Consider the following 57,671-nt stretch of genomic DNA (forward strand, 5'->3'; position numbering starts at 1 on the left):
CGGGCTCGCGTCCACTTTGTGGTTCCCGACAGACGATCGGGAATCGAACTGAATACTTCAGCAACGGCTTGAAGGACAGGTTCGGATCCAGGTTTGGGTCGAACATGTTCCGGTGGTCATAGCGAGAGGGAAACGCCCGGTCACATTCCGAACCCGGAAGCTAAGCCTCTCAGCGCCGATGGTACTGCAAGGGGGACCTTGTGGGAGAGTAGGACGCCGCCGGACTCACCTTTGCAACACCAGGGAACCCCTGACCATCCGCGGTCAGGGGTTTCCTGCGTTCCCGGGGCGATCCACAGGAGTTCGACCGACTGCGGCGCACGAGGGCACGCCGGTAGGATCGGGGGGTCATGACTGCGCCATTCACCAACGCCACCGGCTCCGACGTCCGAGTCCGCTTCTGCCCGAGTCCGACGGGGACCCCGCACGTGGGCCTCATCCGGACCGCGCTCTTCAACTGGGCGTACGCACGCCACACCGGCGGCAAGCTCGTCTTCCGCATCGAGGACACCGATGCTGCGCGCGACAGCGAGGAGTCGTACCAGCAGATCCTGGACGCGCTGCGGTGGCTCCGGCTGGACTGGGACGAGGGCGTCGAGGTCGGCGGTCCGCACGGGCCGTACCGGCAGTCGGAGCGCTCGGACGTCTACGACGAGGTCATCGGGAAGCTCAAGGCCGCCGGGCACGTGTACGAGTCGTACGTCACGCCGGAGGAGATGGAGGCGCGCAACCGCGCCGCTGGCCGCGACCCGAAGCAGGGCTACGACAACCACGAGCGCGACCTGACCGAGGCCGAGCGGCAGGCGTTCCGCGACGAGGGTCGTGAGCCGGCGCTGCGACTCCGCGTGCCGGACCGCGACCTGAGCTTCGACGACCTGGTGCGCGGCGAGATCACGTTCAAGCAGGGGACGTTCCCGGACTTCGTGGTCGTCCGTCCGAACGGCAAGCCGCTCTACACGTTCACCAACCCGGTGGACGACGCCCTGATGGGCATCACGCACGTGCTGCGCGGCGAGGACCTCCTGTCGTCGACCCCGCGCCAGATCGCCCTGTACGAGGCGCTCGTCGAGGTCGGCATCACCGAGTTCGTCCCCCTCTTCGGGCACCTGCCCTACGTGATGGGCGAGGGCAACAAGAAGTTGTCCAAGCGCGACCCGGAGTCGAACCTCTTCCACCACCGCGCTGCCGGCATGGTGCCCGAGGGTCTCCTCAACTACCTCGCGCTGCTCGGCTGGTCGATCGGCCCGGACCGCGACGTCTTCTCGTCCGACGAGATGGTCGCGGCGTTCGACGTCGTCGACGTCAACCCGAACCCCGCCCGGTTCGACCACAAGAAGGCCGAGTCGATCAACGGCGACCACATCCGCCTGCTGCCGGCGGACGAGTTCCGTGCGCGCCTGGTGCCCTACCTGGCCGACCACCTGTCCGACCCGCTGACGGCGGAGCAGGAGCGGGTGCTCACCGCGGCCGCTCCGCTCGTGCAGGAGCGCATGCAGCTCCTCGGGGAAGCTCCTGGCATGCTCGGCTTCCTCTTCACCGCGGACGACGCGCTCGTGGTCGAGGACGACGCCCTGGCGACCCTCAAGGCCGATGCGGGCGACGTCCTCCGTGCGGGCGTCACGGCGCTCGAGGGGGTCACCGACTGGACGACCGCGTCCATCGAGGCGGCCCTGCGCGAGGCGCTCATCGACGGCATGGGGCTCAAGCCCCGGGTGGCCTTCGGGCCGCTCCGTGTCGCCGTGTCCGGCCGGCGCGTGAGCCCGCCGCTCTTCGAGTCGATGGAGATCCTCGGCAAGGACTCCACGCTGACGCGCCTGCGCCTGCGCCGGCTCGCGGACCGCTGACGCCGCCGTGGTGACCGCTGCGGGGGAGCACGACGCGGACGGCCCCCTGGTCGTCGACGTCGCCGTGATCGGCGCCGGTCCGGCCGGGCTGAGCGCTGCGCTCAACCTGGTCCGGGCGCGGCGGACGGTGCTGCTCGTGGACGCCAACCGACCGCGGAACGCCGCGACCCTGCGGTCGCACGGGTTCCTCACGCGGGACGGCATCTCGCCGCTCGAGCTGCGGAAGCTCGGGCGGGAGGAGGTGGAGGCCTACCCCGAGGCGACCGTCGTGCAGTCGGTGGTCGACCGGGTCGCCCGCGACGGTGACGGCTGGGCCGTGCACGGGACCCACCGCGGGGCGGAGTTCCACGCCCGTGCGCGCGCCGTCGTGGTGGCGACCGGGCTCCGGGAGGAGTTCCCCGCGCTGCCGTCCCTGCGGGCCTTCTACGGCACGTCCGTGCACAGCTGCGTCGAGTGCGACGGGTACGAGCACGGCGGCGCGTCGCTGGCGTTCCTCTGCGAGACGGCGGACGTGGTCGACCGAGCGCTGCTCGTCGCGTCGTGGACCGACGACCTGGTGGTCTACACGAACGGCACTGCGACCCTCGACGAGCGAGGACGGGCACGCCTGGCGGCCGCCGGCGTCCTGGTCGACGAGCGGCCCGTCGCCGACCTCGAGGGGGACCGGACGGGCCTGACGGGGGTCCGCCTCGCCGACGGCGACGTGCGGGCGCACACGGGCGCGTTCGTCCGCCCGCTGTGGCACGCGGACCTCGACTGGATCGACGCGCCGCTGGACCGCGACGCCGACGGGCTCGTACGCGTCGACCGGCTCGGACGGACCGGCGTCCCGGGTCTGTACGCGGTGGGCGACGTGACCCCGCCGGGGCCGGAGCAGCTCGTCGTGGCGGCCGGTCACGGAGCGTCCACGGCGGCTGCGGTGCACCGCGACCTCGTCGGTGGTCTCGAGGACCTCCGGGATGCTGTACAGTAGTTGATCGTGCCCCGGACAACGGGGAACACGAGGCCGACAGGCCTTTGGGGTATGGTGTAATTGGCAACACAGCGGTTTCTGGTACCGTCGTTCTTGGTTCGAGTCCAGGTACCCCAGCTCGAGAAAGGCCCCCGGGAGATCCCGGGGGCCTTTCGCGTTGCTCGACGCGTGGATGTCCGTCGCTGGACGGTGGACACGCCCGACCGCCGTTCGAGGCGGAGATCCGGACGGTCAGTTCGCCTGGCGGTACGCCACGACCCAGTCGACGAGCACGTGTCCCGCGGAGTCGGTCGGCACGCGACGGTCGTCGACCGTGGTCTCGGCCTGCAGTGTCACGCGCATCGGCGTCGAGGGCACGGCGCCGGTCGTGCTCGCGACGAGTTCCCCGTCCCACCAGAAGCGCACCGCCTCCGCGGTCCACTCCATCGTGGCGACGTGCCAGTCCTCCTGGCCCCCGGGGATCGTGGGGGCGTCCTCGGGCAGGAACGTCATCTTGCCGGTCGAGTGGTCGAGGCTGCCCGGCACGGCCGAGACCGGGCGCACGTCACCGCCGAGGTCGCCCTCGGGCCAGTCGATCTCGCCCTCGTCCCAGTTGCCGGAGAGCGGCCAGAGGAGCATCACGAACTTGTAGCCGGGCACGTCGTCGGCGCGGTAGCGGATCGACACGCGCTGGTGCGTGTACGACCGGTACCCGGCCGGCAGGACCGTCGCGACGAGCGGTTGACCACCCTCGGAGCGCAGGTGCAGGTCGAGGACGGAGTCGTGCACGGAGACGACCTCGTCCGGGTGGTACAGCCCCTTGCCGGAGGTGTCGCGGATGCCGGTGTACTGCGCCATCGCCGGGTAGACCGAGAGGAGCTGCCCGTGCGCGGCGTCACGGTCGAAGTCCTGTGCCAGGTACGGCACCCAGCGGACGCCGTCCTCCTCGAGCGCGCCGGTCGGCATGCGCTCGGCCTCGGCCCGGTCGGCACGACGGGCGCTCGTCGGCAGCACGACGGCGACGGTCCCGGTCAGCGCCGCGGCGCCGACGAGCCCGGCGACGACCGCGCCGCGCTGCAGCACGGAGCGTCGGGTGTGCAGCCGGTGGCGCGCACCGGGTTCATGCTGCACGGGTGACCTCGTAGATGCGGACGCCGTCGCGGTCGTACCGGAGGGTGCCGTCGGCGGCGACGGACCGCTCGAGGGCGTCGACCTCCGCGCCGGTGAGGACGCCGCGCCGCACGACGTCGGTGCGCTCGGTGTCCGAGAACACGACCCAGTCGTCCCCGCCGTGGGACCGTCCGGCGATCGCGTCGTCGAGGTCGGCCGGGGTCATCGCGCCGTGGTACCAGGGCATCATGTCGCTCAGGGACAGCACCTGCCCCCAGCGCTCGAGGTAGGCGGGGTAGTCGGCACCGATGATCGCGGGGAACCCGCCGACCGTGGTGAGCGTGTCGTCCGCCGCGAACCGGCCGTCGAGCCAGCGTGCGGCGGTGACCTCGCTCGCGGGCGTCTGGTTCGCCTGCTCCGCCTGGAAAGTCGTCCCGACGAAGAGCAGGGCCGTGACGGTGACCAGCGCCCCGGTCGCGGCCAGGCGGAGTCGTCGTCCGTGCAGGGCGTGGACGGCGGCGATCGCGAGGAAGGGCGCGGAGAAGAGCACGACACGGAACTTCGCCTCGCCGCCGTAGCTCTGCCCGAGGACGAGGACGACGGGGCAGGCCGCGAGCCAGAGGACGAGCAGGGCGCGCTGCCCGTGACCGGCCCGCACCGAGCGGACCAGGCCGACCAGGGCGACGACCGCGACGAGCGCGGTGAGCGCCAGGACCCCGCGACTCTGCAGGGTGGTCGCGAGCGACGGGATGGCGATCGACGTCGAGGCGGCGGTGACGTTGCTGACCGGGTCGAAGCCGGTGGTCAGCCCGAACTTCTCCTGCACGTAGTCGAGGTTCGGCAGCAGGTAGAGCAGCGGAGCGGCGCCGACCGGCAGCGCGATCCACCAGGGGCGCACGACGCCGACGAGGACGAGGGGGACGAGCGCGGCCACGAGCACGAACGGCGTGAGCTGGTGCGACGCGGTGATGACGGCCTGCAGCAGGACGACGAGCACGACGGCGGTGACGGTCGCGGTGCGTGGTGCCGGTGCGACCGCCGGCACGACGGGTGCACGACGGGCCCGCAGCACCCGGGAGACCCCGCCGACCAGTCTCAGGCCGAGGGCGTTCGGCGCCCGGCGGAGGGTGGTCAGGACGACGAGCACGGCCGCGAGGAAGAGCGCGAACGCGAGTGCCTGCGGCGAGTAGTAGTCCTGCCCGACCCAGTTCGCCGCGCTGAAGAGCACCGCGGCGGTGACGGCCCAGCGGCCACGCAGGCCGAGTGCCCGCGCGATGCCGAACACCAGGGCGCCGTCGAGCAGCGCGAACGCGACCTCGACGTACCGCACCGGGTCGGACGGGTCGGCGGTGCCGGTCGCGGCGCCGAGGAAGGCACTCATCGAGAAGAAGCCCGGCCACCGGTTGTAGATGTCGATCGTCGGGTCGACCGACCCGTGCTGCTGGATGTACGCGGTGACCGCGATGTGCTTGAAGACCCACGGCGGACGGGGTTCGGCAGCCACGAGGTTCGCGGTGCCGTACGCGACGACGACGAGCACGGCCGCCGACACGACCCGCAGCGCCGCGGGGAAGCGACGGTCGACCAGGGCGGTGACCGTCACGGCGAGGACCGCCCCGGCTCCGAGCCACCACGTCGGGGCGACGGCGAGGAGCAGGCCCCACTCGCCGAGGGCGGTCGCGTCGGTCTGTGCGGTGCCGACGGCCCACAGCGCCGTTCCGGTCACGAGCACGCCGCCGCCGACCACGAGTCGGACGAGCGTGCCCTCGTGCCGGGCGGCCCAGGCGGCACGGACCGCTCCGGCGAGCGTGGCGCGCTGGCCCGCGCGGACGGTGACCACACCGTGCGCCAGGGCCGCCCAGCCGCTCACGACGAGGACGAACCCCGCCGCCGGCACCGGGGTCCACCGGTCGGTCCACACCATGACGAGCGCGACGACGGCGTCGACGGCCGCGCTCGTGGCGACGACGAGCGCAGCGCGCCCGACCGGCTCGGTCAGGCGCAACGGCCGCACGAGGGCGAGCCCCGGGACGACGAGGAGCGCGGCGAGGACGACACCCGTCCGCACCGGTCCCGTCGCACCGGTCACGAGGAGCGCGGTCGCGAGGAACGCGAGCGCCGCGGCGGCGAGGGACGGCACGGGGGAGCGGGGGACCACCCGGGCAGGCCGGAGCACGACCCGGTCCGGGGTCGTGGTCGCGGTCACGGAGCGACCACCGGGGTCGTACGACGCATCGGGCGTTCCTTCGTGTCGGGCGGCGTCCCGGGGTGGGGCGCGGGGCCGCCGGCGGGCCGGCGGAGCGGTCGGGCACGCGCCGACGGCGAGTCCGGCCGAGGCGGCGTGTCAAGGCACGGTACCCACGGCCGCCGCCGCCCCACGAGGTCCGTCCTGGCACTGTGCGGGTGCCCTGCGGCATTGCGGGATCACGCACGGCCGAGCCGCTCCGGGCGAGGGGAACCGCACGCTCCGGGGACCGGCGTTGACGGGCGTCCGAGCCTCCGGGGACCGTGGGCGCATGACCTCCACCGCGTCACGACCGTCGTCGTCCCGTCTCGTGCTCGAGCGCCCGATGACGAGCCCCGAGCCGCCGACCTGGTCCGGTGCCGTGTGGGTCGGCGCCGTCGACGTGCACGCGGTGCCCACCGACGACGCCCCGGTCCCGCTCACGGACGCCGCCGGTCACCGCACCGCACGGCTGCTCGTGCGCGAGGGCGCCTCGCCGCGCGGCTTCGTCGACCTGCCCGTCACCGACGGTGCCGTCGACGCCGCCGCCCTCCGTGCCGCGGTCGCCGCACTCCCGGCCGCCGAGCACCCGCCGGTCCCGGTCCACCTGCCCCGCACGAGCGTCGTCCTGTGCACCCGGGACCGTGCCGACCAGCTCGCCGCGGCGCTGCGGTCGGTGCTCGCCGTCGACCACCCCGACCTCGAGGTCGTCGTCGTCGACAACGCCCCGTCGGACGACGCCACCCGGCGCCTCGTGACCGCACCCGGCACGGACCCGCGTGTCCGGTACGTGCTCGAACCCGTCCCCGGGCTCTCGAGCGCGCGGAACGCCGGTGTCCGCGCGGCCCGCGGCGAGGTCGTCGCCTTCACCGACGACGACGTCGTCGTCGACCCCGGCTGGCTCCGCGCCCTCGCCTCCGGGTTCGCCCGCGGCGAGGACGTCGTCTGCGTCAGCGGCCTGGTCGCCAGCGGCGAGCTCCGGACGCCGGCGCAGCGGTGGTTCGACGAGCGGGTGACGTGGTCGCGCAACCTGACGCCGCGGGTCTTCCGCCTCTCGGCACCCCCCGCGGACCGCCCGCTCTTCCCGTTCTCGGTCGGCGACTACGGCACCGGTGCGAACTTCGCCGTGCGGCGGGACGCCGTCCTCGCCCTCGGCGGGTTCGACGAGGCCCTCGGGGTCGGCACGGTGACCGGTGGCGGCGAGGACATCGACATGTTCGCCCGTGTCGTGCTCGACGGCTCGGCACTCGTCGTCGAGCCGTCCGCCCTCGTCTGGCACCGGCACCGCGCGGACCTCGCCGCGCTCCGCACCCAGGCCGTCGGCTACGGCACCGGGCTCGGTGCGTGGTTGACGAAGACGGCACTCCGGCCGCGCACGCTCGGGATGGCCCTGGTCCGTGCCCCGCGCGCGCTCCGGCACCTGCTCGGCGGTCCCGTCGCGCCGGTCGCGGAGCCCGGCGGGGTCCCGGCCGCCGCACCCGCCGCCGGCGACGACGCCTTCGACCGCGAGGTCGCGGCGGTGCGGGGCACCGAGCTGCGCGCCGTCCTCCGCGGGGTCACCCGGTACGCCCGCTCACGTCGCGTCGTGCGCGCGCGTGCCGCCGCTGCGCGCCGCGCGGTCTGACGCCTGCCGAGGCGCCGCACCAGCCCACCACCCGTCGGACGGGAGGCGCGCGGTGCGGCCGCCACGCGCCTCCCGTCCGTGCCGTACCGACTGTTCCGTGCACCGTCCCGATCCGCGCGTGGTTGCGGGTTTCCGTACGACGCGTGGCGGGGCCGCAACGCACCTCGCGCCGCATTGACCGACGGTGGCGGTGCGGACGAAGGTGGGAACGCCCAGGGAACGGTGTACCCCCGTTCCGGACGGCCGCCGAGGTCACTGCCTCGCCGCCGGAACCCCTCGTCCCGCCGTCGCCCACCCAGCGACGGGCACCCCGGGACCCTGCCAGCGCCGCCTGAACCCGACAGGAGCACCATGACCACCACCGTCCGGCCCCGCGAACCCCGCGTCTCGGTCGTCATCCCCGCCCGGAACGAGGCGCGGAACCTCGAGATCATCCTGCCGATGCTGCCCGCCGTGCACGAGGTGATCCTCGTCGACGGCAACTCGGTCGACGACACCATCGCCACCGCCCAGCGGCTCATGCCCGGCATCACGGTCGTCCAGCAGACCCGCAAGGGCAAGGGCAACGCCCTGGCCTGCGGGTTCGAGGCGGTCACCGGCGACGTCGTCGTCATGTTCGACGCCGACTGCTCCGCCGACGCCGCCGAGATCCCCCGCTTCGTCGACGCGCTCGTCGCCGGGGCGGACGTCGCCAAGGGCACGCGGTACGCGCCCGGCGGCGGCAGCGACGACATCACGGTGATCCGGGGCCTCGGCAACAAGGGGCTCAACATGATCTCGAACCTGCTGCTCCGCGCGAAGTACACCGACCTCTGCTACGGCTACAACGCCTTCTGGGCGGACACGCTGCCGACGGTCGGCCTGCTGTCCTCGACGCTCCCGCAGCCCACCGACGGGTCGATGCGCTGGGGCGACGGCTTCGAGATCGAGACGATCCTGACCTGCCGCTGGTCGGCGGCCGGGTTCCGCATCACCGAGGTGCCGAGCCACGAGAAGCTCCGCGTGCACGGCACGAGCAACCTCAACGCCGTGAGCGACGGCATCCGCGTCCTGACGTCGATCATGCACGAGCGCCGTCGTGCCCGCGAGGTCGCCGCCCGCGCCCGCCTCGCACCGACCCCGGTGCGCGCCCGGCCCGTGGTCGAGCCCGTCGCCGTCCTCGACGAGGAAGCCGCCGCGTGACGCGCCCCACCGTCGCGGTCGTCATCTGCGCCTACACCCAGCGGCGCTGGGGCGACCTGCAGGCCGCCGTCGAGTCGGCGAAGCGGCAGCCCGAGGCGACCGAGGTGATCGTCGTCATCGACCACGAGCCGGAGCTCCTGCTCCGCGCCGCGGCCCGGTGGCCCGACCTCCAGGTCGTCCCGAACGCCGAGGACCGCGGGCTCTCGGGCGCGCGCAACACCGGCGTGGCGCTCGCCGCGTCGGACGTCGTCGCGTTCCTCGACGACGACGCCGCGGCCGACCCCGACTGGCTGGTGCACCTCGTCGAGGCGCTCGACCTGCCGGACGTCGTCGGCGTCGGTGGTCGGGCGACCCCCTCGTGGCCGGACACCACCGGTGCCGGACCGTACCCGGACGAACTGCTCTGGATCGTCGGGTGCAGCTACGCCGGGCTGCCGACGGCGGCCGGGGACGTGCGCAACGTCATCGGGTCGAGCATGGCGTTCCGTCGGGACGTCCTGCTCGCGGCCGGGGGCTTCCGCTCCGGGATCGGCCGGGTCGGCAACCAGCCGCTCGGGTGCGAGGAGACGGAGCTCTGCATCCGGATCGCCCAGATGCGGCCCGAGGCGCGCATCCGGTACGAACCGCGGTCGAACGTGTCGCACCACGTCTCGCCCGACCGGGTCACCATGCGGTACCTCCGTCGACGCAGCTACTACGAGGGCATCTCGAAGGCCGTGCTGAGCCGCCGGGTCGGTGCGAAGGACTCGCTCTCGAGCGAGGGCACCTACCTGACCCGGGTGCTGCCCGGCGCGCTCCTGCGGGAGCTCGGAGCGCTCGGACGGGGCGGGGGCGTGCGCGCCCTGGCGATCGTGACGAGCGTCGTGGCGACGGTCCTCGGGTACGCCGTCGGGCGGACCCTCGGGACGGTCGTCGTGCGGACGCCGGCGGCGGCCCCGGCCCTGGAGCGTGTCACGGCCTGACCCCCTGGCGGCCCTGCGACACGGCGGCCCCGGCTCCCCACTCGGGGTGCCGGGGCCGCTGTCGTGTCCGGGGTCGTCGTGTCCGGGGTCGTCGTGCCGGGGGTCGTCGTGCCGGGGGCCGGCGTCCTCGTGTCCGGGTGCGGCGTCTCGTGGCGCGACGTGCCGCTGCACTGCCGGAGGCACCTCGCGCCACGTGATCGCGTGGTGCGAGGTGCCTCCGGTCGTGCGGGGCCGCTGCCGTGCGGCAGGGGCCTGCACGGCGAGTGTGCGTGACCGGCCTGCACACCGGCACCGGCACCGGCACGCGGGCGCCGACGGTGTGGCGCCTGCGCGCCGGTCGGGTCAGGCGGTGCGGCCGCGTGCGGCCCGGAGCCGCTGGACGAACCACGGCATGCAGGCGACGACGCCGACGATCCGCACGACGTTCCACGGCAGGTCCTGCGGTGCCAGCAGCGACGCGGCGGCCAGGAGCACGGCGGGGAGTACGACGAGGAACACGCGGCGACCGGGGCCGCGCCACTCGCGACGGTCCGGCAGCGCTGCCTGCTGCAGCACGGCCAGCAGCGCGTAGGCGACGACGGTCGCCAGCGCCGCGCCGGCGATGCCGAGCGGCGGGACGAGGAGCAGGTTGGCCCCGATGTTCGCGACGGCCGCGACGGCCGCGATGACCCCGACCGCGACACCGCGGCGCTCGACGATCAGCAGACGACCGGTCGCACCGCTCGCGACGACCGGGAACGCGGTGAGGGCGACGACGAACACGACGACGGTGAGCTGCTCCACGCGGTACGACGCGGGGGCGAGGATCGGCAGCGCCACGGGGGAGACGAGGGTCACGGCGAGCAGGACCGGCGCGAGCAGCAGGTAGAGCTCGTCACGTGCGTGCATCGCCAGGCGGCGACGGGCGACCGCGTCGCGGAGCGCGGCGAAGTGCGGCGCCCACGCGCTGTTCGTGAACGTCAGGAGCAGGATGACCGCCGATCCGACGACGTAGGCGATCTGGTAGCGGGCCACCTCCTCCGGGCCCAGCAGCCGCTGCACGATGATGCGGTCACCGGCGTTGAGGACGAAGTACGACAGGTTGCCGAGCGCGATCGGCACGCCGAGCCGGAACGCGCGGGCGGTGACCGCACGGTCGAGCAGCCCGGCGAGGCGGGGCCGGACGGCGACGAGTCCGATCACCATCGCCGTGCCCTGGGCGACGACCCCGCCCCAGGCGTAGGTGGTCGCGTCGGCGTGCACGAGGACCAGCAGACCGAGACCGATGATCGAGCCGCCGACCGAGGACAGCAGGCTCGTGACGGCGAAGACGCGGATGCGGTCCTGCGCGACGAGCAGGGCGAGGGACATCTGCACGAGGGCGGCGGGCAGCGTCCACAGCACGGCGACCAGGAGCAGCGGGTGCTCGCCGACGAAGCCGGCGGCGTCGCCCCAGACCGGGATCGTCCCGAGCGCGACGAGCGTGACGACGGTCGCGAGGACCGCGCCGACGGAGACGAGTCCCCGCGCGGCGCGTTCGTCGCCGTCCTCGGCCCGCTGGAGCACCGCGGCCTGGTCGAGGCCCGCGACGGCGAGCACGCCGAGTGCCTGGTACAGGGCGATCGCCGAGGCGAGCACACCGAACTCCGACTGCGGCAGCAGGTGCGCGAGGACGGGGGAGACGAGCGAGCTGACGACGAGCTGCATCGACCAGATGACGACGTAGAGCATGCCGCGGCCGAACAGGACCGACGCGCCGCGCTGGACGGCGGTGCTGCCGGTCGACGTGCCCGGTCCGCCCGACGCCGACGTCGATGCCGGTGTCTGCGTCGGCTCGGCGACGTGCCGTCCGGCGTGCGGCTCGGCGGGGACGGCGGTCGTCCCGGTCTCCGGTGCTCCGCTCACGGGGCGGTGACCTCCGTGCGACGCTGACCGCGCAACCCGACCGCCGCGTCGACGAGGTCGAGCAGGTCCGAGCTCCGCTCCGTGGAGAACTTGCGGGCGAAGACCTGGGGCAGCTCGTCGCCGGCACCGGTCCACCGGTCCAGCAGCAGTCCCGCGTCCGCCGTGGTCAACCACGGCGGGCTCTTCATCCGCGTCCCGTCCCAGCCGATGTACCACGGTGAGTGCTCGACGTGCTCGTCGGCGAACCCGGGCACCAGGGCGGGGGAGTTGAGGATCGACGGCACGAGCGACTCGTCCGCGATCCACGCGCGCCGCCAGAACCGGACGAGGTCCGGGCGTGCATCGACGACGTCGAGGACCGCCTGGGCGTGCTCGCGGCTGATGAGCTTCATCTGCGACCCGCCGGTCAGGACGACGTCCCGCGGCAGTCGGCGCGGCACCGGCAGGCGCAGCATGTGCTTCCGCCAGGCCCAGTGCCGGTAGCGGAAGCGCGACCACCCGCCGCCGCGCCAGTCGGGGTGCGGCAGGGGGTGCGTGATGAGGAAGGACCGTCCGCGGTGCGCCTCGAGCAGCGCACGGATCTCGTCCGGGGTCGCCAGCGGGTAGTCGCTCCCCGTGAGGACGGCGACGTGGGTGGCGTCCGTCTGCGCGATCGCGGCACGGTAGCCGGCGATCTCGGCGGCCGCGTTCTCCCACCGCGCCCATCCGGTGCGCTGCCGGTCGAGCAGCCGGACACGGGACGGCAGACCCTCGGTCATGGCTCCGTGCACGTCGTCCGGGGTGCGGACGTCGCAGTGCAGGAACACCGGGAAGGGGTCCAGTGCCTCGACGAGCCGGCGGACCTGCACCGGGTCCTCGTGGGCGAGGACGACGCAGGCGGGAGCCGCGGTGGGGATGGCCATGGACGTGACGCTAACCGCGCCGTTCCGGGCCGGACAAGGCGGTCCGGGGGTGGCTGCGGGGATGCGGCGGTTTCCCGCACGCTCCCCACCGCGACGGTGTCAGCGACGGCGGCGGAACCGCGGGCAGTCGCAGAGGGCGCAGTCGGATCCGGGACGGTAGTGCTCGTGCGCCTCCTGCTGGTGGCCGCACACGCAGGTCGTGGTGTCGGTGTCGGTGCCCGGCAGCATGCGTCCTCCTCGTGCCCGGCGCGCGGTCGCCGGATCGCCCCTCGATCCTAGGGGGACGACCGACCGGGCGGCGGGAGGATCAGCGGGTCGGGAACCGGCCGGACTCCACGTCACGCCACCGTCGCCGACTCCGCACCCACGCGGCCGGACCCGCCGGGAACCCCCGGAACTCGTGGTACGCCAGCGACCGCGGCACCGGGACCACGGCGACGGGCGCCGCAGCGCCGGCAGCGTCGTCGGTCCCGCGACCGCGACGGAGGGTGGCCACGACGCCGCGGACCTTCCGACCCGCGGCGAGCGGGACGAGGCGCGCGAGGACGGCGAGGTGCCGCCGGTCCCGTGCGACGAGCGCGCAGAGCAGCGCCGTGTAGCCGACGCCGTTCCCGCGGAGCTGCGCGTGCAGGGCCTCGACGGTGCGGCGGTGCCGGTGGTGCACGACCGCCGCGGGTTCGAAGCCGACCCGCCCGCCGCGCCACAGCGTCTCGACGAACATCGCGAGGTCCTCGCCACCGCGTGCGGGGGAGCCGGCACCGAGGGTCGTGTCGAACCCGCCCACGACCTCGAGCAGCTCGCGCCGGAACGCCATGTTCGCCCCGGCGCCGTACGCCCCGATGCCGTACACCGGGAAGCGCCCGCGCACGCTGCCGTCGGGGCGCACGGCAGCGACCTGCGCGTGCCGCATCGTCCCCGGCACGTCGTCGGGCACGATCGTCACCGGGTCGAAGGTGCGCTCGCCGCTGAACCCGCCGTAGTACGCCTCGTACCAGACCTGCGCGGGCGTCGCGAGCTCGGTCGGCAGGATCACGCCGCTCACCGCGTCGAGCCCGGGTTCGGTGGCGAAGCGCTCGCCGAGGGCACGGAGCCATCCCGCGTCGACCTGCACGTCGTCGTCCGTGAAGGCGACGACCTCGCCCTGCGCGGCGGCCACGCCGGCGTTCCGTCCGGCCGAGAGCCCGGGCCGCCGTTCCGTGACGAGCCGGACGTTGCGCCCCGCGAGCACGGCGGGCAGCGGGTCGTCGGCGGGCACGCGGACGCGGTTGTCGACCACGAGGACCTCGTGCCGGGGGTAGTCGAGGTGCTCGAGCACGTCGAGCAGCCGACCGAGGTCCTCGACCCGGTCGACCACGGTCGAGACCACGACCGAGATCGACGGCAGTGCGTCGTCCGGCACCACGCGGGGCGTCCGGTGCGGGGCGCCCGCGGTGCCGACGAGGGGGGCGAGGACGCGTGCGGCGTCGGCCGGGTCCGCGGTGAGTGCCACGTCGGCCGTGCAGACGGGGTGACCGCCGCGGTACCCGACGACCAGGGCGGACGACCCGGCATCGTCGGCGACGAGCTCGGGCAGCGGCGCGTCGAGGTCGACCCGGACGACCCGACGGGGCCCGGGCAGGGCGACGGCGGCGGTGGTGGTGGCCATGGTCGGGGACGCTACGGCCCCCGGGGCTGCCGGACAACGTCGGCGGTCGACGGAGGCGGGGACGGTGCGGAACCCCGCAGCGCCGCCCCCCACCGCGTGCCGGCACACGGGTGGATGCGGGAGCGTGCGCAGGAGCGAGGCCGAGTGAGCGCTCACCAGGGGAAAGGCGTCCGCGGTGCCGTGGTCACGAGCCGGTCACGACTTCGCGGCGACCGGTTGCGGAGCCGTCGCGAGCGGGCGTAGCTTCCTCCTCCAGCAGGCAGCGTCGCCTGCTCCAGGCGGTCGCCGTCCGCGTGCGGACGGCGTCCTCCCTGGTGATCTCGATGAGGAGACAACGCTGTGAACACAACCCGCACCAAGGTGCGCCTCGCCTCCGTCGCCGGGCTCGCCGCCGTCGGCCTCGTGCTGACCGGTTGCTCGGCCGGCGGTGCCGCGAACACGGACGACGCGAAGAGCGGCCAGGACAGCCGCGGTCCGATCACCTACGTCCAGGGCAAGGACAACTCGAACGTCGTGCGACCGCTGATCGAGAAGTGGAACGCCGCCCACCCGGACGAGAAGGTCACGTTCAAGGAGCAGTCCGACCAGGCCGACCAGCAGCACGACGACCTCGTGCAGCACTTCCAGGCCAAGGACGAGAACTACGACGTGGTCGACGTCGACGTGGTCTGGACCGCCGAGTTCGCCGCGAAGAGCTGGCTCACCCCGCTGACCGGCTCGATGGCGATCGACACCTCGAAGCTCCTGCCGTCCACCGTGAAGACGGCGACCTACAACGACACGCTCTACGCGGCGCCGCAGACCTCCGACGGCGGACTCCTCTACTACCGCAAGGACCTCGTCAAGACGCCCCCGACGACGTGGGACGAGATGATGCAGGACTGCGACATCGCGAAGCAGGCCGGCATCGGCTGCTACGCGGGGCAGTTCGCGAAGTACGAGGGCCTCACGGTGAACGCCTCCGAGGCCATCAACGGCGGCGGCGGCTCGATCCTCGGCAAGGACGGCGCACCCGACGTCGACACCACGGCCGCGAAGGCCGGTCTGCAGAACCTCGTCGACGCGTTCAAGGACGGCAACATCCCCGCCGAGGCGATCACCTACCAGGAGGAGCAGGGCCGCACCGCGTTCGAGGACGGCAAGCTGCTGTTCCTGCGCAACTGGCCGTACGTCTACAACCTCGCCAAGACCGACGGTTCGTCGAAGGTCAAGGACACGTTCGGGATCGCTCCGCTGCCCGGCAAGGACGGTGTCGGTGCCTCGACCCTCGGCGGGCACAACGCGGCGATCAGCGTGTACTCGAAGCACAAGGCGACGGCGCACGACTTCCTCGAGTTCCTGATCTCGAACGACACGCAGAAGTTCTTCGCGACCCAGGGCTCGCTCGCCCCGGTCGTCGGCGACCTCTACACCGACTCCGAGCTCACGAGCAAGCTGCCGTACCTGCCGACGCTCCTGAAGTCGATCGAGTCGGCCGAGCCGCGTCCGGTCACGCCGTTCTACCCGGCCGTGACGAAGGCGATCCAGGACAACAGCTACGCCGCGCTGAAGGGCTCGAAGAGCGTCGACGAAGCCGTGAAGGACATGCAGGCGGCCCTGCAGTCGGCGACCAGCAGCGGCAACTGATCGCGACCACGTGCCGGACTGGAGGCGCGGGACCGTCCCGCCCCGCGCCTCCCGTCCGCCCCACCCTGCGTCCCGACACCCGCCCGAGGAGGCCGTCGAAGTGTCAGCAGCAACCGAGATCCCCGCAGCGATCCCGAACCCCACCGGCACGGAGCCGGAGCGCCGCCGCGGCGGCCTGAACGCCGAGCACGGCCGCTGGGCCGTGTACCTGATCGGCCCGACGATCGTGCTCCTCGCCGTCGTCATCGGCTACCCCGTCGTCAGCGCCGTCGTCCAGTCGTTCCAGCTCGACCAGGGCCTCGACAAGGCGACCGGCCTGTTCGTGCAGGGCGGCTTCGCCGGCATCACGAACTACGTGCACTGGCTCGGCCAGCAGTGCGGCACCACCACCTGCCCGCCCGGCAGCCTCGGCTCGCAGTTCTGGGTGTCGATGGGCAACACGTTCTTCTTCACGGTCGTGACCGTCGCCCTCGAGACCGTCATCGGCGTCTGGATGGCGATCATCATGAACCGCGACTTCCGGGGCCGCGCCCTCGTCCGTGCCGCGATCCTGGTGCCGTGGGCCATCCCCACCGCCGTCACCGCGAAGCTCTGGTACTTCATCTTCGACGCGAACGGCGTGCTCAACCACGTGCTCGGCCAGCAGGTCCTCTGGACGAGCGGCGAGTGGGCCTCGCGCTGGGCGGTCATCATCGCGGACACCTGGAAGACGACACCGTTCATGGCGCTGCTCATCCTGGCGGGCCTGCAGCTCATCCCCGACGAGGTGTACGAGGCCGCGAAGATGGACGGTGCCTCGACGATGCAGCGGTTCTGGAACATCACGCTGCCGCTCGTGAAGCCCGCGCTCATGGTCGCCGTGCTCTTCCGCGTGCTCGACGCCCTGCGCATGTACGACCTGCCGGCGATCCTGACGGGCGGCGGCGGTGGCTCCGGCAACGCGACCACCACGCTGTCGATCCTCGTCGTCGACCAGATCCGGCAGGGGTTCAACTCCGCGTCGGCCCTCTCCACCATCACGTTCCTGGTGATCTTCGCCGTCGCGTTCGTCTTCGTCCGGTTCCTCGGCGCGAACGTCGTGCAGACCCAGGCCGCCCAGCAGAAGGGTGAGCTCAAGTGACCATCGCAGCCGACCGTCCCCGAGCGGTCCCGAACCCCCGTGAGCGTGCAGCCGACCGTGGCGACGTGCGGGTCCAGCGGCACACCGGGCAGAAGTTCCGCACCGCCATCCAGGCCGTGGTCATCGCCGTGTGGTGCCTGCTGCCGTTCTACTGGATGGTCGTCACGAGCTTCCGCGACGTCGGCTTCACCTTCGACGCCACCCCGTGGCCGACGCACGTCACGCTCGACAACTACACGACGGCGTTCTCGACCGCCCTCGGCAACCACCTCGGCCGGGCGCTGCTGAACAGCCTGCTCATCGGCGGGGTCGTGACGGTCATCGCGCTGCTCGTCGGCACGAGCGCCGCGTACGCGCTGGCCCGGCTCGAGTTCCGGGGGAAGTCGCTCATCGCGGGCGCCATCCTGGCCGCGTCGATGTTCCCGGGCGTCGCGCTCATCTCCCCGCTGTTCCAGCTCTTCACGGACATCGGGTGGATGGGCACGTACCAGGCGCTCATCCTGCCGAGCATCTCGTTCGTGCTGCCGCTGACGGTCTACACGCTCGCGAGCTTCTTCCGCGAGATGCCGTGGGACCTCGAGGAGGCCGCCCGCATCGACGGGTGCACCCGGATCCGGGCGTTCCGGCGCATCATCATGCCGCTGGCCGCCCCGGCCGTGTTCACCACCGCGATCCTCGCATTCATCTCGAGCTGGAACGAGTACCTCATCTCCTCCCAGCTGTCCTCGGACGCCACCCAGCCGGTCACCGTCGCCATCGCGTCGTTCGCCGGGTCGCAGCCGCACCAGGAGCCGTACACCGCGGTGATGGCGGCGGGCACGATCGTCACGATCCCGCTCGTCGTCCTCGTGCTCGTGTTCCAGCGGCGGATCGTGGCCGGCCTCACCGCCGGCGGCGTGAAGGGCTGAGCCACGTGGCCCAGCGCGCACCGCGGCGGCCGACCGCGCGGATCGAGGAGGCGATCGGCTTCGCCGGCGCCTTCGGGCTCCTGTTCCTCGGCGTGACGGTGGCGTGCGAGGTCACCGGTCGGCCGGCGCTCGGGTGGGCGCTGGTGCTGCTCGTCTGCGTCGTCGCGGTGGTGGTGCTCGACCGGTGGCGGGTGGCCGTGCTCCGGCGGCACGCCGCGGCGACCGGTGTGGTCGACGGCATCGGGGCGGCGCGGCCCGCGCCGGGTCGGGTCGGCGCGCGGGCCGTGGCAGGACGCGGGGCCGGACGGGGTGCGACGCCGACCGGCCGTCCTGCGGAGGTACGGCGCGACGTCGACGGGTGACGCGCCTCCCGGCCGGTCGTCCGATCCACGCTCGCGCCGACGGACGGAACCACGGATGCGACGTCGAACCAGGGCCGCGCCCTGGTTCGACGTCGGGAAGCTGGTTCGACCCGACTCGACCCGACCGCGACCGCGACGGTGACGGCGCCGCAGCAGGCGCGTAGGGTCGCCCGCATGGAGGTCACCAAGCTCGAGCACGCCTGCCAGGTCGTCACCGTGGACGACGCCCGTCTCGTCCTCGACCCGGGCGGCTTCACCCGCCCGGTCGACGCCACCGGGGTCGTCGCCGTGGTCGTCACGCACGCACACCCCGACCACGTCACGCCCGAGCAGGTGCGGGGGATCCTCGACCGGAACCCCGACGCGGTCGTGCTCGGGCCGGCGGGCGTCGCCGACGCGCTGGCCGGTGCCGGCATCCCGGTGGACGTCGTCACCGACGGCGACCATCGCACCGTCGGACCGTTCGCGCTCGACTTCCACGGCACGCGCCACAACGTCATCCACGCGTCCGTGCCGGTCGTCGACAACACCGGTGTGCTCGTGGACGGCCGGTTGTTCCACCCGGGCGACGCGTACACGGTCCCCGGTGTCCCGGTCGAGGTCCTGGCCGCTCCCGTCGGCGCCCCGTGGCTCAAGGTGGGGGAGATGATGGACTGGATCGCCGCCGTCGCACCCCGTCGTGCCTTCCCGGTCCACGAGGCGACGCTGTCCGAGGTCGGCCTCGGGATGCACATCGACCGCCAGCGCGAGGCGCTCGGCGAGGGCGAGCTCGTGGTGCTCCGGCCCGGCGAGACGCTCACGCTCTGAGGCGGCACACCCGGGCGACACGCCTCGTTTTGGCAGCGCGGCACTGCTGTGCCATACTTATCGGGTTGTCGGAACGGCCCCATCGTATAGCGGCCTAGTACGTCGCCCTCTCACGGCGGTAACGCGGGTTCGAATCCCGCTGGGGTCACCACAGGTGGCTTGCCTCCGAGTCCGACAACGCGTGTGCTCCGTCCGCGGAGACCACGGCCCCATCGTATAGCGGCCTAGTACGTCGCCCTCTCACGGCGGTAACGCGGGTTCGAATCCCGCTGGGGTCACACACGACACGAACCCCCGTCGAGCTCCGGCTCGGCGGGGGTTTCGTCGTCCCGGTCCCGGTCCCGGTCCCGGTCCCGGTCCCGGTCCCGGTCTCGGTGCCGGTGCCGTCAGCCGCCGGTCCGCGCACGCTGCGCCAGCCGCGCGTTCGCCGTCGTCGCCGCGCCCGTCATCCGGTCGAGGAACGCCAGTGCCGCCCGAGCATCGTCCGGCTCCGTCGCGCGCAGCGTCCCGGCGATCTCGTGCCCGGCGAACCCGAGGAACGCCTCGTTCGCACGCCGGGCCCGCTCGGTCGTCCGGAGCGTGACCCGTCGCCGGTCCGTGCTCTCCCGGTGGCGGGTGACGTGCCCGGCGGCCTCGAGCCGGTCGACGAGCACCGAGGTCGCACCGGACGTCATCCCGATCCGTCGCGCGAGCTCCGCGGGGGACAGCGGTTCCCCCGCGCGCTCGGCCCAGAGCACCTGGCCCAGGGCGTTCGCGTCGGAGGGTGTCAGGTCCACCCAGGCGCCGAGGTGCCGGTTGAGCTCGTCGAACGCGACGGCCCAGTCCCGGAGCCGTTGCATCACGGCGACCTCGACGTCGGTCCACGCGGTGTCGAGCGGGTCGACGTCCATCCAGCTTCCTCCACAGTCAAGTCGCTTCACTGTAAAGCACGGCGGCCGGACGGTCGTCCGACACCCCATCCCGAGGAGCAGGACATGTCCGCACCACACGCAGTGATCTCCGGAGCGAGCATCGCAGGTCTGTCCGCCGCCTGGTGGCTGCGCCGCACCGGGTGGGAGGTCACGGTCGTCGAACGCGCGCCGTCCTTCCGGACCGGCGGCCAGAACGTCGACGTCCGCGGGGTGGCCCACGAGGTTCTCGAGCGGATGGGCCTCGTCGACGCGGTCCGTGCGGCGAACACCACCGAGACCGGCACGGTGCTCGTGCGGCAGGACGGCTCGGTCCGTGCCGAGCTCCCGAGCGACGGACCGGACGGCGCCACCGCCGAGCTCGAGGTCCTCCGCGGGGACCTCGCGCGGATCCTGCTCGACGACCTGCCCGACGGGGTCGAGGTCCTCTACGGCGACACCGTCGCCGCCGTGACGGACCGGGAAGACGCCGTCACCGTCGTCACGACCGGCCGACGACGGTTCGACGCCGACCTGCTGGTCGTCGCCGAGGGCGTGCGGTCGTCCACGCGTGACCTCGTGTTCACCGGACCGGGCGACGTCGACCCCCGGGACCTCGGCGTGACGATGGCGTTCGGCACGATCCCGCGCACCGCGGACGACGACGACCGGTGGCGGTGGTACACCGCGGTCGGGGGTCGGCAGGTGCACCTCCGGCCGGACCCGTACGGGACGACCCGCGCGATCCTCGCGTACGCGGGGGAGGACGACCTCGTCGACCGAGGCCGCGGCGACCTCGTCGACGCCCTGCGCCGGCGGTACGAGGGGGTCGGGTGGGAGACCGACCGCGTGCTCGAGGGGTTCGCGGCCACCGACGACCTCTACGTCGACCGGCTCACGCAGATCCGGATGCCGTCCTGGCGGCGTGGACGCGTCGCCCTGGTCGGCGACGCCGCGTGGTGCGTCACACCCATGGGTGGTGGCGGCGCCTCCCTCGCGCTCACGAGCGGGTACGTCCTCGCCGCGTCGGTGGCCGGGGCCGTGGACGGCGCGGCCGTGACCCGCGACATCGTCACCGGGCCGCTCGACCGTGCGACGGTCGAGCGTGCGCTGACGTCGTTCGACGACTGGATGCGGCCCCTCGTCGACGACGTGCAGGGGATTCCGGACGGCATGATCCGCTTCGCCTACCCGCGGAGCCGGGTCGGTCTGGCTGCGCGGCGGGCAGTCGACGCGGTCGTGCTCGGGACGCCGCTCCGGAAGCTCGCGGCACGCATCACGCAGGTCGCCGACACCGAGCGGCCGCTGCCGCCCCTCGTCACGGCGTCCTGAACGCGGACCGGTACCGGTCCGGCGCCCGGTCGGTCCGCGCGTCGGACGGGAGGCGCGGGACCGGCCCGCACCGCGCCTCCCGTCCGGCACGCGGTCGGTCCGACACCCGGTCGGTCCGGCACCCGGACCCGGTCCGTCCGGCGTTCGCTCAGTCCGTCGCCGCCACGCGTCCCTCGACCAGGCGCGCGATCTCGCGGGCGGCCGCCCGACCGGCGCGGTTCGCGCCGATCGTCGACTGCGACGGTCCGTACCCGACCAGGTGGACGCGCGGGTCGGACGCCACGCGGGTCCCGACCATCGCGATGCCGCCCGACGGTCCGCGCAGACCGAGCGGGTCGAGGTGGTCGAGCGCGGCCCGGAAACCGGTGGCCCAGAGGACGACGTCGACGGAGGTGGACGACCCGTCTGCCTCGACCACGCCGTGCGGGGTCATCCCGGTGAACATCGGGCGGCGTTCGAGCACGCCGCGCTCCCGGGCGGCGAGGGCGTGGTCGGTCCAGAGCAGGCCCGTGTACGAGACGATGCTGCCCGGGGCACGGCCCGCGGCGACGTCCGCGGCGACCCGGCGCTCGACGTCGACGCCGTCGAGCTCGTGCACGAACGCACCGGGCAGGAACACCGGATCGCGGCGCGTGTACCAGACGGTGTCGGTCACGCGGCTGATCTCCTCGAGGAGCTGCACGGCGGAGATGCCCCCGCCCACGACGGCGACCCGGCGGCCCCGGAACCGCTCGGCGGCGACGTACTCGCGGCTGTGCAGCTGCTCGCCGAGGAAGCGCTCCGTACCGGGCACCTCCGGGACGACCGGGGTGTCCCACGTGCCGGTCGCGTTCACCACGGCCGACACCCGCCAGTCGCCGCGGTCGGTCTCGATCGTGAGCGGGCCGTCGGTGGTCCCGGCCGGGGACCGCACGGCGCGGACGCGCACGGGGCGGTGGACCGGCAGGCGCTCGTGCTCCTCGTACGCCGCGAAGTAGCGGGGGACCGCGGAGCGGCTCGGCTCCTCCTGGTCGATCTCCGGCAGCGGCATGCCGGGCAGCGCGAAGATGCCGTTCACCGTGCGCATCCGGAGCGACTCCCAGCGGTGCTGCCAGGCGCCGCCGGGGCGGTCCCCGGCGTCGAGCACGACGACGCTCGGAGCCGTCGGAGCGGTCGGAGCGGTGTCGAGCCCGACGGGGGTGAAGCCGCGGGCGACCAGGTGGTGCGCGGCCGACAGGCCGGCCTGCCCGGCGCCGATCACCGCGACGGTCGCGGGGGACGGCGGGGTGGGCACGGTCCAACGGTAGTCGTGTGCGACCCGGGGGACAGTCCGGACCGACCGATCGTTCTTCCCCCACCGTGCTGTTCTGTCTACCTCCGAGTAAGGTTAGGCTTACCTAACGTGAACAGCACGCAACCACTGCTCGAGATCCTCACGTCCGACCGTGCCGACCGGTACCGAACGGTCGTCCGCGGTGCCGTCGACCGGACCGCGACCCGCCTGGCGGCCGTCACGACCCCGACCACCGACACCCTCGCGGCCGTCCTCCGCGACCGCGTCGCCGCCGTCGACCTCGACCGGCCGCTCGGTTCTGCCGAGGCCGCGGTCGACGAGGTCGACGACCTCGTCACGGCCGAGGCCGTCTGGTTCCACGACCCCGGCTACCTGGCGCACCTGAACTGCCCCGTCGCCGTCCCCGCGGTGGCCGCCGAGGCGGTGCTCGCCGCCGTCAACACCTCGGTGGACACCTGGGACCAGTCGCGGATCGGCACCGAGGTCGAACGCCGGGTCGTCTCGTGGGCCACCGACACGATCGGCTTCACCGCCGGTGACGGGGTCTTCACCTCCGGCGGCACGCAGTCGAACCTGCACGCCCTGCTCCTGGCACGCCAGGCGGCGACCCGGGCCGGCCGCGGTCCCGCGCTCGACGACCTCGTCGTGTTCGCCACCGTGTCCAGCCACTTCAGCGTCCGGCGGTCGGCGATGGTCCTCGGGCTCCCCGAACGCGCGGTCGTCGACGTCGCCACCGACGCCGCCGGCCGGATGCGTCCGGACGACCTCGCCCACGCGATCGCCGATGCCCGACGTGCGGGGCTGACGCCGATGGCCGTCGTCGCCACCGCGGGGACGACCGACCGCGGCTGCATCGACCCGCTCGAGCCGATCGCCGACGTGTGCGACCTCGAGGACGTCTGGCTCCACGTGGACGCCGCCTACGGGTGCGGACTGCTCGTGTCCCCGACGCGACGGCACCTGCTCGACGGCATCGAGCGCGCCAGGAGCGTCACGGCGGACTTCCACAAGTCGTTCTTCCAGCCGGTGTCGTCGAGCGCCCTGCTCGTCCGCGACCCGGCCGACCTCCGTCGTGCCTCGTGGCACGCCGACTACCTCAACCCCGAGGACGCCGACGAGCCGAACCAGGTCGACAAGTCGCTCCAGACCACGCGGCGCTTCGACGCGCTGAAGCTCTGGACGACGCTCCGGGCGAGCGGCGGTCCGGCGATCGGGCGGGCCTTCGACCGGGTGCTCGACGTCGCCGAACGCGTGCACGACCACGTCCGGCGGCACCCGGACCTGGTGCTCGTCGCCCCGACCCAGCTCAGCACGGTGCTGTTCCGCTGGCAGCCGGACGGGGTCTCCGACGTCGACGCGGACGCCCTCGTGGGACCGCTGCGCGCGACACTCCTCGCCGAGGGGCGGGTGCTCGTCGCGAAGACGGTCGTCAACGGTCGGCCGACCAGCAAGCTCACGCTGCTGAACCCCGAGACCACCGTCGACCAGGTCGTCGCGTCGCTGGACCACGTGGTCGCGACCGCCGCGCGGCTGCACGGTGAGCGGGTCCACGGCCGCGCCCACGCCGGCGCCCACGGCGCTCCGACGACGGGAGCGGACCGATGACGACCAGCACGAGCACGAGCGCGAGCACCACCGTGCACGACCTGGTCGGCATCGGCATCGGCCCGTTCAACCTCGGCCTCGCCTGCCTGACCGACCCGCTCGACGACCTCGACGCGGTGTTCCTCGACCGGGCCGACGGCTTCGCCTGGCACCACGGCATGATGCTCGACGACGCCACCATCCAGGTGCCGTTTCTCGCCGACCTCGTCACGATGGCCGACCCGACGTCACCGTTCTCGTTCCTCGCCTGGCTCAAGGAGACCGGCCGGCTCTACCCCTTCTTCATCCGCGAGGACTTCCACCCCCTGCGCACCGAGTACGACGCGTACTGCCGCTGGGCCGCCGATCGCCTCGACACCCTCCGGTGGGGGCGCCGGGTCGTCGCGGTCGAGCACGACGCGGGCACCGACCTGTTCACCGTGCACGCCGAGACGCCCACCGGTCCCGAGCGGTACCTCGCCCGGCACGTCGTGCTGGGCATCGGGACCGAGCCCGCCGTCCCCGAGGCGCTCCGCGACCTGGACGGTCCGGTGGTGCACTCCGCCGGCTACCTCCCCGCCCGCGACGACCTCCGCAGCGCGGACTCGATCGCGGTCGTCGGCAGCGGGCAGTCCGCGGCGGAGGTCTACCGTGACCTGCTCGAGGGCATCCGCGACGGCGGCTACCGCCTCGACTGGATCACCCGCTCGCCCCGGTTCTTCCCGATGGAGGACACCAAGCTCACGCTCGAGATGACGAGCCCCGAGTACACCGACCACTTCCACGCCCTGCCGGGCCCGGTCCGCGACCGTCTGGGGCGGGAGCAGCGCGGCCTGTACAAGGGGATCAGCGCCGACCTGGTCGACGAGGTGTACGACACGCTCTACCGGATCAGCGTCCGGGGGCCGGTGCCCACGACGCTCCGCACCGACACGAGCGTCGTCGCCGCCGACTGGTTGCCGGACCGCGACCGGTTCCGCCTGACGCTCCGGCACGGGCAGCTCGGCACCGAGACGGAGCACGAGGTCGCCCGGCTCGTCCTCGCGACCGGGTACCGGCCGCGCACGCCCGACTTCCTCGCGCCCGTCGAGCACCTGGTCGCCCGTGACGACCGGGGACGGTTCGCGGTCGCCCGCGACCTGCACGTCGACACCCTGGGCGGTCGCATCTGGGTGCAGAACGCCGAGGAGCACACGCACGGCCTGACCGCCCCGGACCTCGGCATGGGCGCGTGGCGGAACGCGTCGATCATCCGGTCCGTCACGGGTCGCGCCGTGTACGGCCTGGAGGAACGGATCGCCTTCCAGGAGTTCGGCCTGCCCGGGGGGCGGCCGGTCCCCGTCCCCGTGGCGAGCGACGACGGCGCGGCGAGCGCCGGCCCCGCGGCGAGCGCGGACGACCCTGCGGTGGACGGCCGGGCCGCGACGGCCGGGATGACGGCGTGAGCGCCCCCGTGACGGTCGCCGTGCCGGCGGACGCGACCACGGGCCTCCCGTCCGTCCACCCCGTCGACCCGGACCGCGACGCCGCGCTCGTGCAGCGGTGGCTCGGGCACCCGGCGTCCTCGTGGTGGGCGATGACGGACCACGACGTCGACGCCGTCGGCGTGTACCTGCGGGCCGTGCAGGAGGACCCGGCGCAGGCCGGCTGGTTGCTCCGGTGGGGCGGCGAGCCGATCGCGTACGCCGAGACCTACGACCCGCGCGAGGTGCTGCTCACCGACGTGTGGGACGCCGAGCCCGGCGACGTCGGCATGCACCTGCTCGTCGCCCCCGCCCCCGCCGAGGGGCGCGTGCCCGGTCTGACGACCGCCGTGATGCAGGCCGTGGTGGAACACTGCCGCGACGCCCTCGGCGCACGCCGCGTCGTCGTCGAGCCGGACGTCCGCAACACCGCGGTGCAGCGGAAGAACGCCGAGGCCGGCTTCCGGGCGCTCCGCGAGGTCGACGTCGACGGGAAGCGGGCGCTGCTGTCGGTGCTCGACACCGAGCGGATCGGCGTCCCCGACGACGACGGGCCCGCCGCACACCTGCGGCCCGAGCACCTGGAGCCGGCCCAACGGCGCCTCGTCGCGAAGGCCGTCGCCGAGTTCACGCACGAGCGGCTCGTCGCCCCTCGCACGGACGGGGACGCGTGGGCACTCGACGCGGGGGACTCGACCTACCGGTTCCGCGCCCGGGTGCACGCGCTCGAGCACTGGGTCGTCGACGAGGCGTCCCTGACCCGGAGCCGCCGAGGGTCTCGCGATCCGGTGCCGCTCGACGCGCAGGACCTGGTGCTCGGGCTGCAGCACGAGCTCGGGATCCCCGACGACCTGCTCGGCACCTACCTGGAGGAGATCGCCTCGACCCTGGCGTCCGCCGCCGCGAAGCACCGCCGCGGGGGACCGTCCGCGGCGCAGCTCGCCCGCGGACGGTCCGACGGCGACGTCGTCGCGGGGTTCCAGGACGCCGAGGCCGCGATGACGGAGGGGCACCCGGCGTTCGTCGCCGCGAACGGCCGCATCGGCTTCGGCCTCGACGAGTACCGGTCGTACGCACCGGAGTCGGGCGGTCGGTTCCGGTACCGGTGGCTCGCCGCCCGACGGGAGCACACGCACCTGGCGCTCGCCGCGGACCGTACCGAACAGCAGCACTGGGCAGCCGAGCTCGACGGCGCGACGGTCGACCGGTTCCGGGACACGCTCGAACGCCGGAGGCTCGACCCGGACGCGTACACGTGGTTCCCGGTGCACCCGTGGCAGTGGCAGCACCGGATCGCCGTCACCTTCGCGCCGGACCTCGGGCGGCAGGACCTCGTCGACCTCGGCGAGGGGCCGGACGACCACCAGCCCCAGCAGTCCATCCGCACGGCGTTCAACCGCTCGGCGCCGGAACGGTCGTACGTCAAGACGGCGCTCGCCGTGCAGAACATGGGCTTCCTCCGGGGCATGTCCCCGGCGTACATGCGCACGACGCCGGCGGTGAACGACTGGGTTGCCAGCCTGGTCGTGGCCGACCCGGTGCTCGCCGACGCCGGCTTCGGGGTCCTCCGCGAGCACGCCGCGATCGGGTACACCGGCGACGCCTACCACCGGATCGGGTCGGGTCCGGCGCAGCGGGGCGCGCCGCAGCGGAAGATGCTCGCAGCGCTCTGGCGCGAGAGCCCCGTCCCGCGGCTGGCACCGGGGGAGCGGCCGGTCACGATGGCGGCCCTGCTGCATCGGGACGCCCGCGGCCGGTCGGTCGCCGCCGCGCTCGTGCAGCAGTCCGGGCTCGATGCCGCCACGTGGGTGGGACGGTACCTCGACGCGTACCTCCGCCCGGTCGTGCACTGCCTGACCGAGCACCAGCTGCTGTTCATGCCGCACGGCGAGAACCTCGTGCTCGTCCTCCGCGACGGCGTGGTGTCCCGGGTGTTCATGAAGGACATCGGCGAGGAGGTCGTCGTCGTCGGCGACGTCGCGGTCCCCGACGGGATCGAGCGGATCGTGCACCCCGTGGACGACGACGAGGCAGCGCTCGGCGTGTTCACGGACGTGTTCGACGGGGTGCTGCGACACCTGGCGGCGATCCTCGACGAGGACGGGGTGCTGCCGGATGCGGTGTTCTGGCGGCTCGTGGGGTCGTGCGTGGACGCGGCGTCGGTCGGTCGCGCCCGGCCGCTCGACCTGCGCGTGCCGGACTTCGAGCACTCGTGCCTGAACCGCTTGCAGCTGCGGAACACCCTGCAGATGGTGGACCTGTCCGCCCAGACGGAGTCCCTCATCCGGGCCGGGCGGATGCCGAACCCCGTCGCTCGCTGAGGGTCCGGACACGAACCGGGGTCGCGAGCCGTCCCCTCGACTGCTCGCGGCCCGGTTGTGCCAGGCTGGCCGGGTGACCAGCGCCGTGCAGCTCATCCGGACCGACCGCCTCAGCGGCGTGGCGGAGTACGCGTACGCCGCGACCGCTCCCGCCGGAGCACGACCGGTCTTCCTCGCCGGCGCCTGCCCGCTCGACGAGGACGGCAGGACCGTCGCCGTCGGCGATCCCCGCGGGCAGGCGGCGCAGTGCATGGCGAACCTCGAGACGGCGCTCGCCGCCGCCGGCGCCGGGCTCGCCGACCTCCTGCACACGCGGGTCCTCGTCGCCTCGTCCGACCAGGCGGACCTCGTCGCCGCGTGGCAGGTCGTCCGCGCCGCCATGGGCGACCACGACGTCCCGAGCACGCTGATGGGCGTCACCGTCCTCGGCTACGACGACCAGCTCGTCGAGGTCGAGGGTGTCGCCGCGGTGGTGGACTGACCGCGGTGGCGCTCGGGACGGGAACACGACCGCCGCACCTGCGCTGGCGGTCCCTCGGGCTGGTCGCCGTCGGCGGCGCGATCGGCACCGGCGTCCGGGCCGCGCTCGCCGCCGCGCTGCCTGCGGTCGACGGCATCAGCTGGACGATCCTCGCGATCAACGTCGTCGGCGCGTTCTGCCTGGGACTGCTGCTCGAGTCGCTCGCACAGCGCGGTCCGGACGAGGGGCGTCGCCGCACCGTCCGGCTGTTCGTCGGCACCGGGGTGCTCGGCGGCTTCACGACGTACTCGACGCTCGCCGACGACACCGCCCGGCTGCTCGACGTGGGCCGCTGGGGCGCCGGTGCCGGGTACGCACTGCTCTCGGTCGTGCTCGGTCTCGTCGCCGCGGCGGCGGGAGCGTGGATCGCCGGCGCACGGCGCGCCCGCCGGTCCGGAGCGGGGGAGGTCCGGTGAGTCCGCTCGAACTCCTCCTGGTCTCCGTCGGCGGCGGTGTCGGTGCCGCGCTCCGCCTCTGGCTCGACGGCACCGTCAAGGCACGGGTGAGCCGGTTCCCCCTCGGCACGCTGATCATCAACGTGACCGGGTCGCTCGTCCTCGGCTTCGTCACCGGGCTCGGGGAGACCGGTGCACTCGGTCCCTCGACGGTCGCCGTGCTCGGGACGGGCATGATGGGCGGGTACACGACGTTCTCGACGGCGAGTGTCGAGACCGTCCAGCTGTTCCGGTCCGCCAGGCCCGGACCCGCCGTGCTGAACGGTCTCGGGATGCTCGTCGTCTCGGTCGGCGCAGCCGCGCTCGGCCTGTACACCGGAAGGAACACATGACCTCGGAACGCCCCGGCGAACTCGTCCTCGTCCGCCACGGAGAGACGGAGTGGTCGAAGAGCGGTCAGCACACCGGCCGCACCGACATCCCGCTCACCGAGCACGGTATCGAGCAGGCGGAGCGCGCCGGCCGGTACCTCGCCGACCGGACGTTCGCGCTCGCGCTGTCCAGCCCGCTCCAGCGTGCGCGGGCCACGGCGGAGCTCGTCGGCGTCGACCCGGAGCTCGACGAGGACCTGTACGAGTGGGACTACGGCGCGTACGAGGGCCTGACCACCCCGCAGATCAAGGTCAAGCGGCACGGGCCGTGGGACCTCTGGACCGACGGCGTGCCCGCGGGGGACACCCCGGGCGAGAACGCGGCGGAGGTCCGCGTCCGCGTCGAGCGCGTGCTGAACCGCGTGCGGCCGGTCCTCGCCGAGGGTGACGACGCGATCGTGGTCGCCCACGGGCACGTGCTCCGCGCGCTCGGCGCCGCCTGGATCCGGCTCGCGCCGCAGGACGGAGCCGTGCTGAAGCTCGGGACCGCGACCGTCAGCTCGCTCGGCTACGAGCACGGGCGCCCCGTCATCGACTCCTGGAACGTCACGCCCGGCGCCTGACCCCTCCGCAACACGCAACGTGGGCGACCCCCCGCAGCGACATCTCGCTGCGAGGAACCGCCCACGTTGCGTGTTGCGGGCCCAGCGCCGCGCCTGCGGGTCAGACGGTCCGGATCGCGCTCGTCGCGCCCAGCGCGCGACCCCGTCGACGCTCGATGGCCCGCCCGACCACGAGCAGCCCGACGCTCACCACGGCCCCGAGCGTCGTCTGCGCGATCCGGTCGAGCGCGAGGAGCTCCGGCGCCTCCGGGAGGCTCAGCCACGACACGGCGAGCGCGAGCGGCGTGAGGAACAGCAGCGTCACGGCGTAGTGCCGCGCGACGAAGATCTCCGCGAAGAACTGCCCGATCACCGCGATGACGACGATCCACCACGCCGAGGGTTCGAGCAGCAGGATCCCCACCGCGACGACCGTGCCGCCGATGGTGCCGACGAAGCGCTGCACCGCGCGGACGACGGTGTGGCGCTGCCGGATCGCGGGCAGCGTCGACACGACCGCGATGACGGCCCAGTACGGGTGCCCGAGCCCGGGGACCGTCTCGGCGACCGCACCGGCGACGAGCGCGCCGACGACGTTGAGCCCGACGGTCTCCCACACGGCGGGCGTGCGGAGGACGGCGAGCGACCGGTGCTTGCGCTGGGCGATCGGACGGAAGACGTGGGGGGCCCGCGGGTGCAGCACGAGCCGGATCAGCCCGCCGGACATCGCGACGAGCCAGGCCCAGGCGAGCGAGGCGACGATGATCGTCGCGACGAGCGGCAGGTCGGCGGGACGGACGGGCACGAGCGCCGACACGCAGAACGCGAACACGGGGAAGATCGGCTGCGCGGGGATGGTCTGCAGTGCGCTGAGCGTGCAGACCGCGACGACGAGGACCACCACGAGCCCGGCGCCCTGCAGCCACAGCGGCGCACCGGACAGCGACACCGCGAGCCCCGCCGCCATGCACGCGCCCTGGAGCGCGGCCGCGATCCCCGTGGTCACCATCCGCTGCCGGTACGGCTCGGTCGCGCCGAAGATGGCGGTGAACCCGGCGAACATCGCGAACGCCGCGTACCCGGGCATCCCGAGTGCGACGAGCAGCGCGAGCGGGACGCCGCCGGCGATCGCGGCGCGGGCTGCGCCCTCGAGGTTGGTGGTCCGGGTCGAGTGCGCAGGTGTCGTCATGTCGCTCCCATCCTCCCACCGCGACGGGTGTCGTCGACGCGGGCCCGGCGCACCGGGCGAGGGCACGGCCGGACGGGAGGCGCGTGGCGGTCGTGCGCCGCGCCTCCCGTCCGGCTCCCGGGGACGTCCGACCGCCCGACCCGCGTTGGTATACCAACCTGCTAGACTCGCCGGACCACGCCGCACCCGCGGCGTACCGACGTCAACGAGGAAGGGCCGGGCCGATGGGAAAGACGCTCGCCGAGAAGGTGTGGGACGACCACGTCGTGGTCAAGGGCGAGGACGGGAACCCGGACCTCCTCTACATCGACCTCCACCTCGTGCACGAGGTCACGAGCCCGCAGGCGTTCGACGGCCTGCGCCAGGCCGGCCGTCCCGTGCGCCGCCTCGACCTGACGATCGCGACCGAGGACCACAACACCCCGACGCTCGCGATCGACCGGCCGATCGCCGACCCGACGAGCCGCACCCAGATCGAGACCCTGCGCCGCAACTGCGCGGAGTTCGGTGTCCGCCTGCACTCGCTGGGCGACAAGGAGCAGGGGATCGTGCACGTGGTCGGGCCGCAGCTCGGCCTGACGATGCCCGGCATCACGGTGGTGTGCGGCGACTCGCACACCTCCACCCACGGCGCGTTCGGCGCGATGGCGTTCGGCATCGGCACGTCCGAGGTCGAGCACGTCCTCGCCACGCAGACCCTGCCGCTGAAGCCCTTCAAGACGATGGCGATCACGGTCGAGGGCACGCTCCGACCGGGCGTCACGGCGAAGGACATCATCCTCGCCGTGATCGCGGAGATCGGCACCGGCGGCGGCCAGGGCTACGTGCTCGAGTACCGCGGGTCGGCCATCCGTGCGCTCTCGATGGAGGGCCGCATGACGATCTGCAACATGTCGATCGAGGCCGGGGCGCGCGCCGGCATGGTCGCGCCCGACCAGACGACGTACGACTACGTCCAGGGCCGCGACCACGCCCCGACGGGGCAGGACTGGGACGACGCCGTCGCGTACTGGGACACCCTCGCCACCGACGACGACGCCGTCTTCGACGCCGAGGTGTTCATCGACGCCGACGCGCTCGAGCCGTTCGTCACCTGGGGCACGAACCCGGGCCAGGGCGTGTCCCTGTCCGAGAGCGTCCCGGATCCCGCGCGCTACGACGACCCGAACGATCGGGCAGCGGCGCAGCGGGCGCTCGAGTACATGGACCTGCAGGCGGGCACGCCGATGAAGGACATCGCGGTCGACGCGGTGTTCATGGGCTCGTGCACGAACTCGCGCATCGAGGACCTCCGCGCCTTCGCATCGGTCATCCGAGGCCGCGAGAAGGCACCGGGCGTGCGCGTGATGGTCGTGCCGGGGTCCGCCCGGGTGCGGCTCGAGGCCGAGGCCGAGGGGCTCGACAAGGTCTTCACCGACTTCGGGGCGGAGTGGCGCTTCGCGGGCTGCTCGATGTGCCTCGGCATGAACCCCGACCAGCTCGCGCCGGGGGAGCGTTGCGCGAGCACGTCGAACCGCAACTTCGAGGGCCGGCAGGGCAAGGGCGGGCGGACGCACCTCGTGTCCCCGCTCGTCGCCGCCGCCACCGCCGTCCGGGGCACGCTCTCGAGCCCGTGGGACCTGGAACACGCCGAGTCGAACACCGTCCTCGAAGGAGCCGTCTGATGGACAAGACCACCACCGTCACCGGGATCGCCGCGCCCCTGCAGCGCTCGAACGTCGACACCGACCAGATCATCCCGGCGGTCTACCTCAAGCGCGTGACGAAGACCGGCTTCGAGGACGCGCTGTTCGCCGGCTGGCGCCAGGACCCGGAGTTCGTGCTCAACCAGGAGCGCTACCAGGGTGCCCGCGTGCTCGTCGCCGGACCGGACTTCGGCACCGGGTCGAGCCGCGAGCACGCGGTCTGGGCGCTCCGTGACTTCGGCTTCCAGGTCGTGGTCTCACCCCGTTTCGCGGACATCTTCAAGGGGAACGCGGGCAAGCAGGGCCTGGTCACGGCGATCGTGACCGAACCGGAAGTCGAGCGGCTGTGGGCCGAGATCGCGGCGAACCCGGGCATCGAGGCGACCGTCGACCTGGTCACGCAGCGCGTGTCGCTCGGCGCGGTGGACGTGCCCTTCGAGATCGACGCCTACACTCGTTGGCGGTTGATGGAAGGGCTCGACGACATCGGGCTCACCCTCCGTGACGAGACCTCGATCACGGAGTTCGAATCCCGCCGCTCCCGATGGCGGCCGAAGACATTGCCGGTGAAGTAGTGAACTCCCTCGTACAGGACGCAGCAGCAGCAGGGGCCCGCGTGGGCCTGAAGTCGGACGAGATCGTCATCCGGGGCGGCAAGCCGCTCGTGGGACGCATCGAGGTCCGCGGCGCGAAGAACCTCGCGACCAAGGCGATGGTCGCGTCGCTGCTCGGTGACACCCCGTCGATCCTCAAGGACGTGCCGGACATCTCCGACGTCAAGGTCGTCCGCGGCCTGCTCGAGGTGCACGGTGTGCGCATCACCGACCCTGCACGAGGCGAGCTCATCCTCGACCCGTCGAACGTCGAGTCGGCACACTTCGCCGAGATCGACGCCCACGCCGGTTCGAGCCGCATCCCGATCCTGTTCTGCGGCCCGCTGCTGCACAAGCTCGGCGAGGCGTTCATCCCCGACCTCGGCGGTTGCCGCATCGGCGACCGCCCGATCGACTTCCACCTCGACGCGCTCCGCGCGATGGGCGCGGTCGTCGACAAGCAGGTCAACGGCATCCACCTGACGGCTCCCAACGGCCTCAAGGGCGCGAAGATCGAGCTGCCGTACCCGAGCGTCGGCGCGACCGAGCAGGTCCTGCTGTCGTCGGTCCTCGCCGAGGGCGTCACCGAGCTCCGCAACGCCGCGATCGAGCCCGAGATCATGGACCTCATCGCGATCCTGCAGAAGATGGGCGCGATCGTCACGGTCGAGCCGAGCCGCACGATCTTCATCGAGGGCGTCGAGTCGCTCCGCGGGTACACCCACCGCGCGATCAACGACCGCAACGAGGCAGCCAGCTGGGCCTCCGCCGCGCTCGCCACGAACGGCGACATCTTCGTCGAGGGTGCCGACCAGCAGGACCTCATGACGTTCCTCAACGTCTTCCGCAAGGTCGGCGGCGGGTTCGACATCCAGGAGGACGGCATCCGCTTCTACCGCGAGCGCGAGGTCCTGCGCCCGGTCGTCGTCGAGACGGACGTCCACCCCGGCTTCATGACGGACTGGCAGCAGCCGCTCGTCGTCGCGCTGACCCAGGCCGAGGGCACGAGCGTCGTGCACGAGACCGTGTACGAGAACCGCTTCGGCTTCACCGACGCGCTGAACGAGATGGGTGCCGACATCGTCGTGCACAAGGAGGGCCTGCCCGGGCACGACCGCCGGGTCGCCCGTCGCCCCTTCGAGCAGGCCGCCGTCATCACCGGCCCGACGACGCTGCACGCCGCGAACGTGCGCGTCCCCGACCTCCGCGGTGGCTTCAGCCACCTCATCGCGGCCCTGACCGCCGAGGGCGAGTCGCACATCACGAACGTCGGCATCATCAGCCGCGGGTACGAGCACTTCATCCCGAAGCTGCGGAAGCTCGGCGCCGACTTCGACTTCGCGGGCTAGCCCGGTGGCGGCTGACGCGACCGGTCGCGGTCCGGCAGACGGAGCAGGGGACGGCCTGGAGGCACGGCGCACGTCCGCGACGGACGTCACCACGGGCCTCCCGGTCCCGGGGCGCCGGTGGCGCCGCGGTGAGCTGAACACGGCGTTCCGCATCACCGCGTCCGTCGTCATCCCGATCTTCCGGTTCTCGGCGCGGTACCACTGGCACGGGCCGAAGCGACTGCCCGAGGACGGCGCGTTCGTCCTCGCCCCGAACCACTTCACGAACATCGACCCGCTCGTGGTGGGCACGGCCGTGTGGCTGTCCCGCCGCGCGCCGCGGTTCCTCGCGAAGGCGTCGATCTTCCGGGTGCCGGTGGTCGGCAAGCTCATGTCCGGCATGGGGCAGATCCCCGTCGAGCGGTCCGGCCGCACGCGCCTGAACGACCCGCTCGGCGGCGGGAGGTCCGTCATCGAGCAGGGCGGGGCGATCATCGTCTACCCCGAGGGCACCCTCACCCGCGACCCCCACCTGTGGCCGATGCGCGGCAAGACCGGCGCGGTGCGGATCGCGCTCGAGAACGACGTGCCGATCATCCCGATGGCCCACTGGGGCACGCAGCGGATCATGCCGCGGTACGCCAAGAAGCTGCGGCTCTTCCCGCCGTCGCGCGTCGACGTGGTCGTCGGCGACCCGGTCGACCTGTCGGCGTACCGCGGTCGTCCGTTCGACCAGAAGACGCTCGTCGAGGCCACCGAGATCGTCATGCAGCGCATCACCGAGCTGCTCGAGGAGCTCCGCGGCGAGCAGGCCCCCGCGAAGCGCTGGGACCCGGCGGCGAACAACCAGAAGGAGACCGGCAAGTTTGAGTGACCACCGCCCGGGCCTCCGCCCGCACGAGGACCACCCGGACCCCGCCGTCGCCGCGCGCGGTGCGGTCGACACCGCCGCCATCCGCGTGGTGATGCAGTCCACCGACAAGCCGCGGGTCGCCGTGATCGGTGCCGGCAGCTGGGGGACCACCTTCGCCAAGGTGCTCGCCGAGGGCGGGGCGACGACGGTGCTCTGGGCCCGGCGTCCCGAGGTCGCCCGCGAGATCACCGAGACGAAGCGCAACTCCGGGTACCTGCCCGGCATCAACCTCCCGCGCACCCTCACCGCGTCGACCTCCCTCGAGCAGGTCCTCGCCGACGCGCAGCAGGTCTACGTGTCCGTGCCGTCGCAGTCGCTGCGGTCGAACCTCGACGCGATCGCGCCGCTGCTCGGCGACGACGTCCCCGTCGTCAGCCTGATGAAGGGCGTCGAGAAGGCCACGGGCCTCCGGATGAGCGAGGTGCTCCACGAGGGGCTCGGGATCGACCGCGACCGCATCGCCGTCGCGAGCGGCCCGAACCTGGCGCTCGAGATCGCGCGGCGGCAGCCGACCGCGGCCGTGGTCTCGTCCACGTCGATCGACACCGCCACCGCGGTGGCGGCGGTCGCCACGAACCCGTACTTCCGCTCGTTCACCAACACGGACGTCATCGGCACCGAGTTCGGCGGGGTGCTCAAGAACCTCATCGCCGTCGCGATCGGCATCGTCGACGGCGTCGGCTACGGCGAGAACACGAAGGCCTCGATCATCACCCGGGGCCTCGCCGAGATGACCGACTTCGCCGTGTCGCTCGGTGCGCAGCCCTCGACGTTGTCCGGGCTCGCGGGCCTCGGTGACCTCATCGCCACGTGCCAGTCGCCGCTGTCGCGGAACAACACGGCCGGCCGCCTGCTCGGCCAGGGGTACCGGTTCGACGAGGTCGTGCGGCAGATGGACCAGACCGCCGAGGGCCTGGCATCGGTCGCCCCGATCCTCGAGCTCGCGGCGGCGAACGGCGTCGACATGCCCATCGTCGGCCAGGTGGCCGAGGTCCTCGCCGGTAGGCTCGATCCGCGCAACATCGCGCCGCACCTCACCGAGACCGACGAGCCCCAGGGCGAGTGACCGGTCCGGGCCCGACCAGCAAGGGGACCCCCATGCCCACGATCGCCCCCGCGCCCACGACCGTCGCCGTGCTCTTCGGCGGCCGGTCCAGCGAGCACGAGATCAGCTGCGTCACCGCCGGCGGCATCATGGACGTCGTCGACCGCTCGGCGTACACGGTCGTTCCGGTCGGCATCACGAAGGACGGCGCGTTCACGCTGCAGTCCGACGACCCGGCCCAGTGGGCGCTCCGTGACGGCGCGCTGCCGACCGTGCCGGACAACGGCACGCGCGTGGCGTTCCCGACGTCGCCGGCGACGAACGAGCTCGTCGTCTCCCACCCGGACGGCACGGTCTCCACGATCGCGGTGGACGTGGTGTTCCCGATCCTGCACGGCCCGTTCGGCGAGGACGGCACGGTCCAGGGGTTCCTCGAGGTCGCCGGGCTGCCGTACGTCGGCGACGGCGTGCTCGCGAGCGCCCTGGCGATGGACAAGCACACGGCGAAGGCCGTGCTCGAGCACGCCGGGCTCCGGGTGGCCCCGTGGACGACGGTCCTGCGGCGCGAGTGGACGGCCGACCCGGACGGGGTCGCCGGCGCGGTCGCGACGCACGGCTGGCCGCTGTTCGTGAAGCCCGCCCGTGCCGGTTCCAGCATGGGCGTCTCGCGCGTCGACGAGCCCGCGCAGCTCGCGGCGGCGATGGACCTGGCGTTCGAGCACGACGCCAAGGTGATCGTCGAACCGCGGGTCGTCGGGCGCGAGGTCGAGGTCGCCGTGCTCGAGGGCCGCGACGGTGTGCCGCGCACGAGCCTGCCGGGCGAGATCGTCGTCGCCGAGGACGGCTTCTACGACTTCGCCTCGAAGTACCTCGGTGGGGACGAGGCGCTGCTGTGCCCCGCGCCGCTGACCGACGACGAGACCGCGGCGATCCGGGCCATCGGCGCCCGCGCGTTCGACGCCATCGGCGGCGCCGGACTCGCACGCGTCGACTGCTTCCTCACCGAGGACGGGTTCGTCGTCAACGAGGTCAACACCATGCCGGGCTTCACGCCCCTGTCGATGTACCCGCGCTGCTGGGCGGCGTCCGGGGTGTCCTACGGCGAGCTCGTCACGGAGCTCATCGAGCTGGGACGCACCGCCGTCCGCTGACGTCGCGGGCGCGGCAGCCCTGCACGCGGCACCTCTGCACGCGGCGGCCCTGCACGTCTCAGCCCTGCACGTCCGAGGGGTCCAGGCAGGCGTGTCCGTCCTTCGGCAGCAGCGACACGACGTCCGACAGGTCCTGGACGACCTGGTCCGTCGTCCTCGTGGCGTCGACGACGACCTGCACCGCGGGGGACCGGCCGAAGGTCGTGTAGACGACCTGCGCCCCGCGGTCGTCGCGGATCCAGTCGACCCCGCCCTTGCTGAAGCACGGCAGGTCGGACACCGTCGGCACCGCGACCCCGCAGCGGTACAGCGCCGCGGTCGGGTCGCCCCACGCTGCGGTCGACTGCGCGTCGGTGTTCCGCAGCGCCTGGTCGTTCCCGACGACCGCCGGCAGCCGGACCTGGACGGCGGCGCACTGGGCGGCATCGGCCGACGGAGCCGGGGCCATCGACACGGCGTTCGAGCAGCCCGTCAGCCCGGCGGCGAGGGCGACGAGGACGCCCGCGATCGCGGTCCAGCGGAGGGGGCGGCGCACGGTGTCCATCGACGTCCAGGCTACCGTTGCCCCGTGGACGCGACGTACGAGGCCTGGACCGGACCGACCGCGGGGGACACGGTCGGCACGGCCGGCGAGCTGGCGGTCCTCGACCGGATCGTCCGGCGCCTGCCCGCCGGCGCACCACTGCTCGGCCCCGGTGACGACTGCGCGGTCGTCGCCGCTCCGGACGGCCGCTTCGTCGTGACGACGGACATGATGGTGCACGGGCCGGACTTCCGTTGGGCGTGGTCGTCGCCCGCCGACGTCGGGTGGAAGGCGGCCGCGACGAACCTGTCCGACGTCGCCGCGATGGGGGCGGTGCCGACCGGGCTCGTGATCGCCCTCGCCGCACCGCAGGACACCCCCGTCGCGGTGCTCGAGTCCTTCGCCGACGGCGTGCGCGAGGCGGTGACGGCCCTGTCGCCCGGCTGCGGCGTCGTGGGTGGCGACCTGTCGACCTCCGCCACGTTCACGGTCTCGGTGACCGCGTTCGGCGACCTCGGCGGGCGGCCGCCCGTGCTCCGGTCGGGGGCCCGCGTCGGCGACGTGCTCGCGGTGTCCGGCGAGCTGGGCCGGGCGGCGCGTGGACTCGCACGCCTGTTCCGGGAGGGCGTCGACCCGCAGGGCGAGCCCTCGCGGGCGACGACGGTCGCGAGCGGAGCCGACACCGACCCGGACGTCGCCCGGCAGCGCCGTCCGGTGCCGCCGATCGCCGACGGTCCGGCCGCGGCCGCGGCGGGGGCGACCGCGATGCTCGACCTCTCCGACGGCCTGGCGATCGACGCCGGGCGCCTCGCCCGAGCCAGCCGGGTGACGCTCGAACTCGATGCAGACGGACCGCTCGACGAGTCGGCTGTGCACGGGGGCGAGGACCACGGCCTGCTCGCGACCTTCCCGCCGGGCGTCGCGCTGCCCGGGGGCTTCCGCCGGGTCGGGGTCGTCGTCGACCACGGGGCCGCGGACCTGGTGCGAGGTGGTGCGCCGGTCCCGACGACCGGGTGGGACCCGTACGCCGACTGGGACGGCGCCGCGGGCTGACCGCCGAGCCCCGCCTCAGGACGGCGTGACGGCCTCCCAGGCCACGGTCTCGCCGTAGCTGCGCTTGCTGAACGGGGCGAGCCCCGTCGGCCACGTCGGCTCCGGCGACCGCTTGCTGCGCTCGACGACGACGACGGCCCCCGCCGTCAGCCGTGGCACGAGTGCCTCGAGCACGTCGGCGATCTCCTCCTCGGCGACGTCGTAGGGCGGGTCGACGAAGACGAGGTCGAAGGTCCGCACGGTGCTGCGCAGGTACCCGAGCGCGGGCTGCGGTTGCACGTCGATCCGGACCCGCGGGACCCGCTGCTGCACCGCCTTCGCGTTCGCACGACAGGCCTGGACGGCCGGTGCGGCGCGGTCGACGAGCACGACCTCGACCGCACCGCGCGACGCCGCCTCGAGCCCGAGCGCGCCCGTCCCCGCGTACAGGTCGGCGACCGCCGCGTCGTCGACGAGCCCCCGCGCCTCGAGCGACGAGAACAGGGCCTCCCGGACGCGGTCGCTCGTCGGCCGGGTGCCGGACCTCGGCACGCGGAGCGCGGTGGATCCGGCGGCGCCGGCGATGATGCGGGTCATGCAGCCACCGTAGCGGCGTGCGTGCCGTCCACAGGGCGGTCGGGAGGCACCCGGTGCGTCGGTCGCGCCCGGTACCGTGGTCGCGTGGTCACCTCCGACACCTCCGACGCCGCGGCCCCGACGGAGTCCGCCGACCCCGCGGGACCCGCTGACGCCGTCGGGCCCCCGGACCTCGGGCCGGCGCCCCTCGACGCGCGGTTGGGCGGCGTGCTCGGCGGCCGGACGGCCAGGGCGATCGAGAAGGCGTTCGGGTACCGCACGGTCGGCGAGTTCCTCGAGCACGCGCCGCGCCGGTACGCGGAGCGCGGGGCACTGACTGCCCTCGACTCGCTCGCGATCGGGGAGTCCGTGACGATCGTCGCCGAGGTCATCGACGTCCGCGAGCGCACGATGCGCGCCCGCCGCGGCTCCATCCTCGAGGCGAAGATCGGCGACGGGAAGGGCCTGCTCACCCTGACGTTCTTCAACCAGGGCTGGCGCACGAAGGACCTCGTGCCCGGCGCCCGCGGCATCTTCGCCGGCAAGGTGGGCGACTACCGCGGCGCCCGCCAGCTCGCCCACCCCGACTACGAGCTGTTCGACGCCGACGACCCGCGCGCCACCGCCGACCCCGAGGACGAGGAGGCGATCCGCTGGTCCCGCCAGCCGATCCCGATCTACCCGGCGACGGCCTCGCTCACCTCGTGGCAGATCGCGAAGGCGATGGCGGTCCTCCTCGACACCCTGCCCGACCTGCCGGACCCCGTCCCGGCACCCGCGCGCACGCGCCTCGGCCTGGTGCCGTTCCGTCGCGCCCTCGAGCTCCTGCACCGGCCGGAGAAGGTCGCCGACTTCAAGCGGGCGCAGGACGCCCTGCGCTACCGGGAGGCGTTCGTGCTGCAGACGGCGCTCGTGCAGCGGCGGATCGCGGCCCGTGCGACCGCGGCGACCCCGCGGACGGCGTCGACCGGCGGCATCCTCCAGCGCTTCGACGCCTCGCTGCCGTTCACCCTGACCGACGACCAGCAGGCGGTGGGCTCCGAGATCGCGCACGACCTGGCGGGCGAGTGGCCCATGCACCGGCTCGTGCAGGGCGAGGTCGGCTCGGGCAAGACCCTCGTGGCGATCCGCGCGATGCTCACCGTGGCGGAGTCCGGCGGCCAGTCGGCCCTGATCGCGCCGACCGAGGTCCTGGCGGCGCAGCACCTCCGCTCGATCGTGAAGTTCCTCGGCCCGGACCTCGCCGCGGAGCTCAGGCCGGTCATCCTCACCGGCTCGCAGTCGACCGACGAGCGGCGCCGTGCCCTGCTCGCGGCCGCCTCCGGCAGCTCCCGGCTCGTCGTCGGGACGCACGCGCTCCTGGGCGACCGGGTCGACTTCGCCGAGCTCGGACTCGTGGTCGTCGACGAGCAGCACCGCTTCGGCGTGGAGCAGCGGGAGGCCCTGCGGACGAAGGGCGCGACGCCGCCGCACGTGCTCGTCCTGACGGCGACGCCGATCCCGCGCACCGTGGCGATGACGGTGTTCGGCGACCTCGACGTCTCGACCATCACCGGGCTGCCGTCCGGACGCGCGGGCATCGAGACCTTCGCGGTCGGCCTCGCCGAGCACCCCGGGTGGGAGGGGCGGATCTGGACGCGGATGGCCGAGGAGCTCGCCGCCGGGCGCCAGGCCTTCGTGGTCTGCCCGGCCATCGACGACGCGCACGCGGAGGACGACGGCGGCCCCGAGCCCGCCGAGGACGACACCCCGAAGCGCGCCCCGGCGACGGTGCTCGCGACGGCCGAGCGGATGCGGACGATGCCGGTCCTGCAGGGCCGGCGGATCGAGGTGCTGCACGGGCGCATGACCGCGGACGAGAAGGACCGCGTGATGACGTCCTTCGCGGCCGGTGACGTCGACGTGCTCGTGGCGACTACGGTGATCGAGGTCGGTGTCGACGTGCCGAACGCGTCGATGATGGCGGTCCTCGACGCCGACCGCTTCGGCGTCTCGCAGCTCCACCAGCTCCGCGGGCGCATCGGCCGCGGGCAGTACGCCGGCGTCTGCCTGCTCGTCACCACGGCCGAGGCCGAGACGACCGCACGCGAGCGCGTCGACGCGGTCGCGGCGTCCGACGACGGCTTCGAGCTCGCCCGGGTCGACCTCGAGCTCCGGCGCGAGGGCGACGTGCTCGGCGAGCGGCAGTCCGGCGGTCGGTCGTCCCTGAACCTGCTGCGCGTCGTCGAGCACGCCGACCTCATCGTCGACGCCCGGGGCGAGGCCGAGCGGGTCCTCGAGCCGGACCCGGAGCTCCGGGGGCACCCCGCGCTGCGCGAGGCCCTGGCCCGGCGCCTGGACGAGTCCGACGCCGCGTTCCTCGGCAAGAACTGACACCGGGGCGCCGGTATCGTCGCCGGCATGGCACAGATCGCGGTCGTCCCCGGTTCCTTCGACCCCGTGACCCTCGGGCACCTCGACGTGATCGGTCGCGCCGCACGGCTGTTCGACGAGGTGCACGTGCTCGTGGTGCACAACCCGGAGAAGCCGCCGGCGATGTTCGCCGCCGCCGACCGCGTGCGGCTCATCGAGCGGTCGCTCGCCGAGGTCGGCGTGCCGGACACCGTGCGCGTCGGGGAGTGGACCTCCGGGCTCCTCGTCGACTACTGCCGACAGGTCGGTGCCGGCGTGCTCGTGAAGGGCGTGCGGTCCGGCGAGGACGTGGCGTACGAGACGCCGATGGCGATCATGAACCGGCACCTGGCCGACGTCGAGACGGTGTTCCTCCTCCCGGAGGCCTCGCGGGCGCACGTGTCGAGCTCGCTCATCCGCCAGGTCGCCACGCTCGGGGGCGACGTGACCCCGTACGTGCCCGTCGTCGTCGCGGACGCGCTCGCGGAGCACCTCGCACGCTGACACGCCGCGACCCGGGCGTCCTCGACGTCCGCCGCAGATCGCGGTAGACTCGTCGATCGTGTCTTCCCCCGTGAACAGCCCCTACGCCCTGCGCGTGCGCGACCTCGCGCACCGTCCGGGCGAGATGCGCGAGCACTCGCTCGACGTCGCGGTGCCGGACGCGATGGGAGCCGGCCTGATCGCCGTGCGCGAGGGCGCCACGATGCAGCTCGACGTCAAGCTCGAGGGCCTCCACGAGGGCGTCCTGGTGTCCGGTCACGCGTCGGCCGAGGCGACCGGCGAGTGCTCGCGGTGCCTCATCGACATCAGCGAACCGGTCGAGGTCGATTTCGCCGAGCTCTTCGCGTACGATGTCTCGGAGGATTTCGACTTCTTCGTTCGCGATGACCACGTGGACTGCGAACCGGTCGTTCGAGATGCGGTGGTGCTGTCGCTGCCGTTCCAGCCGGTCTGCCGACCGGACTGCCCCGGCCTCGACCCCGTCACGGGTGAGCGGCTGGCCGACCTCGACGAGCACCCGGTGCACGAGGTCCTGGACCCCCGTTGGGCCGCACTGAGCGGATTCCAGGGTGCCGGCGACGACACCGACGGCAGCACCCCAACCCAGAGCCCCGAGGGCGACGGCCGCACGGCCTGACGCTCCTCGCCCCTGACCACCGACCAACCGAAAGAGAACCACCATGGCCGTTCCCAAGCGCAAGCAGTCCCGTGCCAACACGCACGCCCGTCGTTCGCAGTGGAAGGCCGCGCCGGTCCAGCTCGTGAAGACGATCGAGAACGGCAAGGTCACCTACAGCCTCCCGCACCGCGCGAAGGTCGTCGAGGACTCGGCCGGCACCGCCCTGTACATGGAGTACAAGGGCCGCAAGGTCGCCGACGTCTGATCGGACACCGCACATGACAGCGACGTCCGGCGCCGCGGGGTCCCGCCCCGTGGGGTCGGACGTCGTTCGTCTGCAGGGCATCCTGGGGGTCGACCTCGACCTCCAGCTGCTCCAGCTCGCCCTGACCCACCGCTCGTACGCTTACGAGCACGGTGGCATCGGGCACAACGAACGCCTCGAGTTCCTCGGGGACTCCATCCTCGGCCAGGCCGTGACCGTGAAGCTCTTCCGGTCCTTCCCCGACCTCGACGAGGGCGAGCTCGCCAAGCGGCGCGCGAGCCTCGTCTCGACGGTCGCCCTCGCCGAGATCGCCCGCATGATCGGGCTCGGCGCCTACCTGCGCCTCGGCAAGGGCGAGGAGCAGACGGGCGGCCGTGACAAGGCGTCCATCCTCGCCGACACGGTCGAGGCCGTCATCGGCGCGACGTTCCTGTCCGCCGGCCCCGACGACGCCACCGCGCTCGTGCTGCGCCTGGTCGAGCCGCTCCTGGTCGACCCCGCCCGCTTCGGTGCGGCGATGGACCCGAAGACGAGCCTGCAGGAGCTCGCCGCGAGCCTGACCCTCGGCAACCCCGCCTACCGCGTGACGGAGGAGGGCCCGGACCACGACAAGACGTTCCACGCCACCGTCGTGCTGCAGGGCGAGGACGTCGCGACCGGCTCCGGCTCGAGCAAGAAGACCGCCGAGATGGCCGCCGCGCTCGAGGCGTGGACGCGCCTGTCCGGCCGGGCGGCCTGACCGCGTGCCCGAACTCCCCGAGGTCGAGGTGGTCCGCGCCGGCCTCGAACCCGCCGTCAGCGGTGCGCGCGTGCTGCACGTGGACGTCGTCGACGACCGTGCGCTCACCCGGCACGACGGCCCCGCAGAGGACTTCGCCGAGCGGCTGACCGGCCGGACCGTCGCCGCGGCCGTGCGCCGCGGCAAGTTCATGTGGTTCCCGCTGGTGCCCGAACACGACGGCGACCGTCCCGAGGCGCTCGTCACGCACCTGGGGATGTCCGGCCAGGTCCTGCTCGGACGCGGTCGCCCGGCTGCGAAGCACCGCCGCATCCTGATCGACGTGCAGCCGACCGGTACCGACCGCGACGGTCGTCCGGAGGAACCGGTCGAACTCGAGTTCGTCGACCAGCGCACCTTCGGGTCGATGGCGATCGACGCGATGGTCCCGACGATCGACGGTGCCCCGGCCGGTACGGCCGGTGCGGTCGACGAACGGGAGCCGGACGCGGTGTGGCGGCGGCGCATCCCGACGCAGGTCTCGCACATCGCCCGCGATCCGCTCGACCCCGCGTTCGACGACGACCGGTTCGTCGCGACGGCACGGAAGCGGTCGAGCGGCATCAAGCGCGTCCTGCTCGACCAGGGCGTCGTGAGCGGCATCGGCAACATCTACGCCGACGAGTCGCTGTGGGCGGCGCGACTGCACTTCGACCGGCCCGCGGAGCGCCTGCCCCGCGCCGACCTGCACCGGCTGCTCGCCGAGGTCCGCAGCGTCCTCGGCCGGGCGCTCGAGGACGGCGGCACGAGCTTCGACGCGCAGTACGTCAACGTCAACGGGCAGTCCGGGTACTTCTCGCAGCGCCTGGCGGTGTACGGGCAGCAGGGGAAGCCGTGCCCGCGGTGCGGCACGACCATCGTCCGCGAGGCCTTCATGAACCGGTCGAGCCACCGCTGCCCCGTGTGCCAGCCCGCTCCGCGCCTGCGCAGGCGTTAGCCTGCCCGGAAGCGAGAGACTCCGGAGACCCGCATGCACTTGAAGAGCCTGACCATCAAGGGGTTCAAGTCCTTCGCGCAGCCGACGACGTTCGCGTTCGAGCCGGGTGTCACCTGCATCGTCGGGCCGAACGGGTCGGGCAAGTCCAACGTCGTGGACGCCCTCGCCTGGGTGATGGGGGAGCAGGGCGCCAAGACCCTCCGTGGCGGCAAGATGGAGGACGTCATCTTCGCCGGGACCTCGACGCGCGGCCCGCTCGGCCGCGCGCAGGTGCTCCTGACGATCGACAACAGTGACGGGCTCCTGCCGATCGAGTACGCCGAGGTGACGATCTCCCGCACGCTGTTCCGGAACGGCGGGAGCGAGTACGCCATCAACGGCGAGAACTGCCGTCTGCTCGACGTGCAGGAGCTCCTGAGCGACACCGGGCTCGGGCGCGAGATGCACGTCATCGTCGGGCAGGGTCAGCTCGACAAGGTGCTGCACGCCACCCCGGAGGACCGCCGCGGCTTCATCGAGGAGGCCGCCGGGATCCTCAAGCACCGCCGGCGCAAGGAGAAGACGCTCCGCAAGCTCGACGCGATGCAGACGAACCTGACCCGGTTGTCCGACCTCGCGGGCGAGATCCGGCGCCAGCTGAAGCCGCTCGGCCGACAGGCCGAGGTCGCGCGCAAGGCGCAGTCCGTCGCCGCGGTCGCGCGTGACGCGAAGGCGCGCATCCTCGCCGACGACGTGGTCCGGCTGCGCCGCGAGCTGCACGAACACCAGGCGGTCGAGACGGGTCGGAAGTCCGAGCGGGTCGTCCTGCAGGAACGCCTCGACCAGACGCGCGCCCGACAGCAGCAGGTCGAGCAGAGCATGGTCGGGGACGACGTCGATCGGGCCCGCACCGTGGTGCACCGCCTGGAGAGCGTGCAGGAGCGCCTCCGCGGCCTGTCGAGCCTGGCCAACCAGCGGCTCGTGTTCCTCGCGCAGCAGGCCGACGCCCCGCAGCAGGGACCGACGATCACGCCGGAGCGGGTGGAGGGTGTCCGCGCCGAGGCGCAGCGGCTCGAGGCGCGCGCCGCCGAGATGACCGCCGGCTCCGGTGCCGCCGCCGCGGCCGTGCAGGACGCCCGTGCCCGACTCGACGCACTCGACGAGGAGATCGCCGCGCAGGCCGCGCGGGTGTCCCGGCACGACCTCGAGGCCCAGCGGCTCGGTGCCGCCGTAGACGTCGCCCGCTCGCGTCGCACGTCCGTCGTCGCCGACCGCGACCGTCGGGCCCGTGCGCTCGCGGAGGCCGAGGAGCGCGCTGCCCGTGCCACGGCGGCGCTCGAGGAGATCGGCCTCGATCCCGCGGAGGGCGTCGACGTCGACGCCCTCGCCGCGGCGCACGACGAGGCCCGACAGGAGCTCGAGCGCACGCAGACCGCACGCGACGCCCTCCGCGACCGGCTGCACGCCCTCGAGCGCGAGCGGGACGCCCTGGACGCCCGCGTCGCCGCGCTCGGCATGTCGATCGACGTCCGTGACGGCTCGCAGGCCGTGGTCGACGCCCGGCGCGACGGCGTGCTCGGTCGCCTCGCCGACGCGCTGACCGTCGAGCCCGGCTTCGAGGCGCCGGTCGCGACGGCGCTCGACGGCCTGGCCGACGCCGTGCTCGCCGCCGACCGGGGCACCGCCCTCGCCACGGTCGCGCACGCCCGCGAGGCCGACCTCGGCCGCGTGGACGTCGTCGTCGCCGACGCCGTCGTCGACGGTCCGGGGCTGCCGAGCACGCTGCCGGCCGGTGTCCGGCCGGCGCTCGACGTGGTGCAGGGTCCGCCCGCGCTGACCGCGGTGCTCCGGACGACGCTGGTCGCGGTGGACGAGGACGTCGACCTGGAGGCCGTGCTCGCCGCCGCCCCGCACGCGACGGTCGTGACGCGCTCCGGTGACCTCGTGCGCACCGTCCGCGTGACCGGTGGCGGTGCCCGCACCGTGTCCCGCATCGAGCTCGTGGCCGAGCGGGACGACGCGCAGGGCCGTCGTGACGCGGTGGCGGCGGACGCGGCGGACGCGGCCACGGGCCTCCAGGCCGCGCGCACCGCCGTCGACGAGGCCCGCCGCCGTGCCGAGGAGACCGACCGCGCGCTCCGCGCGCACACCGCGGCGAAGGCCGAGTACGACCGGTCGAGCGCGTCCACGCGGGCGAGGGCCGAGAACGCCGTCGCCGAGGTGGACCGGCTGCGCGCCTCCTTCGCCGAGACGGACGGGGCGGTCGAGACCGTCGACCGCGCCGTGCGCGAGGCCGAGGAGGCCCGGCGGGTCTTCGACGAGGGGCCACGTCCGGTCGTCGACGCCTCCGGGCGGCCCGCGCTGCAGGAGGCGCTGGAGGGCGCGCGTGCGGCGCAGATCGAGCAGCGGATCCAGGTCGAGACCGTACGCGAGCGAGCGCGGTCGGAGCGGAACCGGGCGGCGGGGCTGCAGCGGCAGCTCGAGGCCGAGCGCGCTGCGGCCGAGGAGGCAGCGCGCCGGGCGGTCGTCCGGCGCGCCCAGATCGCGGTGGCCGAGGACGTGCTCGCGGACCTGCCCGGTGTGCTCGCCGCGGTCGACCGCTCGCTCGCGGAGGCCCGGGTCCGGCTCGCGTCCGAGGAGTCGGAGCGCACGAAGCGCAACACCGAGCTGCAGGTGATCCGGAACGAGGAGCGTGCGCTCCGCGACCGGCTGCAGACGATCACCGACGGCGTGCACTCGCTCGAGATGGAGATCTACGAGAAGAAGCTGCACGTGTCCGGCGTGCTCGACCGCGCGCAGAGCGAGCTCGGGCTGGGGGAGGCCGTGCTCGTCGCGGAGTATGGTCCCGACGTCCCGGTACCGGTCGACGTGCTGGTCGACCCGCGGGTGCTCGCCCGCCGGCACCGTGAGGCCGAGCGTGCCCGGGCGGCCGACGCCGTGGCCCGTGGCGACGGGGACCCCGCGGAGGACGTCGACGACGCGGACCTCGTGCCGGCCGAGTCGACCCTGCCCGGCGGACCCGCGCTGCCCGAGTTCGACGCCACCGACGGGGTCGACCCCGCCGACGTCGAGACCGTGCCGTACGTCCGCGCCGAGCAGGAGCAGCGGCTCGCGGCGGCCGAGCGGGACCTCGGCCGGCTCGGCAAGGTGAACCCGCTCGCACTCGAGGAGTTCCAGGCGCTCGAGCAGCGGCACGCGTTCCTCGCCGAGCAGCTCGACGACCTGCAGAAGACGCGCACGGACCTCCTCACCATCATCGAGGAGCTCGACACGAAGATGCAGACGATCTTCGAGTCGGCGTACAACGACACCAAGGCCGCGTTCGACGTGGTGTTCCCGATCCTCTTCCCGGGCGGGACGGGGTCCATCACGCTGACGAACCCGGACGACATGCTCGCGACGGGGCTCGACGTGCAGGTGAAGCCCGCCGGCAAGAAGATCGACCGCCTCACCCTGCTGTCCGGCGGGGAGCGGTCGCTCGCGGCGGTGGCGCTCCTGGTGGCGATCTTCACCGCGCGCCCGTCGCCGTTCTACATCATGGACGAGGTCGAGGCGGCGCTCGACGACGCGAACCTCGGACGACTGCTCACGGTGTTCGAGCGGCTCCGCGAGTCCTCGCAGCTCATCGTCATCACGCACCAGAAGCGCACGATGGAGATCGCCGACGCGCTGTACGGCGTCTCGATGCGGCAGGACGGCGTGTCCGCTGTCGTCGGTCAGCGGGTGCAGCGGCGCGAGCCCGCGGTCGCCTAGCGGACGCGAGAGCGGACGGACGGGAGGCGCGGTGCCGGCCGGCACCGCGCCTCCCGTCCGCAGACCGTCGCGACTACTCCGCGTCGGCCGTCACCGGCTCCTTCGGCTCGCCCGTCGGGGTGAGACCGCGCTCCTGGCGCTTCTTCGAGACCACCAGCGACGCGACCGTCGCGACGGCGATCGTCAGCGCGATGAAGCTCAGCGAGAACCAGATCGGGATCTCCGGCGCCCACTCGATGTGCTCGCCGCCGTTGATGAACGGCAGCTCGTTGACGTGCATGGCGTGGAACACGAGCTTCACACCGATGAAGGCGAGGATGACCGCCAGGCCCTGCCCGAGGTAGATGAGGCGTTCGAGCAGCCCCGCGATGAGGAAGTACAGCTGGCGCAGGCCCAGGAGCGAGAACGCGTTCGCGGTGAACACGATGAAGGCGTCCTGCGTCAGACCGAAGATCGCCGGGATCGAGTCGAGCGCGAAGAGCACGTCGGTGAGGCCGATCGCGACCATGACGAGCAGCATCGGGGTGAAGAGGCGCTTGCCGTCGACCTTCGCGGTCAGCTTGTCACCGTGGTAGTCGTCCGTGGTCGGGATGACGCGGCGCAGGATGCGGATGAGCCGGGAGTCGCCCTCCTCGGCACCGTGGTCGTTCCCGCTGCGGGCCTGCGACCACGCGAGCCAGAACAGCAGCGCACCGAACAGGTAGAAGACCCACGAGAAGTTCTCGATGATCGTGACGCCGAGGGCGATGAAGACACCGCGGGCGACGAGGGCGATCGCGACGCCGACCAGCAGCACCTTCTGCTGGAACTCCTTCGGCACCGCGAAGCTCGACATGATGATGAGGAAGACGAACAGGTTGTCGACCGACAGGGCCTTCTCGGTCAACCACCCGGCGAAGTACTCACCGCCGGCCTGGCCGCCGCCGAACACGAGGATGCCGACACCGAACAGGATCGCGAGGCCGACGTAGAACGCCGACCAGAACGCGGACTCCTTGATGTGCGGCACGTGCGGCGTCCGCACGTGGGAGTAGAAGTCGAACACCAGCAGCGCGAGGATGCCCGCGATGGTGAGGAGCCAGACGTAGAGGGGAACGTCCATCGGATGTCCTTCAGGTAAGGGCGTACGTGGGTACGCCGAGGCCTGAAGGTCTCCTCCGCCGCGTCGACCAGATGGTCCGACACGACCGGCGTCCCGGGTCTGGATCGTCCCAGACCGTACTGACGGGTGCGCCGAAGTGGAGTACTCCCCTTCAGGACCCAAGGGTACCGGGCGCTGCCCACCCGTGGCGCGCTCTAAGCTGGGAGCATGGCGAGTTCCTGGTCACTGTCCACCCGTCTCCGCGGCCTGTTCCAGCGGAAGACCATCGACGAGACCACGTGGGACGACCTCGAGACCGCGTTGATCGGTGCGGATTTCGGCCCCGACATCGCGGACGAGGTCATCGAGGACCTCCACGCGCGCGTCGACCGCTACGGCACGACCGACCCCGCGGACCTGCAGCGCATGCTCCGCGAGGTCCTCGAGGAACGACTGTCGAAGCTCGACACCACGCTCAAGCTCAGCGCCCGGCCCGCCGTCGTGCTCGTCGTCGGCGTCAACGGCGTGGGCAAGACGACCACGATCGGCAAGTTCGCGAAGTTCCTCCGCACGTACGACCGCACCGTCGTCGTCGGCGCGGCGGACACCTTCCGCGCGGCGGCGGTCGAACAGGTGGCCACGTGGGCGCAGCGCGCCGGCGTCGAGGTCGTCCGGCCGGCGCAGCCCGGACAGGACCCCGCGTCGGTCGCCTACCAGACCGTCGAGAAGGCGATCCACGACGGTACCGAGATCGTCGTCATCGACACCGCCGGTCGACTCCACACCAAGGCCGGCCTGATGGACGAGCTGACGAAGATCAAGCGCGTGGTCGAGAAGCAGACCGAGATCGCCGAGGTGCTCCTCGTGCTCGACGCCACCACCGGGCAGAACGGCCTCGCGCAGGCGCAGGCGTTCATCGAGGGCGCCGGCGTGACCGGACTCGTCATCACGAAGCTCGACGGCTCCGCCAAGGCCGGGTTCGTGCTCAGCGTGCAGGAGAAGACCGGCATCCCGATCAAGCTCATCGGGCAGGGCGAGGGCATCAACGACCTGACGGGCTTCACGCCGCACGTCTTCGTGCAGAACCTCGTGGGCTGACCCGGCAGACGGACGGGAGGCCCGGTACCAGCTGGTACCGGGCCTCCCGTCCGTCAGCACGTCCCCGCGCCGCACGCGCCTCACACGGCCTGGCGACCCGGCGCCGCGTCGAGCAGGTGGGCCAGGTGCGGCGGCACGGTGCCCCCGCGCGCCACCGTCGCGCGGGCCCACAGGCGCCCGGCCCGGTACGACGACCGGACCAGGGGGCCCGCGAGGACGCCGGCGAACCCGATCCGCTCGGCGACCTCGCGGAGTTCGACGAACTCCTCCGGCGCGACCCAGCGCGCGACCGGCAGGTGCCGGGGCGAGGGCCGGAGGTACTGGGTCAGCGTGACGATGTCGGTTCCGGCGTCGTGCAGCTGCTGCAGGGCGTCCTCCACCTCGTCGCGTTCCTCGCCCATCCCGAGGATGAGGTTGGACTTCGTGACCAAACCGGCGTCGCGACCCTGCGTGATGACGTCGAGCGAGCGCTCGAAGCGGAACGCGGGCCGGATGCGCTTGAAGATGCGCGGGACGGTCTCGACGTTGTGCGCGAACACCTCGGGTCGCGCGGCGAAGACCTGCCCGAGCTGGTCTGGTCTACCGTTGAAGTCGGGGACCAGGATCTCGACGCCGGTGCCGGGGGAGTGCGTGTGGATCGCGCGGATGGTCTCGGCGTAGAGCCAGGCACCCCCGTCCTCGAGGTCGTCGCGGGCGACGCCGGTCACGGTGGCGTACCTGAGCCCCATCTCGGCGACGGAGTCCGCGACGCGGCGGGGTTCGTCGCGGTCGAGGTCCTCCGGCTTGCCGGTGTCGATCTGGCAGAAGTCACACCGTCGGGTGCACTGCGAACCGCCGATGAGGAAGGTGGCCTCGCGGTCCTCCCAGCACTCGAAGATGTTCGGGCAGCCGGCCTCCTGGCACACGGTGTGGAGCTGCTTGTCGCGGACCAGGCCGGAGAGCTCGCGGAACTCCGGTCCCTGCGTCGCCCGCGTCTTGATCCACGCGGGCTTGACCTCGATGGGCGTCGCGGCGTTGCGGGCCTCGACGCGGAGCATCCGTCGGCCGTCGGGGGCGAGGGTCATGCGGCGACCTCCTGTCGCGTGGTGCTGATGCGGCTGCCGGCGTGCATGCCGTCCACCGCCTGCTGGATCCGGGGTCCGACGAGGGCGGCGACCTCGTCGACGGTGACGGGCCTGCCGGCGGCGCGGCTCAGGGTGGTGACGCCCGCGTCGGCGATCCCGCACGGCACGATCGCCGCGTAGGCGTCGAGCGCGTTCGTGCAGTTGATCGCGATGCCGTGGCTCGTGACCCCCTCGGCCACGTGCAGGCCGATCGCGCCGACCTTGTCGTGGTCCGCCCCGTCCGCGCCCGGGACCCACGCGCCGCTCCGCCCGTCGACCCGGACGGCGGCCACCCCGACCGCCGCGGCGACGTCGATGACGACCTGCTCGAGGTCGCGCACCCACGCCACGACGTCGAGCGGCTCCGCCAGCCGGACGATCGGGTAGACGACGAGCTGACCGGGGCCGTGCCAGGTGATGCGGCCGCCGCGGTCGACCTCGACCACGGGGGAGCCGTCCGTCGGCAGGTCGCTGGGCTCGGTGCGGCGTCCTGCGGTGTACACCGACGGGTGCTCGCAGAGGACCACGACGCCCGGCGACCGTCCGGCCACCACGTCGGACCGGTACCCGCGCTGCACCGCCACACCCGCCGCGTGGTCGAGCAGGCCGGGCCACCGGATGATCTCGAGTCCTCCCACGAGGAGCACCGTACGGCAGTTCCTGGACGGCGTCCAACAACCGGCACGAGCGTCCGCAGGGGCCGCGACGAGCGGGACGGTAGGATCGACGGATCATGGCGCAATTCGGCTCACTCTCCGATCGGCTGACCGAGACCTTCCGCAACCTGCGGAGCAAGGGTCGGCTGACCCCGTCCGACGTCGACGGCACCGTCCGCGAGATCCGCCGGGCGCTGCTCGACGCGGACGTCGCGCTCGAGGTCGTCAAGGCCTTCACCGCCTCGGTGCGGGAGCGCGCGCTCTCCGACGAGGTCAACAAGGCACTCAACCCGGCCCAGCAGGTCGTCCAGATCGTCAACGAGGAACTCGTCGGCATCCTCGGCGGCCAGCAGCGACGACTCGAGTTCGCGAAGCGGCCGCCGACGGTCATCATGCTCGCGGGCCTCCAGGGTGCCGGCAAGACGACCCTCGCGGGCAAGCTCGGCAAGTGGCTCAAGAAGGACGGCCACACCCCGATGCTCGTCGCGGCGGACCTCCAGCGTCCGAACGCCGTGCAGCAGCTGCAGGTCGTCGGTGAGCAGGCCGGCGTGCACGTCTTCGCGCCGGAGCCCGGCAACGGGGTCGGCGACCCGGTGAAGGTCGCGAAGAACGCGATCAAGGCCGCGGTCGACCAGCAGTACGACACCGTCATCGTGGACACCGCCGGTCGTCTCGGCGTCGACGCCGAGCTGATGAAGCAGGCGGCGAACATCCGCAAGGCCGTCGACCCGGACGAGGTCCTGTTCGTCATCGACGCGATGATCGGTCAGGATGCCGTGAACACCGCCCGTGCCTTCCAGGAGGGCGTCGACTTCACCGGCGTCGTCCTGTCGAAGCTCGACGGCGACGCCCGCGGTGGTGCGGCCCTGTCGGTCGCCAGCGTGACCGGCCGTCCGATCATGTTCGCGTCCACGGGCGAGGGGCTCGACGACTTCGAGCCGTTCCACCCGGACCGCATGGCGAGCCGCATCCTCGACCTCGGCGACATCCTCTCGCTCATCGAGCAGGCGCAGTCGGCGTTCGACGAGGACGAGGCCCGCAAGGTCGCCGAGAAGATCGCGACCGACTCGTTCACGCTCGACGACTTCCTCGCGCAGATGCAGCAGCTGCGCAAGGCTGGCTCGATCAAGGGCATGCTCGGCATGCTCCCGGGCGCAAAGGGCATGCGCGAGGCACTCGACAACTTCGACGAGGGCGAGATCGTCCGGACCGAGGCGATCATCCAGTCGATGACGAAGCAGGAGCGCCAGCTGCCGAAGCTCCTCAACGGCTCGCGGCGGCTCCGCATCGCCAAGGGTTCCGGCACGACCGTGACCGAGGTCAACGCCCTCGTGAACCGCTTCGAGCAGGCCGCCAAGATGATGAAGACCGTCGCGCGCGGCGGTGTGCCGCAGATGCCGGGCATGGGCCCCATCCCGGGCATGCACGGCGGCAAGAAGAAGCAGCAGCAGGGCGGCGCCAAGAAGAAGAAGGTCGGCAACCCCGCCAAGCGCGCGGCCCTGGCCTCCGGTGCGGCGGCGCAGCCGCAGCAGCAGGCGCCGAGCGGGTCGGGCTTCGGCTTCGGTGGCGGTGCCAAGGGCGGGAAGGCGCCGAGCGAGGAAGAGCTCGCCAGTCTGCAGAAGTTCCTGGGCCGCTGATCGCGACCCGTGCAGACGGGAGGCCCGTGGCGGATCCGCCACGGGCCTCCCGTCTGCACGGGGTCGCGGCTAGAGCGACTCCCGCAGCTCCGTCACCAGGTGACGGACGACCGCCCGGAGGTCGCCACCGTTCTCCTGCGCGACCCGGAGCTGCCGCTGGTACGACGCGCCGTCGGCGATCATCGTGTCCAGGTGGTGCAGCTCCTGCTGGCAGCCGAGCCGCTCGGCGATCGGGTCGAGGCGTCCGACCAGGTCGTGGACCTCGTCCGTGACCAGGCGTTCGTCGCCGGCGGCGTTCGTGATGATCTCCGCCTCCATGCCGTAGCGCGCCGCGCGCCACTTGTTCTCGCGGATGAACCACGGCTGCATCGACGGCAGGGTCTCGCCGCGGTCGAGCCGGTCGGAGAGCGCCGTGACCAGGCACTGGACGAACGCGGTGACGGCGCCGACCTCGTGCAGGGTCGAGATGCCGTCCGAGACGCGGTTCTCGAGCGTGCCCCAGCCGGGCGACGGGCGGATGTCCCACCGCAGGTCCTTGAAGCCCTCGATCACGCCGGTCCTCGTCAGGTCGTCGACGACGGTCTCGAAGTCGGCCCACCCGGTGACGTCCGGCGGCAGCCCACCGGTCGGCAGCTGCTGGAACATGAGCGCCCGGTTCGACGCGTAACCGGTGTCGGTGCCGCCCCAGAACGGGCTCGACGCGGTGAAGGCCTGCAGGTGCGGCACGTAGGCGAGCATCGCGTTCATGATCGGCACCGCCTTGTCGCGGTCGTCGATCCCGACGTGCACGTGGACACCCCAGATGAGCATCTGCCGACCCCACCAGCGCGTCCGGTCGATGAGCGTCGTGTAGTGCTCGCTGTCCGGGGTGATCTCCTGCTGGTCCCACACCGCGAAGGGGTGCGTGCCCGAGCACATCACCTGTGCGTCGAGGGGCTCGGCCGCGTCGACGACCTCGCCGATGATGCCCGCGAGCTCCCGCGTCGCGCCGCCGACCGTGTCGTGCACGCCGGTGACGACCTCGACCGTGTTCGTGAGGAGCTCCTCGGTGACCCGGTCGGGGTCGCCGAGGCGTTCCTGCACGGCGGAGATCACGGCGGGGGCACGGGGCGCGAGGTCGCCGGTGTCGCGGTCGACCAGCGGGAGCTCCCACTCGACGCCGAGGGTCGACGGGCGGGACTCGGTGAAGCGGATGTCCATGCAGCCATCCTGCCCGTCGGGTTGGAGGGTCGGCACAAGGAACTCGGACCGCACCACGTCGTCGGGCAGAGTGGTGTCATGAGCACCGTCGCTTCGACGCCCGTGGTCCCGGACGTGCTCCGGACCGTCGCGTCGCCCTGGACCCTCGGACCGCTGCACCTGCGGAACCGGGTGGTGATGGGGTCGATGCACACCGGGCTCGAGGTGCTCGACGACGGCGGGGCCGCCCTCGCCGCGTTCTACCGCGAGCGCGCGGCCGGGGGCGTCGGCTGCATCGTCACGGGCGGGATCGCGATCAGCGACGAGGCCCGCGGGGGCCCGGACTTCGCGGTGTTCGGCGCCGGGGGAGCGGACGAGCGCTTCCGCGTCGCGGTCGAGGCCGTGCACGAGGAGGGCGGGGCCGTCCTCGCGCAGCTGTTCCACGCGGGGCGGTACGCACTCGCCAGCGGGATGGTCGACCGGCACGGACGTCCCCAGCGCGTCGTGGCGCCCAGCGCGTTGCCGTGGGCCGCGGCCCGTGGTGTCGTGCCGACGGAGCTGTCGGCGGACGAGGTCGGCCGGACCGTCGAGGACTTCGCCGCCGCTGCCCGGGCGGCCCGGGCGATCGGCTTCGACGGGGTCGAGATCATGGCGTCGGAGGGGTACCTGGTCAACCAGTTCCAGTCGCCGCTGACGAACCTGCGTGACGACGAGTGGGGCGGGGACGCCGTCCGTCGGCGCCGCTTCGCGGTCGAGGTCGTGCGGGCCGTCCGCAGCGCCGTGCCGGACCTCGCCGTCACGATCCGGCTGTCGGGCGCGGACCTCATGCCGGGGTCGACGACCGAGGACGAGGTCGACGCCCTCGTGCACGACCTGCTGCCGCTCGGCCTCGACGGCATCTCCGTGGGGATCGGCTGGCACGAGTCGCGCACGCCGACCGTGCAGGCGGCGGTGCCGCACGGGGCGTGGCTCGCGTACGCGGCCCGGGTCGCCCGGGTCGTGCGGGCGTCGGACCACCCGGAGGTCCGGGTGATCGCGTCGAACCGGATGACCGACCTGCGGGACGGCGAGGCCGTGCTCGGCGACGGGCTCCTCGACGCGGTGGCCCTGGCCCGGCCGTTCCTCGCCGACCCCGACCTGGTGCGGCGCTCGCTCGACGGCCGCTTCGACCTCGTCAACACCTGCATCGGCTGCAACCAGGCCTGCCTCGACCGCTCGATCGTCGGTACGCCGGTCTCCTGCCTGGTGAACCCCCGTGCCGGCCGCGAGCTGGCGTTCCCCGCCCGTCCGACGACCGCGCCGAAGCGGGTCGACGTGGTGGGCGGTGGTCCCGCGGGGCTCGCGGCCGCCGTGGACGCCGCACGGCGTGGACACCGCGTCACCCTGTGGGAGGCCGACCGTGCCCTCGGCGGGCAGTTCGCCCTCGCCGCGGCGATCCCGGGCAAGGAGGACTACGCCGCCACCGTCCGTGCCGCACGGGCCGAGCTCGACGACCGCGGTGCCACGGTCCACCTCGGACGGCCGGCCACGACCACGGACCTGCTCGGCAGCGACGCCGTCGTGCTCGCCCCCGGTGTGGTCCCGCGCGTGGTCGACCTGCCGGGCGCGGACCTGCCGCACGTGGTGTCGTACGAGACGGCGCTCCGCGACGGCGTCCCACCGGGCACCGTCGCGATCGTCGGCGGGGGAGGCATCGGCGTCGACACCGCGGCGTTCCTGGTGGAGTCGCCCGACGAGGTCGTCCGCGCCGCGGCGT

At 73.1% G+C, this 57,671-nt stretch carries 50 protein-coding genes, 3 tRNA genes and 1 rRNA gene (1 of these 54 running past the window's edge); 39 read left to right on the plus strand and 15 right to left on the minus strand.

Annotation, left to right across the window (positions count from 1 at the left end):
* Nucleotides 1-108: 108 nt before the first annotated feature.
* The 4 genes from rrf (at nt 109) to Cus16_RS00020 (ending at nt 2,934) form a co-directional block, all read left to right on the plus strand.
* A 5S ribosomal RNA gene (rrf, locus tag Cus16_RS00005) occupies nt 109-225 on the plus strand.
* A gap of 125 nt (nt 226-350) precedes the next feature.
* Entirely contained in the window at nt 351-1,844 is a 1,494-nt protein-coding gene (gltX, locus tag Cus16_RS00010; RefSeq protein WP_069710641.1) for a glutamate--tRNA ligase, read from the plus strand.
* 10 nt (nt 1,845-1,854) lie between these two features.
* Entirely contained in the window at nt 1,855-2,817 is a 963-nt protein-coding gene (locus tag Cus16_RS00015) for an NAD(P)/FAD-dependent oxidoreductase (protein WP_189319498.1), read from the plus strand.
* Nucleotides 2,818-2,862: 45 nt separating this feature from the next.
* Nucleotides 2,863-2,934, plus strand: a tRNA-Gln gene (locus tag Cus16_RS00020).
* Between the two features lie 114 nt (nt 2,935-3,048).
* On the opposite strand, the gene Cus16_RS00025 is transcribed toward Cus16_RS00020, so the two are convergent.
* Both Cus16_RS00025 and Cus16_RS00030 read right to left on the minus strand, forming a co-directional pair.
* The gene (locus tag Cus16_RS00025; RefSeq protein ID WP_141718743.1) at nt 3,049-3,927 is read right to left on the minus strand and encodes a glycoside hydrolase family 16 protein; all 879 of its coding nucleotides are present in this window, start codon (nt 3,925-3,927) and stop codon (nt 3,049-3,051) included.
* Nucleotides 3,917-6,112 carry a hypothetical protein gene (locus Cus16_RS00030; protein ID WP_069710643.1) on the minus strand — a complete coding sequence of 732 codons (2,196 nt, stop codon included), beginning with the start codon at nt 6,110-6,112 and terminating at the stop codon, nt 3,917-3,919. Before Cus16_RS00030 ends, Cus16_RS00025 begins: the two co-directional genes overlap by 11 nt.
* 310 nt (nt 6,113-6,422) lie before the next feature.
* Between Cus16_RS00030 and Cus16_RS00035 the strand changes: the two genes are divergently transcribed.
* The 3 genes from Cus16_RS00035 (at nt 6,423) to Cus16_RS00045 (ending at nt 9,898) form a co-directional block, all read left to right on the plus strand.
* A complete protein-coding gene (locus Cus16_RS00035; RefSeq protein ID WP_069710644.1) occupies nt 6,423-7,754 on the plus strand; it encodes a glycosyltransferase in 1,332 nt (443 codons plus the stop codon).
* A 351-nt stretch (nt 7,755-8,105) separates the two neighbouring features.
* A complete protein-coding gene (locus Cus16_RS00040; RefSeq protein ID WP_069710645.1) occupies nt 8,106-8,936 on the plus strand; it encodes a glycosyltransferase family 2 protein in 831 nt (276 codons plus the stop codon).
* Nucleotides 8,933-9,898 (plus strand): glycosyltransferase family 2 protein, encoded by a 966-nt coding sequence (locus Cus16_RS00045; protein WP_069710646.1) that lies wholly within the window; start codon nt 8,933-8,935, stop codon nt 9,896-9,898. The genes Cus16_RS00040 and Cus16_RS00045 overlap by 4 nt, the downstream gene beginning before the upstream one ends.
* A 342-nt stretch (nt 9,899-10,240) precedes the next feature.
* On the opposite strand, the gene Cus16_RS00050 is transcribed toward Cus16_RS00045, so the two are convergent.
* The 4 genes from Cus16_RS00050 to Cus16_RS00060 all read right to left on the minus strand — a co-directional run bounded on the left by Cus16_RS00050 (nt 10,241) and on the right by Cus16_RS00060 (nt 14,329).
* Complete coding sequence (locus Cus16_RS00050; protein ID WP_083263571.1) at nt 10,241-11,782, minus strand: lipopolysaccharide biosynthesis protein; 1,542 nt, start codon at nt 11,780-11,782, stop codon at nt 10,241-10,243.
* Complete coding sequence (locus tag Cus16_RS00055) at nt 11,779-12,684, minus strand: beta-1,6-N-acetylglucosaminyltransferase (protein ID WP_083263572.1); 906 nt, start codon at nt 12,682-12,684, stop codon at nt 11,779-11,781. Before Cus16_RS00055 ends, Cus16_RS00050 begins: the two co-directional genes overlap by 4 nt.
* Nucleotides 12,685-12,783: 99 nt before the next feature.
* On the minus strand, nt 12,784-12,912 hold the full coding sequence (locus Cus16_RS16955) for a hypothetical protein (RefSeq protein WP_259346275.1): 129 nt from the start codon (nt 12,910-12,912) through the stop codon (nt 12,784-12,786).
* 79 nt (nt 12,913-12,991) lie between these two features.
* Nucleotides 12,992-14,329 (minus strand): glycosyltransferase, encoded by a 1,338-nt coding sequence (locus Cus16_RS00060; RefSeq protein ID WP_069710647.1) that lies wholly within the window; start codon nt 14,327-14,329, stop codon nt 12,992-12,994.
* A gap of 339 nt (nt 14,330-14,668) precedes the next feature.
* Here Cus16_RS00060 and Cus16_RS00065 point away from each other — a divergent pair, with 339 nt between their 5' ends.
* The 7 genes from Cus16_RS00065 (at nt 14,669) to Cus16_RS00095 (ending at nt 19,430) form a co-directional block, all read left to right on the plus strand.
* Complete coding sequence (locus tag Cus16_RS00065) at nt 14,669-15,955, plus strand: ABC transporter substrate-binding protein (RefSeq protein WP_411266590.1); 1,287 nt, start codon at nt 14,669-14,671, stop codon at nt 15,953-15,955.
* A gap of 130 nt (nt 15,956-16,085) precedes the next feature.
* The gene (locus Cus16_RS00070; protein ID WP_069711314.1) at nt 16,086-17,075 is read left to right on the plus strand and encodes a carbohydrate ABC transporter permease; all 990 of its coding nucleotides are present in this window, start codon (nt 16,086-16,088) and stop codon (nt 17,073-17,075) included.
* Complete coding sequence (locus Cus16_RS00075) at nt 17,072-17,983, plus strand: carbohydrate ABC transporter permease (RefSeq protein ID WP_141718744.1); 912 nt, start codon at nt 17,072-17,074, stop codon at nt 17,981-17,983. The genes Cus16_RS00070 and Cus16_RS00075 overlap by 4 nt, the downstream gene beginning before the upstream one ends.
* A gap of 5 nt (nt 17,984-17,988) precedes the next feature.
* Nucleotides 17,989-18,345: a hypothetical protein gene (locus Cus16_RS16130; protein ID WP_069710648.1), complete on the plus strand. Its 357-nt coding sequence runs from the start codon at nt 17,989-17,991 to the stop codon at nt 18,343-18,345.
* Nucleotides 18,346-18,519: 174 nt separating this feature from the next.
* Entirely contained in the window at nt 18,520-19,152 is a 633-nt protein-coding gene (locus Cus16_RS00085) for an MBL fold metallo-hydrolase (RefSeq protein ID WP_069710649.1), read from the plus strand.
* Between the two features lie 75 nt (nt 19,153-19,227).
* A tRNA-Glu gene (locus Cus16_RS00090) sits at nt 19,228-19,303 on the plus strand.
* Nucleotides 19,304-19,357: 54 nt separating this feature from the next.
* A tRNA-Glu gene (locus tag Cus16_RS00095) sits at nt 19,358-19,430 on the plus strand.
* Nucleotides 19,431-19,538: 108 nt separating this feature from the next.
* Here the strand turns inward: Cus16_RS00095 and Cus16_RS00100 are convergent.
* Nucleotides 19,539-20,042: a MarR family winged helix-turn-helix transcriptional regulator gene (locus Cus16_RS00100; RefSeq protein WP_069710650.1), complete on the minus strand. Its 504-nt coding sequence runs from the start codon at nt 20,040-20,042 to the stop codon at nt 19,539-19,541.
* Nucleotides 20,043-20,126: 84 nt separating this feature from the next.
* Here Cus16_RS00100 and Cus16_RS00105 point away from each other — a divergent pair, with 84 nt between their 5' ends.
* The gene (locus tag Cus16_RS00105) at nt 20,127-21,371 is read left to right on the plus strand and encodes an FAD-dependent monooxygenase (RefSeq protein WP_069710651.1); all 1,245 of its coding nucleotides are present in this window, start codon (nt 20,127-20,129) and stop codon (nt 21,369-21,371) included.
* Nucleotides 21,372-21,519: 148 nt separating this feature from the next.
* Here the strand turns inward: Cus16_RS00105 and Cus16_RS00110 are convergent, their stop codons facing one another.
* Entirely contained in the window at nt 21,520-22,644 is a 1,125-nt protein-coding gene (locus tag Cus16_RS00110; protein WP_069710652.1) for an NAD(P)-binding domain-containing protein, read from the minus strand.
* Nucleotides 22,645-22,752: 108 nt separating this feature from the next.
* Between Cus16_RS00110 and Cus16_RS00115 the strand changes: the two genes are divergently transcribed.
* The 7 genes from Cus16_RS00115 to Cus16_RS00145 all read left to right on the plus strand — a co-directional run bounded on the left by Cus16_RS00115 (nt 22,753) and on the right by Cus16_RS00145 (nt 29,921).
* A complete protein-coding gene (locus Cus16_RS00115; RefSeq protein WP_223246465.1) occupies nt 22,753-24,249 on the plus strand; it encodes a pyridoxal phosphate-dependent decarboxylase family protein in 1,497 nt (498 codons plus the stop codon).
* Nucleotides 24,246-25,673 (plus strand): lysine N(6)-hydroxylase/L-ornithine N(5)-oxygenase family protein, encoded by a 1,428-nt coding sequence (locus tag Cus16_RS00120; protein ID WP_083263574.1) that lies wholly within the window; start codon nt 24,246-24,248, stop codon nt 25,671-25,673. Before Cus16_RS00115 ends, Cus16_RS00120 begins: the two co-directional genes overlap by 4 nt.
* On the plus strand, nt 25,670-28,012 hold the full coding sequence (locus Cus16_RS00125) for a GNAT family N-acetyltransferase (protein WP_069710653.1): 2,343 nt from the start codon (nt 25,670-25,672) through the stop codon (nt 28,010-28,012). The genes Cus16_RS00120 and Cus16_RS00125 overlap by 4 nt, the downstream gene beginning before the upstream one ends.
* A 73-nt stretch (nt 28,013-28,085) precedes the next feature.
* On the plus strand, nt 28,086-28,493 hold the full coding sequence (locus tag Cus16_RS00130; RefSeq protein WP_069710654.1) for a RidA family protein: 408 nt from the start codon (nt 28,086-28,088) through the stop codon (nt 28,491-28,493).
* Nucleotides 28,494-28,498: 5 nt separating this feature from the next.
* Complete coding sequence (locus Cus16_RS00135) at nt 28,499-28,948, plus strand: fluoride efflux transporter FluC (protein WP_069710655.1); 450 nt, start codon at nt 28,499-28,501, stop codon at nt 28,946-28,948.
* Entirely contained in the window at nt 28,945-29,319 is a 375-nt protein-coding gene (gene crcB / locus Cus16_RS00140; protein WP_069710656.1) for a fluoride efflux transporter CrcB, read from the plus strand. The genes Cus16_RS00135 and crcB overlap by 4 nt, the downstream gene beginning before the upstream one ends.
* A complete protein-coding gene (locus tag Cus16_RS00145) occupies nt 29,316-29,921 on the plus strand; it encodes a histidine phosphatase family protein (protein WP_069710657.1) in 606 nt (201 codons plus the stop codon). The genes crcB and Cus16_RS00145 overlap by 4 nt, the downstream gene beginning before the upstream one ends.
* 100 nt (nt 29,922-30,021) lie before the next feature.
* Here Cus16_RS00145 and Cus16_RS00150 read toward each other — a convergent pair whose 3' ends face one another.
* Nucleotides 30,022-31,089: an FUSC family protein gene (locus Cus16_RS00150; protein WP_069710658.1), complete on the minus strand. Its 1,068-nt coding sequence runs from the start codon at nt 31,087-31,089 to the stop codon at nt 30,022-30,024.
* A 224-nt stretch (nt 31,090-31,313) separates the two neighbouring features.
* Between Cus16_RS00150 and leuC the strand changes: the two genes are divergently transcribed.
* The 6 genes from leuC to Cus16_RS00180 all read left to right on the plus strand — a co-directional run bounded on the left by leuC (nt 31,314) and on the right by Cus16_RS00180 (nt 37,804).
* Nucleotides 31,314-32,753 (plus strand): 3-isopropylmalate dehydratase large subunit, encoded by a 1,440-nt coding sequence (gene leuC / locus Cus16_RS00155; protein ID WP_069710659.1) that lies wholly within the window; start codon nt 31,314-31,316, stop codon nt 32,751-32,753.
* On the plus strand, nt 32,753-33,349 hold the full coding sequence (leuD, locus tag Cus16_RS00160; RefSeq protein ID WP_069710660.1) for a 3-isopropylmalate dehydratase small subunit: 597 nt from the start codon (nt 32,753-32,755) through the stop codon (nt 33,347-33,349). Before leuC ends, leuD begins: the two co-directional genes overlap by 1 nt.
* Nucleotides 33,349-34,716 (plus strand): UDP-N-acetylglucosamine 1-carboxyvinyltransferase, encoded by a 1,368-nt coding sequence (gene murA, locus Cus16_RS00165; RefSeq protein WP_069710661.1) that lies wholly within the window; start codon nt 33,349-33,351, stop codon nt 34,714-34,716. The genes leuD and murA overlap by 1 nt, the downstream gene beginning before the upstream one ends.
* Before the next feature lie 4 nt (nt 34,717-34,720).
* Complete coding sequence (locus tag Cus16_RS00170) at nt 34,721-35,569, plus strand: lysophospholipid acyltransferase family protein (protein ID WP_141718745.1); 849 nt, start codon at nt 34,721-34,723, stop codon at nt 35,567-35,569.
* A 91-nt stretch (nt 35,570-35,660) separates the two neighbouring features.
* Nucleotides 35,661-36,674, plus strand: coding sequence for an NAD(P)H-dependent glycerol-3-phosphate dehydrogenase (locus Cus16_RS00175; RefSeq protein WP_069711316.1), 1,014 nt, complete (start codon nt 35,661-35,663; stop codon nt 36,672-36,674).
* A gap of 32 nt (nt 36,675-36,706) precedes the next feature.
* Nucleotides 36,707-37,804 (plus strand): D-alanine--D-alanine ligase family protein, encoded by a 1,098-nt coding sequence (locus Cus16_RS00180; RefSeq protein ID WP_069711317.1) that lies wholly within the window; start codon nt 36,707-36,709, stop codon nt 37,802-37,804.
* 58 nt (nt 37,805-37,862) lie between these two features.
* Here the strand turns inward: Cus16_RS00180 and Cus16_RS00185 are convergent, their stop codons facing one another.
* Entirely contained in the window at nt 37,863-38,348 is a 486-nt protein-coding gene (locus tag Cus16_RS00185; RefSeq protein ID WP_069710662.1) for a DUF3515 family protein, read from the minus strand.
* Between the two features lie 24 nt (nt 38,349-38,372).
* Here Cus16_RS00185 and thiL point away from each other — a divergent pair, with 24 nt between their 5' ends.
* Nucleotides 38,373-39,380 (plus strand): thiamine-phosphate kinase, encoded by a 1,008-nt coding sequence (gene thiL, locus Cus16_RS00190; RefSeq protein ID WP_069710663.1) that lies wholly within the window; start codon nt 38,373-38,375, stop codon nt 39,378-39,380.
* Between the two features lie 15 nt (nt 39,381-39,395).
* On the opposite strand, the gene Cus16_RS00195 is transcribed toward thiL, so the two are convergent.
* Nucleotides 39,396-39,956: an RsmD family RNA methyltransferase gene (locus Cus16_RS00195; protein WP_069710664.1), complete on the minus strand. Its 561-nt coding sequence runs from the start codon at nt 39,954-39,956 to the stop codon at nt 39,396-39,398.
* A gap of 207 nt (nt 39,957-40,163) precedes the next feature.
* On the opposite strand from Cus16_RS00195, the gene Cus16_RS00200 reads away from it, so the two are divergent.
* The 7 genes from Cus16_RS00200 to Cus16_RS00230 all read left to right on the plus strand — a co-directional run bounded on the left by Cus16_RS00200 (nt 40,164) and on the right by Cus16_RS00230 (nt 49,161).
* A complete protein-coding gene (locus tag Cus16_RS00200; protein WP_223246513.1) occupies nt 40,164-42,308 on the plus strand; it encodes an ATP-dependent DNA helicase RecG in 2,145 nt (714 codons plus the stop codon).
* A 27-nt stretch (nt 42,309-42,335) separates the two neighbouring features.
* Nucleotides 42,336-42,830 (plus strand): pantetheine-phosphate adenylyltransferase, encoded by a 495-nt coding sequence (gene coaD / locus Cus16_RS00205; protein ID WP_069710665.1) that lies wholly within the window; start codon nt 42,336-42,338, stop codon nt 42,828-42,830.
* Between the two features lie 70 nt (nt 42,831-42,900).
* A complete protein-coding gene (locus tag Cus16_RS00210) occupies nt 42,901-43,467 on the plus strand; it encodes a YceD family protein (RefSeq protein ID WP_069710666.1) in 567 nt (188 codons plus the stop codon).
* Between the two features lie 43 nt (nt 43,468-43,510).
* Nucleotides 43,511-43,714: a 50S ribosomal protein L32 gene (gene rpmF, locus Cus16_RS00215; RefSeq protein WP_058728177.1), complete on the plus strand. Its 204-nt coding sequence runs from the start codon at nt 43,511-43,513 to the stop codon at nt 43,712-43,714.
* Nucleotides 43,715-43,727: 13 nt separating this feature from the next.
* The gene (gene rnc, locus Cus16_RS00220; protein WP_069710667.1) at nt 43,728-44,453 is read left to right on the plus strand and encodes a ribonuclease III; all 726 of its coding nucleotides are present in this window, start codon (nt 43,728-43,730) and stop codon (nt 44,451-44,453) included.
* 4 nt (nt 44,454-44,457) lie between these two features.
* Nucleotides 44,458-45,429, plus strand: coding sequence for a bifunctional DNA-formamidopyrimidine glycosylase/DNA-(apurinic or apyrimidinic site) lyase (gene mutM / locus Cus16_RS00225; protein WP_069710668.1), 972 nt, complete (start codon nt 44,458-44,460; stop codon nt 45,427-45,429).
* Nucleotides 45,430-45,462: 33 nt separating this feature from the next.
* Complete coding sequence (locus Cus16_RS00230) at nt 45,463-49,161, plus strand: chromosome segregation SMC family protein (RefSeq protein WP_069710669.1); 3,699 nt, start codon at nt 45,463-45,465, stop codon at nt 49,159-49,161.
* Between the two features lie 73 nt (nt 49,162-49,234).
* On the opposite strand, the gene Cus16_RS00235 is transcribed toward Cus16_RS00230, so the two are convergent.
* Nucleotides 49,235-50,263, minus strand: a complete 1,029-nt coding sequence (locus tag Cus16_RS00235) for a TerC family protein (RefSeq protein WP_069710670.1) — start codon at nt 50,261-50,263, stop codon at nt 49,235-49,237.
* A 207-nt stretch (nt 50,264-50,470) separates the two neighbouring features.
* Between Cus16_RS00235 and ftsY the strand changes: the two genes are divergently transcribed.
* Nucleotides 50,471-51,340: a signal recognition particle-docking protein FtsY gene (gene ftsY / locus Cus16_RS00240; RefSeq protein ID WP_069710671.1), complete on the plus strand. Its 870-nt coding sequence runs from the start codon at nt 50,471-50,473 to the stop codon at nt 51,338-51,340.
* A gap of 80 nt (nt 51,341-51,420) precedes the next feature.
* On the opposite strand, the gene lipA is transcribed toward ftsY, so the two are convergent.
* Entirely contained in the window at nt 51,421-52,404 is a 984-nt protein-coding gene (gene lipA / locus Cus16_RS00245; protein WP_189319499.1) for a lipoyl synthase, read from the minus strand.
* On the minus strand, nt 52,401-53,066 hold the full coding sequence (lipB, locus tag Cus16_RS00250; RefSeq protein ID WP_411266598.1) for a lipoyl(octanoyl) transferase LipB: 666 nt from the start codon (nt 53,064-53,066) through the stop codon (nt 52,401-52,403). Before lipB ends, lipA begins: the two co-directional genes overlap by 4 nt.
* Nucleotides 53,067-53,176: 110 nt before the next feature.
* On the opposite strand from lipB, the gene ffh reads away from it, so the two are divergent.
* On the plus strand, nt 53,177-54,736 hold the full coding sequence (ffh, locus tag Cus16_RS00255; protein ID WP_069710673.1) for a signal recognition particle protein: 1,560 nt from the start codon (nt 53,177-53,179) through the stop codon (nt 54,734-54,736).
* Nucleotides 54,737-54,805: 69 nt separating this feature from the next.
* Here ffh and Cus16_RS00260 read toward each other — a convergent pair whose 3' ends face one another.
* Nucleotides 54,806-55,936 carry a glutamate--cysteine ligase gene (locus Cus16_RS00260; RefSeq protein ID WP_069710674.1) on the minus strand — a complete coding sequence of 377 codons (1,131 nt, stop codon included), beginning with the start codon at nt 55,934-55,936 and terminating at the stop codon, nt 54,806-54,808.
* A 78-nt stretch (nt 55,937-56,014) separates the two neighbouring features.
* On the opposite strand from Cus16_RS00260, the gene Cus16_RS00265 reads away from it, so the two are divergent.
* Nucleotides 56,015-57,671, plus strand: the 5' portion of a protein-coding gene (locus Cus16_RS00265) for an FAD-dependent oxidoreductase (protein WP_069711321.1). It continues 479 nt past the right edge of the window; 1,657 of the gene's 2,136 nt are visible here — the first part of the coding sequence; it begins with the start codon at nt 56,015-56,017; its stop codon lies off the right edge, out of view.

The organism is Curtobacterium sp. ER1/6 (assembly GCF_001742745.1).
Lineage (GTDB): Bacteria > Actinomycetota > Actinomycetes > Actinomycetales > Microbacteriaceae > Curtobacterium > Curtobacterium citri.

Bases quoted from the DNA above. Each gene is read 5' to 3' on its own strand.
- gltX (WP_069710641.1), top strand. From the start codon at position 351: ATGACTGCGCCATTCACCAACGCCACCGGCTCCGACGTCCGAGTCCGC.
- Cus16_RS00035 (WP_069710644.1), top strand. From the start codon at position 6,423: ATGACCTCCACCGCGTCACGACCGTCGTCGTCCCGTCTCGTGCTCGAG.
- Cus16_RS00040 (WP_069710645.1), top strand. From the start codon at position 8,106: ATGACCACCACCGTCCGGCCCCGCGAACCCCGCGTCTCGGTCGTCATC.
- Cus16_RS00055 (WP_083263572.1), bottom strand. From the start codon at position 12,684: ATGGCCATCCCCACCGCGGCTCCCGCCTGCGTCGTCCTCGCCCACGAG.
- Cus16_RS16955 (WP_259346275.1), bottom strand. From the start codon at position 12,912: ATGCTGCCGGGCACCGACACCGACACCACGACCTGCGTGTGCGGCCAC.
- Cus16_RS00060 (WP_069710647.1), bottom strand. From the start codon at position 14,329: ATGGCCACCACCACCGCCGCCGTCGCCCTGCCCGGGCCCCGTCGGGTC.
- Cus16_RS00085 (WP_069710649.1), top strand. From the start codon at position 18,520: ATGGAGGTCACCAAGCTCGAGCACGCCTGCCAGGTCGTCACCGTGGAC.
- Cus16_RS00100 (WP_069710650.1), bottom strand. From the start codon at position 20,042: ATGGACGTCGACCCGCTCGACACCGCGTGGACCGACGTCGAGGTCGCC.
- Cus16_RS00105 (WP_069710651.1), top strand. From the start codon at position 20,127: ATGTCCGCACCACACGCAGTGATCTCCGGAGCGAGCATCGCAGGTCTG.
- Cus16_RS00120 (WP_083263574.1), top strand. From the start codon at position 24,246: ATGACGACCAGCACGAGCACGAGCGCGAGCACCACCGTGCACGACCTG.
- Cus16_RS00145 (WP_069710657.1), top strand. From the start codon at position 29,316: ATGACCTCGGAACGCCCCGGCGAACTCGTCCTCGTCCGCCACGGAGAG.
- Cus16_RS00150 (WP_069710658.1), bottom strand. From the start codon at position 31,089: ATGACGACACCTGCGCACTCGACCCGGACCACCAACCTCGAGGGCGCA.
- leuC (WP_069710659.1), top strand. From the start codon at position 31,314: ATGGGAAAGACGCTCGCCGAGAAGGTGTGGGACGACCACGTCGTGGTC.
- leuD (WP_069710660.1), top strand. From the start codon at position 32,753: ATGGACAAGACCACCACCGTCACCGGGATCGCCGCGCCCCTGCAGCGC.
- Cus16_RS00175 (WP_069711316.1), top strand. From the start codon at position 35,661: ATGCAGTCCACCGACAAGCCGCGGGTCGCCGTGATCGGTGCCGGCAGC.
- Cus16_RS00180 (WP_069711317.1), top strand. From the start codon at position 36,707: ATGCCCACGATCGCCCCCGCGCCCACGACCGTCGCCGTGCTCTTCGGC.
- Cus16_RS00185 (WP_069710662.1), bottom strand. From the start codon at position 38,348: ATGGACACCGTGCGCCGCCCCCTCCGCTGGACCGCGATCGCGGGCGTC.
- Cus16_RS00195 (WP_069710664.1), bottom strand. From the start codon at position 39,956: ATGACCCGCATCATCGCCGGCGCCGCCGGATCCACCGCGCTCCGCGTG.
- coaD (WP_069710665.1), top strand. From the start codon at position 42,336: ATGGCACAGATCGCGGTCGTCCCCGGTTCCTTCGACCCCGTGACCCTC.
- rpmF (WP_058728177.1), top strand. From the start codon at position 43,511: ATGGCCGTTCCCAAGCGCAAGCAGTCCCGTGCCAACACGCACGCCCGT.
- rnc (WP_069710667.1), top strand. From the start codon at position 43,728: ATGACAGCGACGTCCGGCGCCGCGGGGTCCCGCCCCGTGGGGTCGGAC.
- Cus16_RS00230 (WP_069710669.1), top strand. From the start codon at position 45,463: ATGCACTTGAAGAGCCTGACCATCAAGGGGTTCAAGTCCTTCGCGCAG.
- Cus16_RS00235 (WP_069710670.1), bottom strand. From the start codon at position 50,263: ATGGACGTTCCCCTCTACGTCTGGCTCCTCACCATCGCGGGCATCCTC.
- ftsY (WP_069710671.1), top strand. From the start codon at position 50,471: ATGGCGAGTTCCTGGTCACTGTCCACCCGTCTCCGCGGCCTGTTCCAG.
- lipA (WP_189319499.1), bottom strand. From the start codon at position 52,404: ATGACCCTCGCCCCCGACGGCCGACGGATGCTCCGCGTCGAGGCCCGC.
- ffh (WP_069710673.1), top strand. From the start codon at position 53,177: ATGGCGCAATTCGGCTCACTCTCCGATCGGCTGACCGAGACCTTCCGC.
- Cus16_RS00260 (WP_069710674.1), bottom strand. From the start codon at position 55,936: ATGGACATCCGCTTCACCGAGTCCCGCCCGTCGACCCTCGGCGTCGAG.